55 protein-coding genes (1 of these 55 only partly in view) are annotated in these 54793 nt (G+C 71.8%); 26 read left to right on the top strand and 29 right to left on the bottom strand.

All coding sequences use genetic code 11. The features are described from left to right. A protein-coding gene (locus AB0I81_RS29560; protein WP_360663031.1) for a Tn3 family transposase crosses the window boundary here: on the top strand, window positions 1-75 show its end. The gene continues 231 nt to the left of window position 1, outside the view; only the last 75 of its 306 coding nucleotides appear in the window; its start codon lies beyond the left edge, outside the window; the stop codon is at window positions 73-75. A gap of 57 nt (window positions 76-132) precedes the next feature. Here AB0I81_RS29560 and AB0I81_RS29555 read toward each other — a convergent pair whose 3' ends face one another. Further along, window positions 133-840 (bottom strand): TetR/AcrR family transcriptional regulator, encoded by a 708-nt coding sequence (locus tag AB0I81_RS29555; RefSeq protein WP_360663029.1) that lies wholly within the window; start codon window positions 838-840, stop codon window positions 133-135. A 122-nt stretch (window positions 841-962) separates the two neighbouring features. Between AB0I81_RS29555 and AB0I81_RS29550 the strand changes: the two genes are divergently transcribed. Together AB0I81_RS29550 and AB0I81_RS29545 are read left to right on the top strand one after the other, a co-directional pair. Beyond that, on the top strand, window positions 963-1787 hold the full coding sequence (locus tag AB0I81_RS29550) for an NmrA family transcriptional regulator (protein ID WP_360663027.1): 825 nt from the start codon (window positions 963-965) through the stop codon (window positions 1785-1787). A 10-nt stretch (window positions 1788-1797) separates the two neighbouring features. Then, a complete protein-coding gene (locus tag AB0I81_RS29545) occupies window positions 1798-2781 on the top strand; it encodes an alpha/beta hydrolase (protein WP_360663025.1) in 984 nt (327 codons plus the stop codon). Window positions 2782-2919: 138 nt separating this feature from the next. On the opposite strand, the gene AB0I81_RS29540 is transcribed toward AB0I81_RS29545, so the two are convergent. From AB0I81_RS29540 to AB0I81_RS29530, 3 genes are all read right to left on the bottom strand, one after another. Continuing rightward, window positions 2920-3504: a hypothetical protein gene (locus AB0I81_RS29540; RefSeq protein WP_360663023.1), complete on the bottom strand. Its 585-nt coding sequence runs from the start codon at window positions 3502-3504 to the stop codon at window positions 2920-2922. A 169-nt stretch (window positions 3505-3673) separates the two neighbouring features. Continuing rightward, window positions 3674-4192 carry an SRPBCC domain-containing protein gene (locus AB0I81_RS29535; RefSeq protein WP_360663021.1) on the bottom strand — a complete coding sequence of 173 codons (519 nt, stop codon included), beginning with the start codon at window positions 4190-4192 and terminating at the stop codon, window positions 3674-3676. Further along, a complete protein-coding gene (locus AB0I81_RS29530; RefSeq protein WP_360663019.1) occupies window positions 4189-4491 on the bottom strand; it encodes a metalloregulator ArsR/SmtB family transcription factor in 303 nt (100 codons plus the stop codon). The genes AB0I81_RS29535 and AB0I81_RS29530 overlap by 4 nt, the downstream gene beginning before the upstream one ends. A gap of 501 nt (window positions 4492-4992) precedes the next feature. Between AB0I81_RS29530 and purB the strand changes: the two genes are divergently transcribed. The 4 genes from purB (at window position 4993) to AB0I81_RS29510 (ending at window position 9479) form a co-directional block, all read left to right on the top strand. Next, a complete protein-coding gene (purB, locus tag AB0I81_RS29525) occupies window positions 4993-6423 on the top strand; it encodes an adenylosuccinate lyase (protein ID WP_360663017.1) in 1431 nt (476 codons plus the stop codon). A 13-nt stretch (window positions 6424-6436) separates the two neighbouring features. Further along, window positions 6437-7294 carry a GNAT family N-acetyltransferase gene (locus AB0I81_RS29520; RefSeq protein ID WP_360663016.1) on the top strand — a complete coding sequence of 286 codons (858 nt, stop codon included), beginning with the start codon at window positions 6437-6439 and terminating at the stop codon, window positions 7292-7294. Window positions 7295-7332: 38 nt separating this feature from the next. After that, the gene (locus AB0I81_RS29515) at window positions 7333-8283 is read left to right on the top strand and encodes a phosphotransferase (RefSeq protein WP_360663014.1); all 951 of its coding nucleotides are present in this window, start codon (window positions 7333-7335) and stop codon (window positions 8281-8283) included. A 155-nt stretch (window positions 8284-8438) separates the two neighbouring features. Beyond that, window positions 8439-9479 carry a DUF4037 domain-containing protein gene (locus AB0I81_RS29510; protein ID WP_360663587.1) on the top strand — a complete coding sequence of 347 codons (1041 nt, stop codon included), beginning with the start codon at window positions 8439-8441 and terminating at the stop codon, window positions 9477-9479. Between the two features lie 60 nt (window positions 9480-9539). Here the strand turns inward: AB0I81_RS29510 and AB0I81_RS29505 are convergent, their stop codons facing one another. Genes AB0I81_RS29505 through AB0I81_RS29495 form a run of 3 tightly spaced genes read right to left on the bottom strand, consistent with a single transcriptional unit; the run spans window position 9540 to window position 11461 of the window. Then, the gene (locus AB0I81_RS29505) at window positions 9540-10334 is read right to left on the bottom strand and encodes an SRPBCC domain-containing protein (protein ID WP_360663012.1); all 795 of its coding nucleotides are present in this window, start codon (window positions 10332-10334) and stop codon (window positions 9540-9542) included. Beyond that, window positions 10331-10648: a metalloregulator ArsR/SmtB family transcription factor gene (locus AB0I81_RS29500; RefSeq protein ID WP_360663010.1), complete on the bottom strand. Its 318-nt coding sequence runs from the start codon at window positions 10646-10648 to the stop codon at window positions 10331-10333. Before AB0I81_RS29500 ends, AB0I81_RS29505 begins: the two co-directional genes overlap by 4 nt. Before the next feature lie 51 nt (window positions 10649-10699). After that, a complete protein-coding gene (locus tag AB0I81_RS29495; protein ID WP_360663008.1) occupies window positions 10700-11461 on the bottom strand; it encodes a MerR family transcriptional regulator in 762 nt (253 codons plus the stop codon). Between AB0I81_RS29495 and AB0I81_RS29490 the strand changes: the two genes are divergently transcribed. Beyond that, window positions 11460-12326, top strand: a complete 867-nt coding sequence (locus tag AB0I81_RS29490) for a MerR family transcriptional regulator (RefSeq protein WP_360663006.1) — start codon at window positions 11460-11462, stop codon at window positions 12324-12326. The two genes, AB0I81_RS29495 and AB0I81_RS29490, sit on opposite strands and share 2 nt — an antisense overlap. Window positions 12327-12425: 99 nt before the next feature. Beyond that, entirely contained in the window at window positions 12426-13175 is a 750-nt protein-coding gene (locus AB0I81_RS29485; RefSeq protein ID WP_360663004.1) for an SDR family oxidoreductase, read from the top strand. Between the two features lie 10 nt (window positions 13176-13185). Here AB0I81_RS29485 and AB0I81_RS29480 read toward each other — a convergent pair whose 3' ends face one another. Further along, window positions 13186-13884 (bottom strand): sulfotransferase family protein, encoded by a 699-nt coding sequence (locus tag AB0I81_RS29480; protein WP_360663003.1) that lies wholly within the window; start codon window positions 13882-13884, stop codon window positions 13186-13188. A gap of 1154 nt (window positions 13885-15038) precedes the next feature. On the opposite strand from AB0I81_RS29480, the gene AB0I81_RS29475 reads away from it, so the two are divergent. After that, on the top strand, window positions 15039-15293 hold the full coding sequence (locus tag AB0I81_RS29475; RefSeq protein ID WP_360663001.1) for a helix-turn-helix transcriptional regulator: 255 nt from the start codon (window positions 15039-15041) through the stop codon (window positions 15291-15293). A gap of 177 nt (window positions 15294-15470) precedes the next feature. Here AB0I81_RS29475 and AB0I81_RS29470 read toward each other — a convergent pair whose 3' ends face one another. The 3 genes from AB0I81_RS29470 to AB0I81_RS29460 all read right to left on the bottom strand — a co-directional run bounded on the left by AB0I81_RS29470 (window position 15471) and on the right by AB0I81_RS29460 (window position 19883). Beyond that, a complete protein-coding gene (locus AB0I81_RS29470; RefSeq protein WP_360662999.1) occupies window positions 15471-16550 on the bottom strand; it encodes a tyrosine-type recombinase/integrase in 1080 nt (359 codons plus the stop codon). A 71-nt stretch (window positions 16551-16621) separates the two neighbouring features. Beyond that, window positions 16622-18151, bottom strand: coding sequence for a UDP-N-acetylglucosamine 1-carboxyvinyltransferase (locus AB0I81_RS29465; RefSeq protein ID WP_360662997.1), 1530 nt, complete (start codon window positions 18149-18151; stop codon window positions 16622-16624). Between the two features lie 16 nt (window positions 18152-18167). Continuing rightward, entirely contained in the window at window positions 18168-19883 is a 1716-nt protein-coding gene (locus tag AB0I81_RS29460; RefSeq protein WP_360662996.1) for an enoyl-CoA hydratase-related protein, read from the bottom strand. Window positions 19884-20588: 705 nt separating this feature from the next. Here AB0I81_RS29460 and AB0I81_RS29455 point away from each other — a divergent pair. Beyond that, entirely contained in the window at window positions 20589-21839 is a 1251-nt protein-coding gene (locus tag AB0I81_RS29455; RefSeq protein WP_360662994.1) for a cytochrome P450, read from the top strand. 331 nt (window positions 21840-22170) lie between these two features. Here the strand turns inward: AB0I81_RS29455 and AB0I81_RS29450 are convergent, their stop codons facing one another. The 4 genes from AB0I81_RS29450 to AB0I81_RS29435 all read right to left on the bottom strand — a co-directional run bounded on the left by AB0I81_RS29450 (window position 22171) and on the right by AB0I81_RS29435 (window position 24996). Next, window positions 22171-22428, bottom strand: a complete 258-nt coding sequence (locus tag AB0I81_RS29450) for a hypothetical protein (protein WP_360662992.1) — start codon at window positions 22426-22428, stop codon at window positions 22171-22173. A gap of 938 nt (window positions 22429-23366) precedes the next feature. Then, window positions 23367-23741, bottom strand: coding sequence for a nuclear transport factor 2 family protein (locus AB0I81_RS29445; RefSeq protein ID WP_360662990.1), 375 nt, complete (start codon window positions 23739-23741; stop codon window positions 23367-23369). Between the two features lie 77 nt (window positions 23742-23818). Next, window positions 23819-24676 carry a DUF952 domain-containing protein gene (locus AB0I81_RS29440; protein WP_360662988.1) on the bottom strand — a complete coding sequence of 286 codons (858 nt, stop codon included), beginning with the start codon at window positions 24674-24676 and terminating at the stop codon, window positions 23819-23821. After that, entirely contained in the window at window positions 24673-24996 is a 324-nt protein-coding gene (locus AB0I81_RS29435; RefSeq protein WP_360662986.1) for a multidrug efflux SMR transporter, read from the bottom strand. The genes AB0I81_RS29440 and AB0I81_RS29435 overlap by 4 nt, the downstream gene beginning before the upstream one ends. A gap of 124 nt (window positions 24997-25120) precedes the next feature. Between AB0I81_RS29435 and AB0I81_RS29430 the strand changes: the two genes are divergently transcribed. Continuing rightward, complete coding sequence (locus AB0I81_RS29430; RefSeq protein WP_360662984.1) at window positions 25121-26098, top strand: radical SAM protein; 978 nt, start codon at window positions 25121-25123, stop codon at window positions 26096-26098. Between the two features lie 55 nt (window positions 26099-26153). Here the strand turns inward: AB0I81_RS29430 and AB0I81_RS29425 are convergent, their stop codons facing one another. Further along, window positions 26154-27110, bottom strand: coding sequence for a cyclase family protein (locus AB0I81_RS29425; protein WP_360662982.1), 957 nt, complete (start codon window positions 27108-27110; stop codon window positions 26154-26156). 79 nt (window positions 27111-27189) lie between these two features. Further along, window positions 27190-28692 (bottom strand): MFS transporter, encoded by a 1503-nt coding sequence (locus AB0I81_RS29420; RefSeq protein WP_360662980.1) that lies wholly within the window; start codon window positions 28690-28692, stop codon window positions 27190-27192. 189 nt (window positions 28693-28881) lie between these two features. On the opposite strand from AB0I81_RS29420, the gene AB0I81_RS29415 reads away from it, so the two are divergent. Together AB0I81_RS29415 and AB0I81_RS29410 are read left to right on the top strand one after the other, a co-directional pair. Continuing rightward, window positions 28882-29265 (top strand): YciI family protein, encoded by a 384-nt coding sequence (locus AB0I81_RS29415; protein ID WP_360662978.1) that lies wholly within the window; start codon window positions 28882-28884, stop codon window positions 29263-29265. A gap of 105 nt (window positions 29266-29370) precedes the next feature. Further along, complete coding sequence (locus tag AB0I81_RS29410; RefSeq protein WP_360662976.1) at window positions 29371-30582, top strand: DUF6596 domain-containing protein; 1212 nt, start codon at window positions 29371-29373, stop codon at window positions 30580-30582. A gap of 40 nt (window positions 30583-30622) precedes the next feature. Here AB0I81_RS29410 and AB0I81_RS29405 read toward each other — a convergent pair whose 3' ends face one another. The 3 genes from AB0I81_RS29405 to AB0I81_RS29395 form a co-directional block, all read right to left on the bottom strand. Next, on the bottom strand, window positions 30623-31246 hold the full coding sequence (locus AB0I81_RS29405) for a GNAT family N-acetyltransferase (protein WP_360662974.1): 624 nt from the start codon (window positions 31244-31246) through the stop codon (window positions 30623-30625). Further along, entirely contained in the window at window positions 31243-32439 is a 1197-nt protein-coding gene (locus AB0I81_RS29400; RefSeq protein WP_360662972.1) for an Ig-like domain-containing protein, read from the bottom strand. The genes AB0I81_RS29405 and AB0I81_RS29400 overlap by 4 nt, the downstream gene beginning before the upstream one ends. Before the next feature lie 121 nt (window positions 32440-32560). Further along, on the bottom strand, window positions 32561-34774 hold the full coding sequence (locus tag AB0I81_RS29395) for an ATP-dependent RecD-like DNA helicase (protein ID WP_360662970.1): 2214 nt from the start codon (window positions 34772-34774) through the stop codon (window positions 32561-32563). Window positions 34775-34961: 187 nt separating this feature from the next. Between AB0I81_RS29395 and AB0I81_RS29390 the strand changes: the two genes are divergently transcribed. From AB0I81_RS29390 to AB0I81_RS29380, 3 genes are all read left to right on the top strand, one after another. Further along, the gene (locus tag AB0I81_RS29390; RefSeq protein WP_360662968.1) at window positions 34962-35159 is read left to right on the top strand and encodes a DUF4236 domain-containing protein; all 198 of its coding nucleotides are present in this window, start codon (window positions 34962-34964) and stop codon (window positions 35157-35159) included. Window positions 35160-35426: 267 nt separating this feature from the next. Further along, window positions 35427-36488: a hypothetical protein gene (locus tag AB0I81_RS29385; RefSeq protein WP_360662966.1), complete on the top strand. Its 1062-nt coding sequence runs from the start codon at window positions 35427-35429 to the stop codon at window positions 36486-36488. Window positions 36489-36634: 146 nt separating this feature from the next. After that, complete coding sequence (locus AB0I81_RS29380) at window positions 36635-37966, top strand: serine hydrolase domain-containing protein (RefSeq protein ID WP_360662965.1); 1332 nt, start codon at window positions 36635-36637, stop codon at window positions 37964-37966. 123 nt (window positions 37967-38089) lie between these two features. Here AB0I81_RS29380 and AB0I81_RS29375 read toward each other — a convergent pair whose 3' ends face one another. From AB0I81_RS29375 to AB0I81_RS29365, 3 genes are all read right to left on the bottom strand, one after another. Beyond that, window positions 38090-38929, bottom strand: coding sequence for an NPP1 family protein (locus tag AB0I81_RS29375; protein ID WP_360662963.1), 840 nt, complete (start codon window positions 38927-38929; stop codon window positions 38090-38092). A gap of 149 nt (window positions 38930-39078) precedes the next feature. Further along, the gene (locus AB0I81_RS29370) at window positions 39079-39636 is read right to left on the bottom strand and encodes an EF-hand domain-containing protein (protein WP_360662961.1); all 558 of its coding nucleotides are present in this window, start codon (window positions 39634-39636) and stop codon (window positions 39079-39081) included. A 188-nt stretch (window positions 39637-39824) separates the two neighbouring features. Further along, entirely contained in the window at window positions 39825-40709 is an 885-nt protein-coding gene (locus AB0I81_RS29365; protein WP_360662959.1) for a LysR family transcriptional regulator, read from the bottom strand. 70 nt (window positions 40710-40779) lie between these two features. Here AB0I81_RS29365 and AB0I81_RS29360 point away from each other — a divergent pair, with 70 nt between their 5' ends. Continuing rightward, complete coding sequence (locus AB0I81_RS29360) at window positions 40780-41514, top strand: hypothetical protein (protein ID WP_360662957.1); 735 nt, start codon at window positions 40780-40782, stop codon at window positions 41512-41514. Here AB0I81_RS29360 and AB0I81_RS29355 read toward each other — a convergent pair. Further along, on the bottom strand, window positions 41496-42341 hold the full coding sequence (locus tag AB0I81_RS29355; protein ID WP_360662955.1) for a virginiamycin B lyase: 846 nt from the start codon (window positions 42339-42341) through the stop codon (window positions 41496-41498). The two genes, AB0I81_RS29360 and AB0I81_RS29355, sit on opposite strands and share 19 nt — an antisense overlap. Next, window positions 42335-43807: an ABC-F family ATP-binding cassette domain-containing protein gene (locus tag AB0I81_RS29350; protein ID WP_360662953.1), complete on the bottom strand. Its 1473-nt coding sequence runs from the start codon at window positions 43805-43807 to the stop codon at window positions 42335-42337. The genes AB0I81_RS29355 and AB0I81_RS29350 overlap by 7 nt, the downstream gene beginning before the upstream one ends. Window positions 43808-43908: 101 nt before the next feature. On the opposite strand from AB0I81_RS29350, the gene AB0I81_RS29345 reads away from it, so the two are divergent. Further along, complete coding sequence (locus AB0I81_RS29345) at window positions 43909-44514, top strand: TetR/AcrR family transcriptional regulator (protein WP_360662951.1); 606 nt, start codon at window positions 43909-43911, stop codon at window positions 44512-44514. 14 nt (window positions 44515-44528) lie between these two features. On the opposite strand, the gene AB0I81_RS29340 is transcribed toward AB0I81_RS29345, so the two are convergent. Continuing rightward, on the bottom strand, window positions 44529-44972 hold the full coding sequence (locus tag AB0I81_RS29340; RefSeq protein WP_360662949.1) for an SRPBCC family protein: 444 nt from the start codon (window positions 44970-44972) through the stop codon (window positions 44529-44531). Window positions 44973-45218: 246 nt separating this feature from the next. Between AB0I81_RS29340 and AB0I81_RS29335 the strand changes: the two genes are divergently transcribed. From AB0I81_RS29335 to AB0I81_RS29315, 5 genes are read left to right on the top strand one after another with little or no spacing between them, the layout of a single operon-like run. Beyond that, window positions 45219-45347, top strand: a complete 129-nt coding sequence (locus AB0I81_RS29335; RefSeq protein WP_360662947.1) for a lasso RiPP family leader peptide-containing protein — start codon at window positions 45219-45221, stop codon at window positions 45345-45347. Further along, window positions 45344-47362, top strand: coding sequence for an asparagine synthase-related protein (locus AB0I81_RS29330; RefSeq protein ID WP_360662945.1), 2019 nt, complete (start codon window positions 45344-45346; stop codon window positions 47360-47362). The genes AB0I81_RS29335 and AB0I81_RS29330 overlap by 4 nt, the downstream gene beginning before the upstream one ends. Then, window positions 47340-47765, top strand: coding sequence for a lasso peptide biosynthesis PqqD family chaperone (locus AB0I81_RS29325; RefSeq protein WP_360662943.1), 426 nt, complete (start codon window positions 47340-47342; stop codon window positions 47763-47765). The genes AB0I81_RS29330 and AB0I81_RS29325 overlap by 23 nt, the downstream gene beginning before the upstream one ends. Further along, complete coding sequence (locus AB0I81_RS29320) at window positions 47762-48199, top strand: lasso peptide biosynthesis B2 protein (RefSeq protein ID WP_360662940.1); 438 nt, start codon at window positions 47762-47764, stop codon at window positions 48197-48199. Before AB0I81_RS29325 ends, AB0I81_RS29320 begins: the two co-directional genes overlap by 4 nt. After that, window positions 48196-49866: a hypothetical protein gene (locus AB0I81_RS29315; RefSeq protein ID WP_360662938.1), complete on the top strand. Its 1671-nt coding sequence runs from the start codon at window positions 48196-48198 to the stop codon at window positions 49864-49866. Before AB0I81_RS29320 ends, AB0I81_RS29315 begins: the two co-directional genes overlap by 4 nt. Here AB0I81_RS29315 and AB0I81_RS29310 read toward each other — a convergent pair. Further along, window positions 49838-50782, bottom strand: coding sequence for a LysR family transcriptional regulator (locus AB0I81_RS29310; RefSeq protein WP_360662936.1), 945 nt, complete (start codon window positions 50780-50782; stop codon window positions 49838-49840). The two genes, AB0I81_RS29315 and AB0I81_RS29310, sit on opposite strands and share 29 nt — an antisense overlap. Next, on the bottom strand, window positions 50779-51474 hold the full coding sequence (locus AB0I81_RS29305) for a hypothetical protein (RefSeq protein WP_360662934.1): 696 nt from the start codon (window positions 51472-51474) through the stop codon (window positions 50779-50781). The genes AB0I81_RS29310 and AB0I81_RS29305 overlap by 4 nt, the downstream gene beginning before the upstream one ends. A gap of 200 nt (window positions 51475-51674) precedes the next feature. On the opposite strand from AB0I81_RS29305, the gene AB0I81_RS29300 reads away from it, so the two are divergent. Together AB0I81_RS29300 and AB0I81_RS29295 are read left to right on the top strand one after the other, a co-directional pair. Continuing rightward, entirely contained in the window at window positions 51675-52667 is a 993-nt protein-coding gene (locus AB0I81_RS29300; RefSeq protein WP_360662932.1) for a S66 peptidase family protein, read from the top strand. Between the two features lie 172 nt (window positions 52668-52839). Beyond that, the gene (locus tag AB0I81_RS29295) at window positions 52840-53853 is read left to right on the top strand and encodes a serine hydrolase (protein ID WP_360662930.1); all 1014 of its coding nucleotides are present in this window, start codon (window positions 52840-52842) and stop codon (window positions 53851-53853) included. On the opposite strand, the gene AB0I81_RS29290 is transcribed toward AB0I81_RS29295, so the two are convergent. Next, window positions 53850-54722: an aldo/keto reductase family oxidoreductase gene (locus AB0I81_RS29290; RefSeq protein ID WP_360662928.1), complete on the bottom strand. Its 873-nt coding sequence runs from the start codon at window positions 54720-54722 to the stop codon at window positions 53850-53852. The two genes, AB0I81_RS29295 and AB0I81_RS29290, sit on opposite strands and share 4 nt — an antisense overlap. Window positions 54723-54793 lie beyond the last annotated feature (71 nt).

Raw genomic sequence — 54793 nt, 5'->3', positions numbered from 1 at the left:
ACCCCGCCGCAGAACATCGTGGCGACCAGGCTGGACCTCACCCTTCGCGCGCTGTTCCCCGCCGCGCCGGTGTAATCCTTGCTCTCCTTCGAGAGGTATTGCAGGGGCGAAGCCCTCCGGGGCCGTGGTGGTTCAGGGGTCGATGCCGAGGGAGCGGATGAGCTGGGCGAGTTCTGCGTTGTAGATCTTGTCGAGGGTGGCCGCGGGGGCGCGGAGGTGTCCGTAGACCTCCAGGCTGACGATGCCGTGCAGGTGTCCCCAGATGCGCAGGGTGAGCGCCAGAGCGGTGGGGGTGAGGCCGGGGAAGATCTCACGGATGGGGGCCAGGAGTTCGGTTTCGAAGTCGTCCCAGGTGAAGTCGTCAGGGTGCAGGTGGCGGGCGTGAGGCCATGCCGTGACGGCGATGCGGGTCAGGCCGAGGCAGAAACGCGCTTCGGCTTCGGCGCCGGCGCCGCCTTCGGGTGACAGGTAGCCGGGGACGGCCTCGCTGTAGATGAGGCGGAAGCCTTGCGGGTGGGCCAGGGCCCAGGTGCGGAAGGCGCCGCCCCAGGCGCGGATCAGCGCGGCGGCGTCGCCGGGCGGCGCGGCGTCCAGCGCGGCGTCGGTTGCATCGGCCAGGCCGGTGTAGACATCGCTGATCAGCGTGGTGACCAGGTCGTCGCGGGTGGCGAAGTAGGCATAGATCGCGTTGGGCGTCATGCCCATCTGCCGGGCGATGGCCCGCAGGGAGATCGCGCCGGGCCCGCCTTCGGCCATGAGGTCCATCGCCACGGCCTTGATCTCGGCGGTCGTCTCGATCCGCAGCCTTTCGCGCCGCCCCAAAGTCCTGGTTCCGTCCATGACCAGCAATTCTATGCCGTCACCACACTGGACAGAGCACATAAAATTCATGCCGTATAGTTTCCGCACACCACGCAGCGACTACGCCGTGGACGGCGCGCCACCAACCCTGAAGGAGTCTCATGACCTCCCTGAACATCCCCGCCGTACTGATCATCGGAGGCCGGGGCACCACCGGCAGCCGCGTTGCCGACCGGCTGACCGCCCTCGGCGGCGAACCACGGATCGGCTCGCGGACCGGCACCCCGCCCTTCATGTGGGAAGACCCTTCCACGTGGCCCGCGGCCCTGGAGGACGTCAGCGCCGTCTACATCGTGTATCCCGACCTGCTCGCGCCCGAGGCCGAAGAGCGCGTCGCGGCCCTGGCGCGCGCCGCCGTCGAGCGCGGCGCGCGGCGGCTGGTGCTGCTGTCGGGCCGCAGCGACTCCAACGAGCTCGGCCTGGAGGGGCTTGAGGACTCGATCAAGGACCTGGGCGCGGAGTGGACGGTGCTGCGGCCCGGCTGGTTCTGCCAGAACCTGGAGACCATGCACCTGCAGGACATCCTCAACGGTGAGTTCCTCATGCCCGAGGGAACCTTCACCGAGGCGTTCATCGACGCCGAGGACATCGCCGATGTCGCGGTCGCCGCCCTGACCGAAGACGGCCACCACGGCCGGACCTACGAGCTGACCGGGCCGCGCCTGCTCACCTTCACCGATGTCGCGAAGGAGCTGTCGCAGGCCACCGGCCGCACCATCATCCACACCCGCGTCCCCCTGGAGCAGTACCTCCAGACCCTCGTCGACGCCGGCATGCCCGCCGAACAGGCCCAGGAGATGGCCGGCCTGTCCGGCGGCAACCACGGCACCCTCGCCGACGGCGTCCAGCAGGCCCTCGGCCGGCCCCCGCGCGAGTTCGCCGACTACGTCCGCGCCACCGCCGCCACCGGTGTCTGGAACGCCTAGGCCCGCCGCCATGGACCACGCCATGGACCACGCCATGGACCAGCCGGACGGCACCGCGCCGTCCACGCGGCCCCGCTCCCGCCTGGCCGTCATCGCCCGAGCCCTGCTCGGCGGGGCGGCCGTACTGGTAGCGGTCTTCGCCGTGCTCACCACATGGCAGACCCTGGCCGCCGGCCACCCCGCCTATCCGCTCCTGCTCGCGGCGATCGCCCTGACCGGGATCGTGCTGCTCGTGCGCAGGGCCGCGCCTCGAAAGCCGGGACGGCTGCGCACCACCGGCCGGATCGGCGGCGCCGTCGTCCTCGTCCTGGCCCTGGCCATCGCGGCGGCCCTGCGGCCCTTCCCCTCCCGTGACGACGGCGTCGCCGCGGCCGCCTCCACCGGCACCGTCGAGGTCGTGCACCGGTGGGACGCCTGGGAACTGCGCCCCCGCGGCCGGGCCAGCGGCGTCGGCGTCGTCTTCCTGCCCGGCATGCTCGTCGACCCGCGCGCTCACTTCCCCCTGCTCAAGCCGCTGGCCGAACGCGGTGCCCTGGTCATCGTGCCCACCGCCCCTCTGGGCGTGGCTCTGACCGGCGAGCGGGAGGCCAAGCAGGCGATCGAGTCCGAACCCCAGATCACCACCTGGCTGGTGGGCGGACACTCCATGGGCGGCGCCGCCGCCTCATCCGTGGCCGCCAACGTCCCCGCCATCGACGGACTGCTTATCTGGGCCTCCTACCCCAGCGCCGACCTGTCGGCCTCCGATGTGAAGGTCCTATCGGTCCACGGCAGCAACGACCCCTACGCCGACGACGAGATCATCAACGACAACCGCGCCAAACTGCCCCCCGACACCCGCTACGTCCGACTCGACGGCGGAATCCACGCCCACTTCGGCGACTACTCCCAATTCGGAGATGGTGAACCCCTCATCGACACCGCCACCGCCCGCAACCAGATCACCACCGCCACCCAGACCTTCATCGACGAACTCCACCGGACCCGACCGTAAAGCCCCGCCGCCTCGCCACGGCCGCGCGGCCCGGCCGGACGTAGAATTCGACGTCGTGCCCCCTTGTGCTGGACGGGCTGCGCCGGTCAGCTTCGGGTGGCGGTCAGCGCGGGCACGAGCACCCGTGAGGGGCATGCGTCATGCCGGCATCGTGTTGCCGGAACTTGACACATCAGGCCTCTGCCGTGGCGACTCGGAGACGGTGGATTCCGGGTCGGGGCGTAGATCGGCTCGCCACCAGGATGTACGGGTGGTCACCATGTAGTCTTCGCCCCCGTAGAGAGATTCGTATCGGATCTCCAGCTCGACGCGTTGCTCGATAAGCGTTCGAAACGCGGTGTGCTCTGACGGGTCGTAGGCGTCCAGGCTCAACAGATACTCGATGTATCCCGGGGTGATACCCATGCCGTCGGCAAGCGCGGACGCACGTGGACGAGGCGTTATACCCGCCCGCGCCTGCCGAGACGTCGCCCTGTTCCACGGACCCAGATCCTCTCCGTCCAGCCAGACCCGGGTACCCGTGACGATGGCAGGACCCAGTCCGGTGTTCACGAGCCAGATGCCCGATTTAGCCCCTGGGACAGTCTTGAGCGTTAACTGGAGAAGAGGGCGAACCGTGTGACGGTTGTGCAGCCGCATCGCTCTTACCTGGTAGATGGATACCGCAAGCGAGGCGATGGCAATGACGATGGCGCTGATCGCGATGGCGGTTTGCGCGTCCATGTCGGCTCCCCGTCGCTGCCGGTGTTCTAGCTACGAACGTAGGGAGACCTCAGCGCACGGGCAACTGCGCTCGCAAGCTGCTTGAAACCGTGATGAGGCAACGGCGGCCGGCAGGGCCCGCGTCAAGCCGAGCCGGGCCGCCGTATCCGCGCCCTCTGTCAGGCAAGGGTCAGGCGTCGCCGGTCTCGCCGCGCAGGACTGCCGCGAAGCGCCGGCCCGGTGCCGGGTCCACGCCGAAGCGTTCGGCGTACCCCTCGTGGATCTCCTCCCACGAGGCGTGCGCCTCCTCCTCCGACAGGGCCTGGCCGGCGAGGTGCGGCTCCAGGCGGGAGAGGTAGGCGTCCCAGCCGGTGGCGGTCTGCGCCGAAAGCCCGAGGTCGTCAATGACGTGGATGAAGACCAGGCGGCAGCCGTCCCCTTCGGCGGCCAGGTCGAAGCTGTAGGTCTGCCCGGCGAAGGTCCAGGCCAGGCGATGGGGCGGGTCGGCCTCGATCACCTCGCCGGTCGCGCCCCCGGCCTCGAAGGTCTCGCCCGTGGCGGGCGTCCACTCGGCGGCCGCGGGGAACCAGGCCCCGAGTTCCGCCGGTACGCTGACGGCCCGCCACACGCGCTCGATCGGGTAGGCGAGGGTACGCTCGAAGCGCAGCGCGGGACGGCCGTCGATGGTTTCCAGGGTTCCGTGCCTCATGGGTTGTCCTCCAGGTGTTGTTCGAGGGCGTCGAGGCGCTGGGACCAGAGCACGCGATAGGGCTCCAGCCACCGGTCGACCTCGGCGAGGGGTTCGGGCCGCAGCGAGTACAGGCGCTGCTTGCCCTCGGTGCGCACCGCGACGAGTCCGGCCTCGCGTAAGACTTTGAGGTGCTTGGACACGCCGGGCTGGCTGAGATCCAGGCGTTCCACCAGCTCCCCGGCGGGCCGCTCGCCGTCGCGGAGCAGATCGAGGATCTGCCGGCGATGCGGTTCGGCCAGGGCTGCGTAGGCGCTCATGCACGTTCATATTGCCATATGGAAATATGAACGTGCAAGCCGCGGTGAGGCGATGATGAGGTTGGGTGAAGGCGCGGATGTGGGATGTTCACCGGTGTCTTGGCGCTCTGCCATCTGAGCTACCGGGACCTTTGGCCCCGGGCAGGACTCGAACCTGCGACCACCCCGTTATCAGCGGATAACCGATGAGCTTCGACCCGCGCCCCCACCGAACCGCACCGGCGGCCATCGGGCCGGAAGCGGGCACGGATGTGAGGGACGGCACCGGAGACGATCTTTGAAAAGATAACCGGCGCCATTCGACCCGTGCCCGCACCCGACCCGATGGAGGAGGAGGACGAGCGACGTACGAGGCAGACGTTAGCGGATGCGCCGGCCGGGCTCGATCGGTTTTCCCCCTCCCGCGCATGACCGGCGGCGGAGGGCGGGCTGCGGGGACGGGTGGCTGGGGCGGGTGGCTGGGGCGGTGTGAATACAGGGGCGTGAATACACTTGTCCAACGTGACTTCCAAGCCGCGTATCCCCAATGTCCTGGCCGGCCGCTACGCCTCGGCCGAGCTGGCCCGCCTGTGGTCGCCCGAATACAAGATCATCGCTGAGCGGCGGTTGTGGCTGGCGGTGCTGCGGGCGCAGGCCGAGCTGGGGGTCGCGGTGCCCGAGGGGGCGCTCGCCGACTACGACAAGGTCATCGGGCAGGTCGACCTGGAGTCCATCGCGGCGCGCGAACGCGTCTCGCGGCACGACGTCAAGGCCCGCATCGAGGAGTTCAACGCGCTGGCCGGGCACGAGCAGGTGCACAAGGGCATGACCTCGCGCGACCTGACCGAGAACGTCGAGCAGCTGCAGGTACGCGACAGCCTGCTGCTGGTACGCGACCGGGTGGTGGCCCTGCTGGCCCGCCTGGCCACCCTGGCCCAGGAGCACGAGGCGACCGTGATGGCCGGCCGCTCGCACAACGTCGCGGCGCAGGCCACCACCCTGGGCAAACGGTTCGCGACCGCGGCCGACGAACTGCTGGTGGGCTACCGGAGGCTGGAGGAGCTGATCGCCCGCTATCCGCTGCGCGGCATCAAGGGCCCCGTGGGCACCGCCCAGGACATGCTGGACCTGCTCGGCGGCGACACCGCCAAGCTGGCCGACCTGGAGGGGCGGGTGGCCGCCCACCTCGGATTCGAGCAGCGCTTCAGCAGCGTGGGGCAGGTCTACCCGCGCTCGCTGGACTACGAGGTGGTGACCGCGCTGGTGCAGCTCGCCGCGGCGCCCTCCTCGCTGGCCAAGACGATCCGGCTGATGGCCGGGCACGAGCTGGTGACCGAGGGGTTCAAGGAGGGGCAGGTCGGCTCCTCGGCGATGCCGCACAAGATGAACACCCGCTCCTGCGAACGCGTCAACGGCCTGGCCGTGGTGCTGCGCGGGCACGCCTCCATGGTGGGCGAACTGGCTGGCGACCAGTGGAACGAGGGCGACGTGTCCTGCTCGGTGGTACGGCGGGTGGCGCTGCCGGACGCGTTCTTCGCCTTCGACGGGCTGGTGGAGACGATGCTGACGGTGCTGGACGAGTTCGGCGCCTTCCCGGCGGTGATCGCCGCCGAACTCGGCCGCTACCTGCCGTTCCTGGGCACGACGAAGATGCTCATGGCGGCGGTGCGGGCCGGGCTGGGCCGCGAGCAGGCACACGAGCTGATCAAGGAGCACGCGGTGGGAGCGGCGCTGGCGATGCGTTCGCGCGGCGCGGCCAACGAACTGCTGGACCTGCTGGCGGCCGACGAGCGATTCCCGCTGGACCGGGAGAACCTGGAGGCGCTGCTGGCCGACCGGGTGTCGTTCACGGGGGCGGCGGCCGGCCAGGTGGAGGCGGTCGCGCAGGCCGTGGGCGAGGTGGTGACGGCGCATCCGGAGGCCGCCGCGTACCGTCCCGGCGAGATCCTGTGAGCGGGGCGGGCCGTTGATCCGGGAGTTGCGCTCACCGGATGAGCTGCGTGCGGCGTGCGGCGACGACGATCTGGTGATGTGGGCGGGCCAGGGGTTGCGCGGTGGCGCGCGGGCCTGGGCGCTGCACGACGCGGTGGTGGCCGGCAGTCCGCTGGTGTCGCGGCGGGATCGGCTCGCCGTGTGGGGTGGTACGTCGGGCGCGGTGCGGCTGGTGCGGCATGCGCTGGGTGAGCTGGGGGCCACGTACCGGCCGCTGGGGGAGACGGAGCTGATGCGGCGGGTGGTGGCCGGGCTGGACGGGGTGCGGGAGAGCGGCCGCTTCTCCTGGATGACCCTGCCCGGCGAGGTCGCGGACCCGGCAGGCCGCGACGGTGCCCCGCGTGACGATGACCAGCGCGACGGCGGCAGAGGTGCCGGTGCCGAGGTGGGTGCACGTGGCGGTGCTGATGACGCGATCAGCGGTGCCGGGATCGGTGGTGTCGGGATCGGTGGCGTCGGGTGGTTGGACGGTGGTGCCGAGGCGGAGGTCGCGGCGTTACTGGCGGCCGACGCGCCGCACTCCTACGCGGTCCCCGGGGCGTCGGGCGTGACCCGGTGGGCCGGCGTCCGCGTGGACGGGGTGCTGGCCGCGGTGGCGGCCGAGGCGTGGTCGGCGCCCACGGTGGGCCTGCTGGCCGGGGTCGCCACCCGGGCCGGCCTGCGCGGGCGCGGGCTGGCCGAGCGAGTCTGCCGGTGGGTGTCGGCGGAACTGGTGGCCGCCTACGGGCGGGCGGCGCTGATGGTGGACGACGACAACCCGGCGGCGATCGGCGTGTACGAGCGGATCGGCTACCGCCGGCGCCGGCTGCTGGCCTGCCACGTGACCGGGTGACCGGGTGACCACCCGCCCGGCGTGGGACGATCAAGGCCATGACCGGTTTCGTGACACCCCAGCAGATGGCCGAACGCACCCGCGCCGCGGTGGACGCCGCCGTCGGGGCGGGGCGGCGGCTCGGGCTGGAGGTGAGCGACGCCACGGTGCTGCACGACCTGTTCTCCGTCGTCGTCCACCTCGCGCCCTCGCCGGTGGTGGCCCGGATCCCCACCGTCCTGCCGCATTGGGCCGGCTGCGGCTCCCCGGCCGGCCGGCAGCAGGCGGAACTGGACGTGGCCCGCTGGCTGGCGGACCAGGCGGTGCCCGTGATCCCGCCCAGCCCTCTCGTGCCGCGCGAACCCGTACAGCGTGACGGGTTTTCGATCACGTTCTGGCAGTACGCCGAACAGGTCCGGGGCGAAGAGCCCGACTATATGGCGAACTGCGAGCTGACCGCCGGCCTGCACGCCGCGCTGCGCGCCTACCCGGGACCGCTGGCGTTCATGTCGGCGGCGGAACCGCAGGTCGTGACCGAAAGCCTGGCCTGGCTGCGCGGCCGCCCGGACCTCATCGGGGCGGCGGATCTGGACCGCGCCCGCCGCGAGTGGCAGGTCCTGGAGCCTCTTGTACGCTCACGCGCGGCGTTCGAGGCGCGTTTCCCGGGGATCGGCCTGCAGCCCGTGCACGGCGACTCCCCGCCCGCGAACATCTTCCCCGGCGTGGACGGGCCCCTGTACGCGGACTTCGAGCTGGTCATGCTGGGTCCCGTCGAGTGGGACCTGGCCGCCATCGGGCCCGACGGCGAGGCCGCCTACGACCGGGGCGCGCGGCGCCACGGGCTGCGGCCGCTGGACGCCGGCGTCATGGGTTTCGTCAACGCGGTGGGGATGTTGCGGGCCGTCACCTGTCTCGCGCTCGCGCCGCAGTTGCCCGTGTTGCTGGAGTACCTGGGGCCGGCCGTCGATGAGTGGCGGGCGATGGAGTTCGCCGGCGGCCTGGCGGGCTGACCGCGTTGCGGCGGGCTGGTGTGATCGGCGGGACCGATCCGCCGGCCACAGGCGGGCCCGGGGACGGCACAGGGTGGGCGCGGGATGGGTACAGGGTGGGCGCGGGGAAAAACCTGGTGAGGTTCGGCAGGCGCTCGTGCACAGTTGACGGCGTGATGTCCAACTATGTGCCTGGTATCGAGTTGTCACGCGCCTTCTATGACGAGGTGGTGGCGCCGCTGGTGTCCGGTGTTGCGCACAGCGCCGCGTTGATCGGGCCGGGGTCGGAGGTGCTCGCGTTCGACACGGCGCGATCGGTCGATCATGACTGGGGCCCCCGGGTGCTGCTGTTCGTGGCGGCGGATCGGGTGGCCGAGGTGGAGGAGAAGGTGGCGGCGGGGCTGCCGGAGCGGTTCGGCGGCTTTCCGACCGTGTTCTCCTATCACGGGCGGGTACGGCCCGGCGTTGCGGTGACGGAGCTGGGGTCGTGGCTGGTGGAGCGGCTCGGGTTCGATCCGCGGTCGGGGGTGTCGTTGCTGGACTGGTTGTCGGCGCCGTGGCAGAGACTGGCCGAGGTGACGGGCGGTGAGGTGTTCCGCGACGGCTTGGAGGAGCCGGGCCTGGAGGTGGCCAGGGCGGCGCTGCGCTGGTATCCGCAGGATGTGTGGCGGTACGTGCTGGCGTGTCAATGGCGGCGGATCGCGCAGGAGGAACCGTTCGTCGGCCGGTGCGGTGAGGTGGGTGACGAACTGGGGTCGGCCGTGGTGGGGACGCGGCTGGTGCGGGAGGTGATGCGCCTGGCGCTGCTGCTGAGACGCCGTTATCCGCCGTACGCGAAATGGCTGGGCAGCGCGCTGGCGCGGATGCCCGGGTCGACGGAGCTGGGGGAGTCGCTGGGGGCGGCGGTCGCGGCGCGGTCGTGGCGGGATCGGGAGGAGGGGCTGTCGGCGGCGTACGGGCGGGTGGCGGCGCTGCAGAACCGGATGGCGCTGGCCGAGCGGCTGGATGAGGGGGTGCGGGGGTTCTTCGACCGGCCGTTCAAGGTGATCGACGGGGACCGGTTCGCCGAGGCGCTGATGGCGTCGGTGTCGGATCCGGTGGTGAAGGGGCTGCCGGTGACGGGGTGTCTGGATCAGCTGGTGGATTCGACGGATCTGCTGGTGGCGCCGGGGCGGGCGCGTGTGGTGACGGCGGCCGCGCTGGGCCTCACAGCTTAATGATCTACGCTGTAAAGGGCGGGGGTATAGAGAAAACCCGCATCCTCAAACTCCGGACAATCATGCGACGAGGGAAGCGGCCAGATCTTCGACGCGGCTGCGCCAGGCGTCCATCGTGGTGGTGTCGCCGGTGTGGGTGACGATGAGACGGGCGCCATGGCCGGTCCCCTCGGTGAACTCCCAGCGGACGGCGCCGGCGGGCGTGCCGTATTCGAGGACCTTGCCGGATTCCGCGCGGGTGACGGGCCCCGCCTGCACGCCGGGGACGGTGAAGGGCGCGGGAGGCGGTGTGCCGGGGGCGGCGGCGGGGCCGTCGAGGAGTTGCCAGACGTCGTGCGCGGGGCGGGTGAGCTGGCGTTCGACGCGTACGGTGTCGCCGTCGGCGGTGGCGGAGGACAGGCCGAGGATGGCGATGAAGTCCTCGTGCAGGCGGGCGGTCCTGACGCGGTCGGGCTGGTCGGGCAGGTGGTGGGGGCGGTCGTCGAGGTGGGCGCGCAGGGCGGAGATGCATTCGTGCCAGCCGGCGGCGAAGCTGCCGGCGCCGTGGCGGTCGGAGAAGGTGTGGCTGAAGGTGAGCAGGGTTCCGGCGCCGTCGGGCTGGAGGTGCCAGCGCAGTTCTTCGTCGCCCCAGGTGTGGGTGAAGGTGTGGGGCGGGTCGTTCTCGGTGATGCGGCCGTCGGGGCCGAAGCCGTAGCTGATGTGGTCGCCGTCGATGGTGACCTCGGCGGGGAACCAGGCGGCGAGGTGCCGGGGCTGGGTGATGGCGCGCCAGACCTTGGCCGGGGGGTGGGGCAGGCGGCGTTGCATGCGCAGGGTGGTGCGGCCGTCTTGGTGGAGGGTGAGGGTTTCGTTCATGGTGCGGGGTCTTCTTCCATGGTGTCGAGGTGGTGTTCGAGGCGGTCGAGGGTGGTGTTCCAGAGTTTGCGGTAGGGGGTGAGCCAGGCGTCGATTTCGGCGAGGGGCTGGGGGCGGAGTTCGTACCAGCGGCGCTGGGCGTCTTTGCGGACGGTGACGAGGCCGGCTTGGCGCAGGGCGCGCAGGTGTTTGCTGGTGCCGGGCTGGGTGAGGCCGAGGTGGTGGCTGAGTTCTCCGACGAGGTGGGGGCGTTGGAGGAGGAGGTCGAGGATGTGGCGGCGGTGGGGTTCCGCCAGGACGTCGAAGGCGGCCATGCCCGGGAACATACCTGATTGGTTATATGTCCGCAAGGGCATGTAGGGGGGTCAGGGGGTGGCGCGGCGGGCGTTGGCGTGGATGGCCCGGCGCAGGTAGGCGGCCAGGCCGGGGGCGAGGGCGTCGTAGACGGCGGTGAAGCGCGGGTCGTCGACGTAGATGTCGCCCAGGCAGGTGTGCAGTTCGTGGTCGCAGGTGTAGAACCAGTGGTTGATGTGGCCGCGGTGGCGTTCGGCGATGTCCATGGCGGGGGTGCCGTCGGCGGGCAGGCCGTCCTTGTAGGCGGCGAGGAGGTCGTCGGAGATGGCGGCGGCTTCGGCGTTGAGGCGCAGCCAGTCGGCTTTGGTGTAGGTGGCGATGCGGCGGCGGCTTTCCTCGTAGCCGGGGGTGTGGCCCCAGCGGCGTTCGACTTCGGCGTCGTGGTCTTCGGGCCGGAAGTCGCCGAACACTTCGAGGCGTTCGGCGGGGGTGAGGTTGATGCCGTTGGTGCGGGCCTGGATGGCGCGTTCGACGGCGGCGATGACCTCGTGCAGGCGGTCGGCCTTGCGGGTGAGGAGTTCGTGCTGGCGGCGCAGGTGGGTGAGTTCGTCGGTGCTGGGGGTGTCGAGGATGACGGCGATCTCGTCGAGGGGGAAGCCGAGTTCGCGGTAGAGGAGGATCTGCTGCAGGCGGGTGAGGTCGTCGTCGGTGTAGCGGCGGTAGCCGGAGCCGGTGCGCTCGGTGGGGGTGAGCAGGCTGATCTCGTCGTAGTGGTGGAGGGTGCGTACGGTGATGCCGGCGAGCCTGGCGACCTGTCCCACGGAGAAGCTCATGGGTTCCAGCTTGCCGGGTGCCGACGGGACTTTCGCCCGCCGGGGAGGGGTCATGCTGGTGGGCGTGGATGAGGAGTTGCTGCCGATCGGGCAGTTCGCGCGGCTGGGCCGGTTGAGCGTCAAGCAGTTGCGGCATTACGACGAGCTGGGGTTGTTGCGGCCGGCGTATGTGGATGGGCGGACGGGTTACCGCTTCTATCGGGCTTCGCAGGCGCGTACGGCGTTGTCGATCGGGTTGTTGCGGTCGCTGGATGTGCCGCTGGCGGTGGTGGGTGAGGTGCTGGCGGGGTCGGCCGGCGCGCTGGAGGGGGTGCGGGCGGAGCTGGAGGAGGAGCTGGCGCGGCGGCGCCGGACGCTGGGGTTGCTGGAGCGGGTGATGGCCGGCGGGTTGCCGGCGGCCAAGGTGCGGGTGGTGGAGGAGCCGGCGCGGCGGGTGGCGCTGGTGCGGGAGGCGGCGTCGGGGCCGGAGGATCTGGGGCGGGCCACGTCGGCGGCGGTGGCGCGGCTGATGGGGCTGCGGGCCGGGGCCGGGGGTGCGGGGCCGGTGCGGCTGGTCGGGGTGTTCCCGGTGGATCTGGGTGAGGTGGTGGAGGTGGTGGCGTGCGTGGTGCTGGGGGAGGACGACGGGTGGGCGGCCGAGGTGACTGAGGTGGCTGAGGTGGGGGTGTTGCCGGGTGGGTTGTTCGCCTGCGCGACGCATGTGGGGCCGTACGACCAGATGTCGTTGACGGCGCACGCGGTGCTGGCGTGGTGTGCGGAGCGGCGGCGTGCGGTGCGGGGGCCGATCCTGGAGGTGTACGTGTCGGATCCGGCGGTGACGCCGCCGCAGGAGCTGGTGACGGAGCTGATGGTCGGCTTGATTTGAGGGGTTGGTAGGGGGTTTCCCGGTGAACGGGCACGCCCTTTACTGATCTTCATCGTGAGCTCTCCTCCCGCCCCCTAACACGCACGGACGGAGCCCTTCATGTCCGGATCTCTGACCGGCAAGGTCGCGCTGGTCACCGGCGGATCGCGCGGCATCGGCGCGGCCACCGCCCTGGCCCTGGCCGACGCCGGCGCCGACGTCGCGATCAGTTACGTCAACGCGGCCGACAGCGCCCGCAAGGTTGTCGACAAGCTGAAGGCCGCCGGTGTCCGCGCCGGCGCCTACCGCGCCGACCAGGGACACCAGGAGCAGGTGGCCGCCCTGGTCAATGATGTGGTCGCCGACTTCGGGCAGCTTGATGTCCTGGTGAACAACGCCGCCACTCCCGGGTTCGGCCTGATCAACGATCCGGCCACCGATTACGAGGCGCTCGACCGGCAGTTCGTCATCAACGCCGCCGGAGTGCTGGCCACGATCCGGGCCGCCGCCGCGGTGCTGGGCGACGGCGGGCGGATCGTCACGGTCGGCTCGGTGGTGGCCGCCCGGCCCGGCTATCAGGGTGTCGCCGACTACGCCGCGGCGAAGGCCGCGATCACCGCCTTCAGCAGGGCGGCCGCCCGTGATCTGGCGCCGCGCCGGATCACGGTCAACGTCGTGCAGCTGGGTTCGATCGAGACCGAGACGAATCCGGCTGACGGGCCGTTCGCCGATCGGCTGCGGGCGCTGAACGCGATGGGCCGGTTCGGGCAGCCGGAGGAGGTCGCGGCGGGCATCGTGTTCCTCGCCAGTCCCGGCGCGTCCTTCATCACCGGCGCGGTCCTGGACATCGATGGCGGTTATATGGCCTGATCGTGGCGGCTCAGCGCCAGACGGCTTCTTGGGTCTGCTCTCTGGCCGATCGCATCGCCGTGCGGATGTTGTGCACGAGGTCGGGGCCGGCGTTCACGCGGGGGAACGCCTCTGTGGGGACGCCGGTGCCGAGGAAGCGGCACAGCGGTTCCCAGCCCTGCTGTACGCGGTAGACCAGCAGCCGTTCGGCGGGTATGGCGCGGCGGACCTGCTCGTTGTGCCGGTGGAAGGCGCGCAGGCAGTGTTCCTTGTCGAACACGCGCCCGTCGAAGGCCGCGGAGGCGACCATGCCCAGGACGTTCTGCATCCGGGTGAACCCGGATGTGTCGGCCCAGTGGCGTTGCTCGTCGGTGAGCTGCTGGATGAAGGCGGAGCCGTGCCGGAACATCCGGGTGTGGCTGTCCCACCACTGTTCCGGGTCGCGGTCGGTGAGCAGGATCTTGGCGTCGGGGTAGGCCGCGGCCAGTTGTCTCCAGAAGTGGGCGGTGGGCCAGTCCAGTGCCGACCGGTACCCCTTGAAGATCACTTGCCAGTCGAAGGCGCCGCCGGCTTCGTGGGCGGCGAGCCAGTGTTCGCCGTCCGCGCATCGGCGCAGCGCCTCCAGGCCGTGGTAGCAGGGGCCGAAGCCCAGCCGTTCGAGTGCGGCCTTGACCGACATGGATCCGGTCCGGTGCAGGCCGACGCCGATGACCCTCAGTCCTTCCCGCATGGTCGCCTCCCGCCGATTCCCGTTCCCTCCGTCCTATCCGTGCGGCGCCGCAGCCGCAAGGCCGCTCCTTTGAGGCCCGTGGGGATGTGCGCCGTCATGCCAAGGTCAAAACTTCCTGTGGCTTCTTGACCTGGGCGCCCTCGTGCCGCGCACGGGACATACCCTGGGGGCGACGACGGGGCAGGGCGCCGCTGGGGAGCGTTGCCCCGGTCGTTGAGAGCTCATGACAGCGGTGATGACCAGCGCCTCCCGGGGCCGCCACACCGGCGCCCTCCCGGCCGAGGCAAGACGTTGCGCAAGGCACCGGCACGAGATCGACGGGAGGGACGCCTGATGCACGCAGGAGGAACGGCCGTCGTGGCCGTGGCGTGTGCCGGTGCCCGCCGGTCGGGTCCCGCCTGGCGGCGCGGGCCGGGTGATCGGTCTGGCGGGCTGGTACGCGCAGGGGTGCGGCGGTCTTCCCGGCCGTGTACGGCACGTGGACCGGCTGCGGGACCTGGAGCGGCGGGACCCGGAGTGGCTTCGGCGCCGGGCCCGGTTGACGGCGGCCGGTTGCCGGGCCGGGTGGCCGGGTGCCCGCGGCGCGCGGAGGGGTCCGGGCGGCGCGCTTCGGGGTTATTACCGCAGCCTGATCGTGTGCGGGCATACGGGCGGGCCGGGCCGGGTTCGGCGGGCAGGGGCCGGGCGTGCCGGGCCAGGTGCGGGCATCGCACCGTGCCCGTGGTGATGCCGACACCCGCGTCCATGCCTGTGCGCGTCGTGGTGCCGGTGACGGCCGGAACCGGAGCCAGGACTGCCGTTGCGGCCGCGTCCACAACGGGCAGTGCCGGCGTTAGCGGCCACGGAACCTTTCCAGGGGCCGGCACCACGGCAGGAGCGGGGACCGGGGCTGCCGCACAGGCGGAGCCCGGAACCGGGCACGACGGCCGGGAGAGGCAGCGGTCCGAGCACGACCACCGGCACGGCCTCTCCCCGCATCACCCGTTATTACCCTGGGCCCCGTAACACGCGTGGCGAACCGGCCGGATGAGCCGCGAACCCGCTGCGGGGCCTTCACAAGACAGTCCTTTCAGGGCCTGGGGAGGCGGCCCGCCTCTTTCCGGGGAAGCGGGCGCGCCGGTATTTCTATCGATCGTCGGTATAGAGTGGGCGTCATGGTGCGACCTCCGCTCACTCCCGAGGAACGGCTGCGTGGCGAGCAGCTCGGTTCGGTGCTGCGCCTGGCCCGCGGCGAACGCAGTATCGTCGAGGTCGCCGCCGCGGCCGGCATGTCCGCCGAGACTCTGCGCAAGATTGAGACCGGGCGTATCGCCACGCCGGCGTTCTTCACGATCGTGGCCCTGGCCGATGTGCTCGGTGTCTCCCTCGACCGTCTCGCCGTCCACTCCACGCCCGCCCCGGCTCCCTGACACACGCGCACACGCTTTGCCGCCGCGCGCACGTGCCGGGGGTGTCGCGTCGTGCCGCAGAGCGGTGACCATGTGACACCGCGTCACTGGTCGCTCCCGGCTGCGCGGGCGAATACTGGGCAGTGCCCGCCGCCCGGTCCCCGCGGCACGGTCACGGCCGGTCGTCACGGCTGGTCGTCACGGCTGGTGGGGGCGGCCACGCAGCAGCGGATGGGAGCGCATCGCCACCTCCAGCTCGCCCGGCAGCTCATCGCGGTAGCGGCCCAGGGTCGACAGGTCGCTGTGGCCCAGGACCCGGCGTACCGCGTCCATGTCCACCGCGTCGGCCAGCAGGTGCGTCGCCGTCGTGTGCCGCAGCCCGTGGGGTGTCACCGAGCGGCGCTGGTCCGGGTCCACCCGCTGCTGCACCCGGTCGATCACCGCCTGCACGTCGCCCCGTGCCAGCCGCCGTCCCCGCCACGACAGAAGGAGGGCCTTGCCGTCGTCCGGCCTGCCCGTGGCCCCCGGAGTTCCCGGAGCCCCCGCGTGGGCGCGTTCCTGCTCCAGGTACGCCTGCAGCACCCGGGCCACGTCATCGGGCAGCGGCACGTCCCGCGTCCGCCCGCCCTTGCCGAAGATCCGCCAGTACCGCACCCCGTCGTTGGTGAAGAAGTCCTCCACGTTGGCGCGTACCAGCTCCGACACCCGCGGCCCCATCGTGGCCAGCAGCAGCACGATCACCGCGTCACGCAGCTCGATGCGCTGATCGCGGCGTTTGCCCTGCTCCGGCGGTGTCCCTGGCGCTTCCTGGGCGGCCCCGATGAGGCCCCGGGCCTGCTCGCGGGTCAGTGCCCGCCGCTCGGCGCGCAGCCCGCCCCGCTGTTTGGCCGTCACCGTCGAGCGTGTCATCGGGTTGAGCTGCACCCAGCCCGCCAGGGTGGCGTGCTTGAACAGCGCCGAGATCGAGCGGCGGAAGCGCGCCTGCGACGACGGCGACTGTCCCGCCTGCCCGGCAGGGCCCTCGCCGCCGGAGGGGCGGGTGGTGCGGCCGTCCGGCCGGCGGGCGAACGCCAGCAGGACGGCGTCGATGTCGGCGCCGGTCAGGTCGTCCAGGATCGCCCGCTCACCGGCCAGCTCCACCAGCGTGGCCACGTCACGCGCGTACACCTCCGCGCTGGCGGGCGACAACGCCCCGGTGACGGTCTTGGCCCGCACCAGCTCCACATAGCGGTCCGCCGCCTCCGCCACCGTCACCCGGTCCAGTTCCGCAGGCCGCACCGGCGCCCCCTTTCCCTTGCGCGCAAGAAGATCCAGGGCACGACGGTAGCGGCCGCCACCGACAACAATCGTCAGATGTCGCGGAAGGTCTCGATGCGGGCCCCGAGCGCGTTCAGCCGTTCGGCCAGATCCTCATAGCCGCGGTTGATGACGTACACGTTGCGCAGCACCGAGGTGCCCTCGGCCGCCATCATGGCCAGCAGCACCACCACCGCGGGCCGCAGCGCGGGCGGGCACATCATCTCGGCGCTGCGCCACCGCGTCGGGCCTTCCACGAGTACGCGGTGCGGGTCCAGGAGCTTGACCGAGGCTCCCAGGCGGGTCAGTTCCGTCAGGTAGATGGCCCGGTTGTCATACACCCAGTCGTGGATGAGCGTCGAGCCCTGCGCCGCGGCCGCGATCGCGGCGAAGAACGGCACGTTGTCGATGTTCAGGCCGGGGAACGGCATCGGGTGGATCTTGTCGATGGGGGAGATGAGCTTGGAGGGCCGCACCGTCAGGTCCACCAGCCGGGTACGGCCGTTGGCCGCCGCGTACTCCCGGCCGCGGTCGTGGTCCAGCCCCATCTCCTCCAGGACCGCCAGCTCGATCTCCAGGAACTCCACCGGCACCCGGCAGATCGTCAGCTCCGAGGAGGTGACCACCGCGGCCGCCAGCAGGCTCATCGCCTCCACCGGGTCCTCGGAGGGGGAGTAGTCGACGTCCCGCTCAATCTCGGGCAGCCCGTGCACCGTCAGCGTCGTCGTGCCGATGCCCTCCACCCGCACGCCCAGCTGCTCCAGGAAGAAGCACAGGTCCTGGACCATGTAGTTGGAGGAGGCGTTGCGGATCATCGTCACGCCGTCGTGCCGCGCCGCCGCCAGCAGCGCGTTCTCCGTCACGGTGTCGCCGCGCTCGGTCAGCACGATCGGCCGCGTGGGGGAGACCGACCGGTCCACCTGCGCGTGGTAGAAGCCGCCGGTCGCGGTGATGTCCAGCCCGAAGGGCCGCAGCGCCGACATGTGCGGCTGCACCGTACGGGTGCCCAGGTCGCAGCCTCCCGCGTACGGGATCTGGAACTGCTCGGTGCGGTGCATCAGCGGCCCCAGGAACATGATGACGCTCCTGGTACGGCGGGCCGCCTCGGTGTCCATCGCCTCCAGCTCCAGCCGGGCCGGCGGCACGATCTCCAGGTCGTTGCCCTCGTTGATCCACCGCGCCCGCACCCCGATGGAGGCCAGCACCTCCAGGATCCGGTACACCTCCTCGATCCGCGCCACCTTCCGCAAGATGGTGCGGCCGGAGTTCAGCAGCGACGCGCACAGCAGCGCCACGCACGCGTTCTTCGACGTCTTGACGTCGATACTGCCCGAAAGGCGCCGGCCGCCCACCACCCGCAGATGCATCGGCCCCGCATAACCGAGCGAGACGATCTCACTGTCGAGAGCCTCACCGATCCGGGCGATCATCTCAAGACTGATGTTCTGGTTGCCGCGCTCGATGCGGTTGACCGCGCTCTGGCTCGTCGCCAGCGCGTCGGCCAGCTGCAGCTGCGTCCATCCACGATGCTGGCGCGCATCCCGGATGAGCCGGCCGATCCGCACTAGATAATCATCTGCCACAACAGGCAACCTTATCTCACATATGAGATGCGTCCGCGCCCGCGGTGGCCGACGCGCCGGACAACTCGCGATGACGCGCCAGATGCTCCGGCGTCGCCGTCGCCTTCACCTTCTGCACGAAGTCGCGCCGCGCCTGCCGGAAACCGCCCCGGTCGTCGAACATGTCGCGGCTCATCTCCGCCAGCTCCTCGGCCCGGTAGGCGTCCAGCGGCTTGCGCCGCTCATCGACCTCCCGCACCTGCCGGCGGCCCGTCAGCAGCCGATCGTAGCCCGGATCGGCGGCCAGCCGCTCGGCATACTCCAGGACCCGCCGCTCGAAGTCCAGCCGGGTGCCCGCCAGCGCCTTGTCGGCCAGCCCGCACTCCACCGCGTCCGCGGCGCCGATCGGCAGCGCCTGGGAGGTCAGCCGGCGGGCGTGCTCGCCGCCCACCCGGCGCGGCAGCACGTACGTCCAGTACTCCGACCCGAACAGCCCCATCGTCCGGTAGTGCGGGTTCAGCACCACCGAATCGCGGATGATCACCCGGTCGGCGCCCAGGCCCATCATCACCCCGCCCGCGCCCGCGTTCCCGCCGATCGAGGTGACCACGAGCTGGGAGGAGCAGCCGACGATCTCCCGGCAGACCGCGTTGATGGCGTTGATGTTCATCCACGCCTCCAGCTCCGGATGCCGCGACGCCTCGATCACGTTCAGGTGGATGCCGTTGGAGAAGACCTCCCCGCCGCGCACCACCAGCACCCGCGTGTCCTGCGAGGCCGCGTACCGCAGCGCCGAGGACAGCCGCCGGCACTGCTCGGTCGACATCGCGCCGTTGTAGAAGTCGAAGCTCACCACCCCGACGCCCTCGCTGCGGTCGTAGGTGATCTCGCTGTAGCCCGAGCGCTGCGGCACCTCCGCCACCAGCTCGCCCAGCGCCATCGTGGCGGGCAGCTTGATCGCGCCCTCCTGCTCCAGCCGCACGTGCCCGACCCAGATGCTGCCGTCGCCGGTGTGCACCAGCACCGCGCCCTCACGCCGCGCCGCCACCCGGCCCGGTGTGCCCGTCAGGTCCGGCCCCCGATAGACGTCGAACACCCGTACCGGCTGCTCACACAGCGACACGCGGCCGCCCGGCGCCCCGTCGGCGGCCCGCACCCGCCGCAGGATGTCCTCGGTCGGCTCCTCCCAGGAGAACTCCCGGTCCGAATGCCGCATCGCCCGCCGCAGCCGGCCGCGCACCTCGGGGGAGCGGTAGTCCAGCGGCTCCGGCACGAACGACGCGTCGCCCGCCTTGGCCGCCACCTCCATCACCAGCTCGGCCGCCGCGTCGGCGACCGGCCCGTTGTACAGGGCGGACTTGCGCGGCGCCTCACCGTGCGCCGAGAGCGGCATCGGGAAGGTCCGGTATCCCCAGATGGGGCCGGCGTCCATCTCCTCCACCGCCTGCAGCGCGGTCACGCCCCACTCGCTCTCACCGTCGGTGATCGCCCAGTCCAGCGAGGACGGCCCCCGGTCCCCGGGCGGCCCCGGGTGGATGATCACCGTACGGTGGTTGCGCCACAACTCCGACGGCACCCGCTCCTTCAGGAACGGGCAGATGATCACATCCGGTTTGGCCAGCTCGGCCGCCTCCGTCATCGCCTCGGGGGAGACGGCCAGCTCCACCAGGACGTCGTGGCCGGCCCGCCGCAACTCCAGCCAGGCACGCTGGGTCAGGCCGTTGAAGGAGGAGCACAGCAGCAAGATACGCAACGCGGGACTTCTTTCCGGGGCGGTGGAGCGGACGGGGTCGGAGCGGGGCAACTACCAGCCGGAAAACGGGCAAAACCACGCATCCCAGACATTAATGGCAGTCCCATTTGACCCATACATGCCCTTGATGCTGACACGAAACATCTACTCCTCGTGACGGTTCCCCGCAAAAAGCCGCCCCGACCAGCCCTAATTGACCCGAATTGCCCGAAAAGTTCCGGCTGTGCGGGGCGACAGAAACCCACCCCGCACACCACCACCCCCGCCCGAAAACCCCCCACACCCCAAGAGGGGGCACCCAGGCGGGAGAGGAAGCCCGGACACCCCCCGGGGAACGACCCGGCCCCCTCACAAGGACCACGCCACCCCCACACACCGGCCGGCAACAGCGGCCGACACCCCCAGCATCACCCCCCGCCCCGCCACCCCGAGTCACGCCCAGGCCACAACTCCCCGACAGCCCCTTGAACCAACCCACCCCAACGACGATCCAAACCCGCCACCCCACCCCGGCTTCCCACCACCCCAACAACCCTTGAACCCGCCATCACCCACCCATGCCCTCCACCACCACCCCCCGCACCACGCCAAAACCCCCGACCGGCCACCCGCACCCCGCATGCCCGAACCCCGCCCAGGGAATACACCCCCAGCCCACCACCAGCGGCCCCAGCCCACCCAACACCCCGGGAGACGCGACCCACCATGGACACCACCCCCACCCAGGCCGGCCGCTCACTCGCCAACCCCACCACCTACACCAACGAAACCCACCTCCACCACGCACTCACCCACCTACGCCACCACGCACCCATCCACCACGTCCAAGCCCCCGGCTACACCCCCTTCTGGGCCATCACCCGCCACGCCGACATCCTCGACATCGAACGCGACCACACCCTCTGGCGCAACGCACCCCGCCCCGTCCTGCGCACCACCGACCTCGACACCGCACTCCACACCCGCACCACCCGCGGAACCGGACTCAAAAGCCTCGTCCACATGGACGACCCCGAACACCGCCCCCTGCGCGCCATCGCCGCCGACTACTTCCGCCCCAAAGCCATGCGCGCCCTCCAACCCCGCATCCACCACCTCGCCGCACGCCACATCACCACCATGGCCGAACACGGCACCACCTGCGACTTCGCCCGCGACATCGCCGCCCCCTACCCCCTCTACGCCATCCTCACCCTCCTCGGCCTCCCCGAATCCGACTTCCCCCGCATGCTCCGCCTCACCCAGCAACTCTTCGGCCAGAACGACAAAGACACCGGACGCGGCACCGGCACCCCCCACGACCACACCTCAGTCCTGGAAGACCTCTTCACCTACTTCCGCGACCTCACCGCACAACGCCGCGCCCACCCCACCGACGACCTCGCCTCCCACATCGCCACCGCCCACATCGACGGCCACCCCCTGCCCGACAACCTCGCCATCTCCTACTACATCCTCATCGCCACCGCAGGCCACGACACCACCAGCTCCACCATCGCCGGCGGCCTCGAAGCACTCATCCGCCACCCCGAACAACTCCACCGCCTCCGCCAAAACCCCGCACTCCTGCCCACCGCCGTCGAAGAGATGATCCGCTGGGTCAGCCCCGTCAAATCCTTCATGCGCACCGCCGCCACCGACACCCACATCAACGGCACCCCCATCAGCCGCGGCGAATCGGTCCTGCTCGCCTACCCCTCGGCCAACCGCGACGAGAGTGTCTTCCCCGACCCCTTCCGCTTCGACGTCGCCCGCCACCCCAACCCGCACCTCGCCTTCGGCCACGGCGTGCACTTCTGCCTGGGCGCCGCGCTGGCCCGCATGCAGGCCAGCGCCCTGTTCGCCGAACTCGTCCCCAGGCTGGCCGGCATCGAACTCGACGGCGAACCCGCCTGGATCGCCACCACCTTCGTCGGCGGCCTCAAACGCCTGCCCATCCGCTACACCCTCACCTGACCTGCGGGGGAGGGACCCCACCACCTGTCGCCGTACGGACGCGCAGAGTGATCGAGGTGAAAACCTGTGAGGCCGGACGCGCCGCACGCGCGAGCTTGCGGGGGTGAGGCGTGCACGGCTCGGCCGCAGCGCGGAAGCGTTCAAGGTGCACTCAGAGTGACGCTGAACCCATTTCTCTTACTGTCCGATACCAGACAGAATCCAGCTTCTGTCTGGTATCGGATATGAAGCGAAGTTTGTGGTGATTTCGGGGTGGGGGTGGTCCGGGATCTTTGCCGGGCGTCCGGGCATAGGCCGGTGGAGGCTGAGGGCCCTGCGTGGGCAGGGGAGGTCATAAACGGTTGACGAAGCGGGCCGCGGCGCGCTGGCTCATGCCGGTTTCGCCGCGTACGAGGAAGACGGCTTCCTGGATCCGGCCGAGCGCTTTGAGTTCGCGCGCCTGGTCGACGAGGTCGATGCTGACGCCGGGCCGGTTGCGTGGGCGGTGCGTGAGCCGGGTGGCCAGGATGATCAGCCAGATGGCGGCGGCGGTGACGACGGCGGTGAGGGCGACGATGCTGGGTGTGGCGATCTGGAGGGCGGTGAGCATGGTGGGCGTCTGCCCGGGTGTTGGTCGTTTATGCGGGACCTGTCTGGTTGCTCGATAATGGACATTATGTCAAGTAAGGCGGTTCTGGAGAGGGGCCGACGTTTGCGCCGGACCCCTGCTGCCGGCCGCCCCGGCACGGATCCCGCCCCCGCCGCCTGGGTGGCAGGGTGCGTGCGTGCGGCCGTCTCCGGTCAGGCCGCCCACACGTTGCCGAGTGGTGACATCGGCCCCCGCACGCATCTCAGGCCGCCCACACGTTCATGACGTCGAATGCGATCCAGTCCGTGGCGAAGTTCGGCACAAATTCATGGCGGATGACCGGCAGGGCGCCGTGGCGGGTGAAGGTCGCTTTGCGGGTGGGGTCGGCGGGTCTGGTGGGAAGATTTTTTGGGTGGGTGGTGACGGTCCGTGGGCAAGGTGGGCGTGGCGCTGGGCTGGGGTGTTGCGTATTGGCGGGGTGGGGTGGCGCGGCTGTGGGGGTTTTGACGGGGCGGTTGACTTTTTGTTGATTCGCTGTCCTTGGCGGGATCTCTGGTTTTAGGGTGGAGCTCCTGCTATTCGCGCCGCGAGAGGAGCAGCACGTGGGGAACGAGTCGGTGTTATGTCAGGTGTGTCAGGGGGTTCTGCCCGCTTCGGGTAAGGAGTCGTACACGACGGGCCGGGGGCGGCTGATCGTGACGAACGGTTACTGTGCGGGTGGGTGCGCCGAGCGGCGTGCCGAGATGGTGGATCAGACGCGTGAGATGGCGCGTCCGCAGCCCTCCTCCCCTGCTCCGGTTCCCGGGCCTGCGCCGGTGCAGGCGCCGCCGGTGGGTGCGGGGCGTGCGGCGTTGCGGGTGGTGCGCTGATCTGAGGGGTGCCGCCCCTGCTGGGTGAGGGGGCGGCGGTGGGGTACGGGCGCCCGGATGGGTTGTCTCCGGGCTGCCGGCCGGTGCGGGTTACTGGTGGCCGTCGATGGTGTGCCAGTAGTCGCGGGTCTGTACGGCGAGGCCGTCGTGGTCGAAGCGGGCGAAGACGCAGCCGGCGAGGGTGACGGGGCGGCCGTTGTCGTGGGCGTGGACGCGGAATTCGATGGCTGCCTGGTCGCCGTCCACGAGTGGGGTGGCGAAGGTGACGTGGGGGTCGGTCTCGCCGGTGAAGGACCAGGTGATGTAGTCGGCGATGGCCTGTTTGCCCTGGTGCGGTGGGCGGAAGGGCATGCTGGTGTGGACGGCGTCGTCGCGGTAGAGGGCGATGATGGCCGTGGTGTCGTGGTGGGTCCAGGCGTGTTGCCAGGTGTCGGCGAAGCGCTGGGCGGCCGTGCGCGTGTCCATGGGGTCCATTGTGGGGTGGCCGGTTGTGGTCATGTGGCGGGTTCGTGGGGGGTGCCGCTTCTCCCCCGGTGTGCTGCTCAGTAGGGGCGGGTTGCGGTGACCGCGGTGGTGGGCAGCGGCCCGTACAGGTGGGGGAAGCCGTTTTCGAGGCGGATGTCGAGGCCGGTGGGGTCGATGTCGAGGATGAGCAGCGGTTCGGTCACGTGGCCGTAGAAGGCGGTGTGGACGCCGTGCAGCTGGGTGAGGTCGAGGCTGCAGTGGATGAAGCCTTCCTCCTCGTAGGTGCGGCCGAGGGTGGAGATGCGGTACTCCCCCGCTTTCTGGGCGGCTTCCCAGTCGGTGCGCAGGGCGAGGTGGTGGAGGTGGGTGGTCATGGCGTCCGTTCCGGTGTGGTGGAGGGCGTGGGTGAGGAGGGTACGGGCTTCGTCGGCGGGGCGTTGTTCGACGATGAGTTCGAGCCAGAGGGTGGAGATGGTGGTGTAGAGGAGGCGGGTACGGGGGTCGGTGGCGGGCAGGTGGAGGGTTTCGGCGATGGCGTGGACGCAGCCGTCGGTCCAGCGGCGGGCGATGTGCCGCAGGGCGGGGTGGCGTCCGGCGTGGACGTAGAGCTCCCACAGGCCGAGCTGGCGGGTGCGGTCGGCGGTGGTGATCTGGTCGATGAGGCCGGTGAGGCCGTGGCTGGTGATCCAGGTGCGGGTGGTGGCGAGTTCGGTGTCGACGAGCTGGGCGAAGGCTTCGGCCAGGAGCTGGTCGCGTGAGGTGAAGTAGTAGGTGGTGGCGGCCAGGGGGAGGCCGGCGCGGTGGGCGACGGCCCGGTGGGTGACGGCGGCGAATCCCCCCTCGGTGAGCAGGGCGACGGCGGCGGTCAGGAGGGTGGCGCGGCGGCGCCGGCCGCGTTCCTGACCGCGTTCCCGACCGGGGTCCGGTGGGTTCAATGGGCACCTGCGAGGTTGAGGACGATGACGCCGCCGATGATGAGCAGGATACCGCCGATCTTGAGGGGGGTGAGGGTCTCCCCCATGAAGGCGGCGCCGATGAGGGCGATGGCGGCGGTGCCGGCGCCGGACCAGACGGCGTAGGCGGTGCCCATGTCGAGGTGGAGTTTGAGTACGCGGGCCAGGAGGGTGAAGGAGGTGATGTATCCGGCGGCCACGACGAGGGTCCAGCCGAGGTGGCTGAAGCCGTTGCTGAGTTTGAGCGCGGAGGTGGCGATGACTTCCGAGGCGATGGCGAGGGCGAGCAGGAGCCAGGCCATGGGTGGTTCTCTCCCGGAGGGGTGGAAGTGGTACAGGTGTGCCAATTTTAGCGGGGTGCACTCCCCCGCTCCCGTGCGGGAATGGCGTACCGGCTTGGTGGGAACAGCTTGAAAACGGAGTCGAATGCGTGTTCCACTGGAGGGTGTGGGTTGGGACGCGCTTGCGCTTGTCGAGGATGCCGCCGATGACAGGCCGCTGATCGAGCGGCGCGCGGTGGCGCGCGGCGCTTTCCTGGAGCTGCAGGCCCGCACGGTGATCGAGCGGGTGCCGCAGGCCGCGGGCATCGCCCAGCCGTGGGCCGTCTCCCCCTACCGTGGCTGCGCCCATGCCTGCCGCGGCTGTGGCGCCCGCGCCGGGCATCGCAGGCTGGGGCTGGACGAGGGGCGTGATTTCGACACGCGGATCGTGGTCCGGCCCAATGTGGCCGAGCGGTTGCGGGCGGAGCTGGCGCGCTGGGACGGCCGGGAGCTGGCGGTGGGCCTGGGTGGCGACTGCTATCAGGTGGCCGAGGAGACCTACCGGCTGATGCCGGGGGTGATCGGGGCGCTGGCGGGGGCCGGGGCGCCGTTCACGGTGTACACCAAGGGCGGCCTGGTGTTGCGGGATGCGGAGCTGCTGGCGCGGGCGGGGGCGCGGGTGGCGGTGTCGATCGCGTTCGTCGATGAGCGGATCCGGCGGGTGGTGGAGCCGGGGGCACCGTCGGCGCAGGCGCGGCTGGAGCTGGTGTCGGCGCTGGTGGAGGCGGGGGTGGAGTGCCGGGTGCTGATGGCGCCGGTGCTGCCGTTGCTCAGTGACGCCGCCGATCAGCTGGGGGCCACGGTGCGGCGGATCGCCGCGGCCGGTGCGCGGCGGGTGGAGCCGGTGGTTTTGCGGCTGCCGCAGGGGACGCGGGCGTGGTATCTGGAGTGGCTGGCGCAGGCGCATCCGCAGCTGGTCGAGCGGTATGAGGAGCTGTATGACCGGGCGGGGCTGCCGTCGCCCGGATATGAGGGGCGGATCACGGGGCAGATCGAGCAGTTGTGCCGGATGTACGGGATGGAGTTCGGGGCGCCGGTGGTGGAGCGGCGTGAGCCGCGGGCGGCGCAGCTGGCTCTGGTGTGATCACCGGGCGGTGCCGGGCTGCAACACCGCCTGGTGAGGCGTGGTCAGAAGGTGGTCAGAAGGTGGCGATCGGGTTGACGGGGCTGCCGGAGGTGCCGGCGAAGCGGACCGGCGCGATCGCGAGGTGGAAGTCCCATTGGCCGAGTTCGGCCGCCGTACCCGCGCATGCTTCCAGGTCGCAGTTGTCGAGCATCCATAGGCCCATGGCGACGAGGCTGACGGCGTGCACGGGCATGAGCACGTCTTCGTAGCCTGAGGGCTGGACGTCCTGGGGGGTGTCGGCGCCGATGAGGGCGACCTGGCGTTCGTGCAGCCATGGCAGGCAGGAGGCGTGCCAGCCGGCCTGTGTGAAACCGGTGGCCGGGCCGTTCTCGTGGCGGGCGCGGCCGTGGCCGGTGCGCAGGAGTACCGCGTCGCCGGGTCCTACCCGCACGCCCTGGCGGCGTTCTGCCTCTTCGAGGTCGTCGGGGTGGACGCCCTGTCCCGGTTCGAGCCAGGGCACGTCGCGGACGGCCGCGACGTCGAGCAGGACGCCGCGGGTGATGATCCCGTGGGCCGCCGCGGTGACGGCCGCCCACGACGATCCTGTGGAGGTGTCGACCAGTGTGTGCGGCCGTCCGTTGTACATGGTGCCGTCCCAGTAGATGTGGCACGGCGAGTCGATGTGGGTGAGGGTGTTGCCGTGGAAGGTGAAGCCGAGTCGTTCGGTGGAGAAGCCCCAGCGGCGGTCGGCGTGGAAGGCGGGCACCGGCATGTTCTCGGCGCCGGGCATGTCGGCGGTGCACGGGCAGGTCGTGGTCGCGCGCTCCATGTCCTGCGGTACGGCGACCTCCCAGGCGCATGAGACGCTTCTGCCGTGGCGTACGGCCCGCGCGGCCGCCAGGCGGACGTCGTCGGTGATGTGGTTGAGGGTGCCGAGCTGGTCGTCGTCGCCCCATCGTCCCCAGTTCGACAGCGTGTCGAAGTAGCCGAGCACGTCGTCCTGGGTGGGCGTCGGTCGCTCTGTCGTCATCTGAGCGTCAGCTCCTCTGGTCGCGCGGTCCGGGGCTTCGAGGGGGTGTCCGGGCCCGTTGAGGCGGCATGCTACGGGATCAGCTGGTTTGACGCAGGTGTTGGCGCCGGGCCGCGGGGTTCGTCCCGTCTCGGTCGCGTTCCGGGCGGGTGGAGAGGAACAGGGCGGCCAGGCCGGCGAACAGGAGGGCGGAGATGACGCCGGTGACGTGCAGGCCGGCGGTGAACGCGGCGCGTGCGGCGTGCACGAGGTGCGCGGCCTGGTCGGCCGGGAGGTGGCGGGCGGTTTCGAGCGCGGCGGGCAGGGAGTCGGAGGTGCCGTTCATCCGGCTGCGGTAGATGGCGGCGGCCAGCACGCCGAGCAGGGCGAAGCCGAGTGAGCCGCCGAAGTAGTTGCCGGTCTCCGACATCGAGGCGGCCGAGCCGGCGCGGTGCGGTGGTACGGATCCGACGATCAGGCCGGTGCCGAGGGCGAACAGGGGGCCGGTGCCGAGCGCGAGGACGGTGATGCCGGTGATCACGAGGGGCAGGGTGGCGGGGCCGCCGGCGGTGAGCAGCAGGAGGCTGCCCAGGGCGGAGGCGGTCAGGCCGCCGGCGATCGCGGTGGTCCGGCCGGTGCGGCGGGCCAGGGCCGGTGCGGTCAGGGTGCCGGCCGCGACGCCCAGGCCCATGGGGGCGAACAGGATGGCCGAGGCGAGCGGTGAGTGGCCCAGGACGCTCTGCAGGTACTGGGTGACCAGCAGGCCGGTGCCGGCCATGGCGATGCCGGCGAGCAGCAGGGCGATCAGGACGGCCGTGAACGGGCGGTTGCGCAGCAGCCGCAGGTCCAGCAGGGGTTCGGGCAGGCGTAGCTGGCGGCGTACGAAGAGGGTGGCCAGGGCGGTGCCGGTCAGGAGGGCGGCGGCCGGCAGGAGTGGCGCGCCGGCGACGCTGAGTTGCTTGATGCCGTAGACGGTGAGCAGGACGGCCGTGAGGGAGAGGGTGACGCCGGCGGGGTCGAGCCGGCCGGCCCGGTCGCTGCGGTATTCGGGCAGCAGTGCCGGTCCGGCCAGGAGCAGCAGGGCCATGGGCGGTACGGCGGCCAGGAACACCGAGCTCCAGGAGAAGTGCTGCAGCAGGAATCCGGCCAGGACGGGTCCCAGGGCGCCGCCGGTGAACTGGCAGGTCGCCCAGATCGCGATGGCGTGGCCGCGGCGGCGTTCGTCGGGGAACATGGTGGTGATCAGGGCGAGGGTGGAGGGCATCAGGGTGGCGCCGGCGACGCCGAGCAGCGCGCGGGCGATGATGAGCATCAGCGGGCTGGTGGCGTGGGCGGCGACGACGGACAGGATCGCGAACGCGGCCGCGCCGATCAGCAGCAGCCTGCGGCGGCCGATCCGGTCCCCGAGGGTGCCCATGGTGATGACGAGGCCGGCGACCATGAAGCCGTAGGCGTCGCTGATCCACAACTGCTGGACGGCGGTGGCGCCGAGGTCGGCGCTGAGCCGCGGGAGGGCGAGGAACAGCGCGGTCATGTCCATGGCGACGAGCAGGGTCGGCGCGGCCAGGACGGTCAGTCCGAGCCAGGCGCGGGAGGGGCGCATAGGGGTGACTCCTGTGATGGTGATGTGCGGGTGTTTCGCGGGTGGTCGGAGCGGCCGGGGCCGTCTTGACATCGGGCGGGAAAGTTGTGCGAAAGTTCTGGCCGGGGGATGTCAAGACGGCGGCGGCCGCTCCGACCAGCAGGTGGAAGGGCCCGGCCGGGTCCTCCGTCGATTCACGAGGAGTAGGCGATGAAGTTCCTGATCAGCATGCACATCAACCCGGCGGTGCTCGAGGCGCTGACCGATGAGGAGAAGGCGGCGATCGGCGAGGGGCACGGCCGGTTCATCGAGGCGCTGCGGGAGTCCGGTGAGCTGATCAACACCCAGGCGCTGGTCGACCCGTCGCAGGCGGCGGTGGTGTCGGTGCGTAACGGGCAGCCGGTGGTGAGCGACGGCCCGTTCCTGGAGTCGAAGGAGTACCTGGGCGGCTTCTACCTGGTCGACTGTGAGGACAAGGCGCGGGCGGTGGAGCTGGCGGCGCAGATCCCGGACGCGGCGATCGAGGGGCTGGCGGTGGAGGTGCGTCAGGTGATGTTCTCGCACGGCGCCGATGACGGGCCGCTGCCGGCGTGACGGCTACATGACCGACGACGTAACCGGCGACGTGACTGACGGCGGTGACTGACGGCGTGACGAGGGCGACGTGACGAAGGCAGTGTACGAAGGCGTGACGGCGACGTGACGGCGACGGCGATCGAGGACCTGCTGCGTGAGCTCACGCCGCAGGTCCTCGGCGTGCTGGTGCGGCGGCACGGCCAGTTCGAGGGCTGTGAGGACGCCGTGCAGGAGGCGGTGCTGGCCGCCGCGGTGCAGTGGCCGGCCGAGGGGGTGCCGGGCAATCCGCGTGGCTGGCTGGTGACGGTGGCCTCGCGCCGGTTCATCGACCAGGTGCGCAGCGATCACGCGCGGCGGGAGCGGGAGTCGGCGACGGCGGGGCAGGTGGCGCCGGAGGAGGTTCCGGACGCCGATGACACGCTGGTGCTGCTGTTTCTGTGTTGTCATCCGACGCTGAGCGCGGCTTCGGCGACGGCGTTGACGCTGCGGGCGGTGGGCGGTCTGACGACCGCTGAGATCGCTCGCGCGTTCCTGGTGCCGGAGGCGACGATGGCGGCCAGGATCAGCCGGGCCAAGCAGCGGATCAGGGCGGCGGGCAGTTCGTTCACGCTGCCCGCCGGGGCCGAGCGCGAGGAGCGGCTGCGGGTGGTGCTGCACGTGCTGTATCTGATCTTCAACGAGGGGTACACGGCGTCGTCGGGCAGTGAGCTGCACCGTGCCGATCTGGCGCGGGAGGCGATCCGGCTGACCAGGATGGTGCACGCGCAGCTGCCCGATGATGGAGAGGTGACGGGGCTGCTGGCGCTGATGTTGCTGACCGATGCCCGCCGGGCGGCCCGTACGACGGCGGCGGGTGATCTGGTGCCGCTGGATGAGCAGGACCGGAGCAGGTGGGACCGGGATCTGATCGAGGAGGGCACGGGGCTGGTGAAGGCGTCGCTGGCGGGTACGCAGCTGGGGCCGTACCAGTTGCAGGCCGCCATCGCGGCGACGCACGCGGACGCGGCGACCGCCGGGGAGACGCATTGGCGGCAGGTGCACGCGCTGTATCTGATCCTGGAGCGGATCGCGCCCAATCCGATGGTGACGCTCAACCGGGCGATCGCGCTGGCCGAGATCGAGGGGCCGGCGGCGGGGCTGGCGCTGCTGGCGGGGCTGGACGGCGACGATCGGGTGGCGGGGCATCACCGGTTGTTGTCGGTGCGGGCGCATCTGCTGGAGAAGAGCGGGGACCGGGCGGGGGCGTACGAGCATTACCGGCGTGCGGCGAAGGCGACGGCCAGCATCGCCGAGCAGCGTTACCTGGAGTCGAGGGCGAGCCGGGTACGGGCGTAGGTCCCCGCCGGGGTTTCGAGCGCGGCGGTGGGGTGGGGGGTCAGAGGCGGCGTTGCAGGAGCATGCCGGGCCACTCCCCCACGGTGAAGGGGGCCAGGCGGGTGAAGCCGCAGCTTTCGTAGTAGGCGACCAGGCGGCCGTCGTCGCCGGCGTAGCAGTCGACGCGCAGCAGGCCGGCGCCGCGGGCGCGGGCTTCGCCGGCGGCCCAGTCGAGCAGGGTGCGCCCGACGCCGTGGCCGGCGTGGCGGCGGTCGATCACCAGGGCCTGGACGTACAGTTCCGGTTCGGTGGCGGGGGTGACGTAGGCGTGGGCGGGGCCGACGGAGATGCAGCTGGCGGGCCGGCCGTCGTGTTCGGCGATGCGCATGCCGCCGCCCGCCAGCCAGGAGGCGACCTGCTCGGTGCGTTTGGCGTCGCCGGTGAAGGGGCGGGTGCCCCATTGGCCGGTGCGTCCCTGGGCGGTGAGCCAGGCGACGGCGGAGTCGAACATGGCCAGGACGACGGGGACGTCGCCGTCGCGGCCGGCGCGGATACGGGTGCCGTTCCCGTTCCCGCTGCCATTCCCGTTGCCCGGGCCGGGCGTGCCGTTGCCGGAGCCCTGTGTGCCGGGCTGGGCAGGGATGCCGGGCGCGTCGGGTGTGCTGTCTGGGGTGGTGTGCGTCATGGCGTGCTGTCGCCCTTCAGGGCGCTGCCTTTCTTCCACTGCGAGAACGACATCTGCCAGTAGCCCCAGCCGTTGTTCCATTCCAGCGCGCGGTCGGTGCCCACGATGTCGACGACGTCGCCGCGCTGGACGCGTTCGTAGAACCATTTGGCCTGGTCGGGGCGGGCGTTGATGCAGCCGTGGCTGACGTTGCGGACGCCCTGGGCCCAGACGTTGTTCTTGGCGTGCACGTATTCGCCGGAGTTGGAGATGCGCACGGCGTGGTCGATCATGATGTCGTAGTAGCCGGGGTCGCCCTTCTTGCGGCCGGGCGAGATCATGCGGACGGGGCTGCCACGTTCCATGGTGAGGTGCACGCCGGAGGTGGTGGTGTACTCGCGGGTGGTGGCCATGCCGGCGCTGATGCGCATGGTCTGCACGCGCTTGCCGTCCTTGTAGACGTACATCATCTTCTTGCGGGTGTCGATCTTGCTGATCTGCTTGGCGCCGATTTCGAGGTCGGCGGTGTAGTCCTTGACCCCGTACAGGCCCTTGCCGGCCTTGATGCCGGTGATGTCGGCGTTGAAGGTGACCTTCTGGTGGGCGGGCCAGTATTTGGCGGTGCGGTAGATGACGACGGTGTCGTTGATCCAGCGCCAGGCGCCCTTGACGGGCTTTTCCGCTTCGACCTTCAGGGCGCGTTCGATGGTCGCCTTGCTGGTGACGGGCTGGTTGAAGGTGACGATGATGGGCGCGCCGACGCCGATCTTCTCGCCCTTGGCGTTGGGGGTGACGTCGGCCACCCGCAGTTCGCGTTCGGGTTTGGCGGTGGTGAAGGTGCTGGTGGCGGTGGTGACGCCGGCGGTGGCCGAGACGTTGTAGCTGGTGGAGGGCTTCAGTGCGGTCCTGGAGATCCAGCGGGTCTTGTCGGTGTTGAACTTGCCCTGGAGTTGTTCGCCGTCGGCTTCGACGGTGACGGTTTCGAGGGGGGCGCCGGCGGCGCTGACGACGACCTTCTTCTCCGGGCTGACCTTGGCGGCGCCCTCTTCAGGGGTGATCTTGACGGTGGGAGCCTGGGGGGTGGCGGTGGTGGTGGCCTGCGGGTCTTCCGGCGGCGCGGCGGCGGGGCCGCCGGAGCAGGATGCCGTCAGGGTCGCCGCGGTGAGCAGCGAGAGCGCGGCGGCGGGCTTCCTCCAAGCAGGCGCAACGTTCAACTCTGTCCTCTCCCCAGGGCACCTCAAGGCACCACAAAAACTTTAATGCTCCCGCATGTAAGACGCGGAATCGTTTGGGAGAGTTCGATCTCATTTCCATTACTTCTTGAATACGTGCCTGTCAGCGGCGGGTCAGCCGGTGGGTCAGGCCGGTGTGGCGGCGGCCGGCGCCCTTGGTGCGGACGGCCTGGGCCAGTGCGCGGCGTGAGCCGACGATCACGACGAGTTTCTTGGCGCGGGTGATGGCGGTGTAGAGCAGGTTGCGTTGCAGCATCATCCAGGCGCTGGTGGCCAGGGGGATGACGACGGCGGGGTACTCGCTGCCCTGGGAGCGGTGGATGGAGACGGCGTAGGCGTGGGCGAGTTCGTCGAGTTCGTCGAAGGCGTAGTCGACCGACTCGTCCTCATCGGTCAGGACGGTGAGTTTGTGCTCGTCGGGCCGGATGTCGGTGACGATGCCGACGGTGCCGTTGAACACCCCGGCGGCGCCTTTGTCGTAGTTGTTGCGCAGCTGGGTGACTTTGTCGCCGATGCGGTAGACGCGGCCGCCGTACCGTCGTTCGGGCTGGCCTTCGCGGGCGGGGGTGAGGGCTTCCTGCAGGGCGGAGTTGAGGGCGCCGGCGCCGGCGGCGCCGCGGTGCATGGGGGCCAGGACCTGTACGTCGCGGCGGGGGTCGAGGCGGAAGCGGCGCGGGATGCGGCGGGCGACGACGTCGACGGTGAGCGCGGCGATCTCCTCGGGTTCCTCGCAGGGGAACAGGAAGAAGTCGTTCATGCCTTCCAGGACGGGGTGGCGGCCGGTGTTGACGCGGTGGGCGTTGACGACGACGCCGGACTCCTGGGCCTGGCGGAAGATCTGGGTCAGGCGCACGCGCGGGATGTCGTCGGCGGCCAGCAGGTCTTTGAGCACCTCGCCGGCGCCGACGGAGGGCAGCTGGTCGACGTCGCCGACGAAGAGCAGGTGGGCGCCGGGGGCGACGGCCTTGACGAGTTTGTTGGCCAGCAGCAGGTCGAGCATGGAGGCTTCGTCGACGACGACGAGGTCGGCGTCCAGGGGGTTGTCGCGGTCGAAGGTGGCCTCGCCGCCGGGCCGCAGCTGCAGCAGGCGGTGCACGGTGGTGGCCTCGTGGCCGGTCAGTTCGGCCAGGCGTTTGGCGGCGCGGCCGGTGGGGGCGGCCAGGATAACCTTGGCGCGTTTGGCGCGGGCCAGCAGCACGATGGAGCGTACGGTGAAGCTTTTGCCGCAGCCGGGGCCGCCGGTCAGGACGGCGACCTTCTCGGTCAGCGCCAGGCGGACGGCCTGGCGCTGCTCGGCGGCCAGTTCGGCGCCGGTCTGGCCGTGCAGCCAGGTCTCGGCGCGTTCCCAGTCGACGTCGGTGAAGGTTTTGAGGCGGTCGTGGCCGCCGTGCAGGAGGGTGAGCAGGCCGGAGGCGAGCGCGGTCTCGGCGCGGTGGAAGGGCGGCAGGTAGACGGCGGGCAGGAGGGCCTCGCCTGCGGGTACGTTCTCGCGGATGACGCCTTCGTCGGCGACGAGGTCTTCCAGGCAGGTGGCGACCAGGTCGGCGGGCACGTCGAGGATCTTGACGGCGTCGCCGACGAGGTTGGGGGCGGGCAGGTAGCAGTGGCCGTCGTCGGCGGCCTGGGACAGGGTGTAGCGCAGGCCGGCCTTGACGCGTTCCGGGCTGTCGTGGGGGATGCCGACGGCCTGGGCGATGGTGTCGGCGGTCTTGAAGCCGATTCCCCACACGTCGTCGGCGAGTTTGTACGGCTGGGTGCGGACGACGGAGATGGAGGTGTCGCCGTACTGCTTGAAGATGCGCACGGCGATGGAGGTGGAGACGCCGACGCCCTGCAGGAAGATCATCACCTCTTTGATGATCTTCTGTTCCTCCCAGGCGGCGGCGATCATCTTGGTGCGTTTGGGGCCGAGGCCGGGCACTTCGGTCAGGCGGGCGGGCTCCTGCTCGATCACCTCGAGGGTGTCGGTGCCGAAGTGGTCGACGATGCGTTCGGCCATCTTGGGGCCGATGCCCTTGATGAGGCCGGAGCCGAGGTAGCGGCGGATGCCCTGGACGGTGGCCGGCAGCACGGTGGTGTAGGACCACACCTCGAACTGGCGGCCGTAGCGCGGGTGGGAGGTCCAGCGGCCGCGCAGCCGCAGCGACTCGCCGACCTGGGCGCCGAGCAGCGGGCCGACGACGGTCAGCAGGTCGGCGCCGGTGCGTTCGGTGGCGACGCGGGCGATGGTGTAGCCGGTCTCCTCCGAAGCGAACGTGACGCGTTCCAGGACGCACGACAGTTCGGTGCCGCCGGTCTGGGCCGCGTCCTGGGTCACCGTCCCGCCCCTCCCCCTCGCCGCCGCTGTGGGGTCAGAGTAGCGGGGAAGCGATAAATGATCGGAATCGTACGGGCGGGTGCGCTGCCGGGGACTCTGTTGCCGCAATCTTGACCAAACCCGATATATCGCGCCTTCGCGGGGTAGCGGAAGGTCTTTCTCGCGAACTCGATGGAGGAAAGGCGATATGGGCTGGAGCTACAGAAAGTCGATCAAGTTCGGCCCGTTCCGGCTGAACCTGTCCCGCCGCGGTGTGGGGCACAGCTGGGGCAACCGGCTGTTCCGGGTGACCCGCGGGGCCGACGGGCGCCGTACGGTGTCGGTCAACCTGCCCGGCGGCTTCCACTGGCGCAAGACCCGCAGCGACGCCGGCCGCCGCAGATAGCGACGCAGAGCAGGGGACGGGCCGCAGGCATCCCGCCTGCGGCCCGTCCCCTGCGGCCGTGTCCCCGCAGCTCGTTTCCTGCGGCCCGTCCCCGGCGGCCCGTCCCCGGCGGCCCGGTTCCTGCGGCCCGGTTCCTGCGGCCCGGTTCCTGCGGCTCGGTTCCTGTGGCTCGGTTCCGGCTCCGGTGGTGGCGACACGGGCGAAAGGCTCGCGTGCCGTCCCGCCGTCGCGCACACTGCCAGAGGGAGGACCGGCGGGAGGCGCACGATGCCCACACGCGTGAGGCTGCTGCTGGCGGTCGTGCTGCTGGCGGCCCCCCGCTGCGCCGCGCCTCCTGTCCCGCCGGGCCCGGCCGTACGGGCGGCCCCCACCAGCGGCTGCGCGGCCGCCGAGCAGTTGCGGGCGGGTACACACCGGCTCGGCTTCGGCGGGATCGAGCGCCGTTTCCTGCTGTCGCTGCCCCGCGGCGACGGCCCCCACCCGGTCATCCTGGACCTGCACGGCCTGAACTCCTCCGCCGCCCGCCAGGCCGCCTACGGCCGGCTGCCCGAGGCCGGCGCCCGCCGAGGGTACATCGTGGCGACCCCGCAGGCCGCGAAAGGCCGGATGGGCTGGACGCTGCCGGGCACCACCGGGCCCGACGACGCCGGTTTCCTGGCCGCGCTGCTGGACCACCTGGAACGCGGCCTGTGCGTCGAGACGCGGCGGGAGTTCGCCGCCGGCATGTCCTACGGGGCCGCGATGGCGACCTCCCTGATCTGCGCCCTGGACGGCCGGCTGGCCGCGGTGGCGGCGGTGGCCGGGCTCAACATCGCCCGCCCTTGCCCGCAGGACTCCCCCACGACCCCCAGCACCCCCAGCACCACGACTCCTCGCACCACGACCACCGCCACGGTCGCAACCACCGCGCCGGGCAGCACTGCAACCGCCGCTGCCACCACGACCACCGCTGCCACCAGCATCGTGGCCTTTCACGGCACCGACGACCGCGTCGTTCCGTACCGGGGTGGCCACCCCCTGCGTGACGCCACCGGCGACCTGCGCACGCTCGCCGACCTGATCGTGCTCGACCCCGTGGAGCGGGCCGCGGCCGGCTGGGCCGACCGGCTCGGCTGCACCGGCCGCACCATCGCCGCCCTGCCCGGCCAGGTACGCCTGCGCGACTGGAAGACCTGCCCCGGCGGCACCACGCTGCGCCTGTACACGATCGACGGCGGCGGCCACACCTGGCCGGGCGCCGCCGAGATGCCCTGGCTCGGGCGCACCACCCGCGACCTGGACGCCACCGCGCTCATCCTCGACACCTTCGACCACGCCCCCTCCCGATGACCGGAGACGATCAGATGACCGGAGACGATCAGGGATGATGACCTGAGACCGCCCGCCGGAAGTCCCCCGCGGGCGGTGTCCCGGCGGGAAGCGGGCCCGTACCAGGGATCGGGCCGGTGCCGGTCCAGCGGCTACCCTTGTCGGTCATGACGCAGGTGGGACACAGAACGGCGCGCGCGCTGCTGCGCCGGCTGGCCGTCGAACAGGCCAGGTGCAGGGTGCCGTCGCTGACGGCCGCGATCGTCCGCGACGGAAGGCTGGCATGGTTCGGCGGGCGGGGCCGCGTGGGCGACGGGGAGCCGACCGCCGCCACCCAGTACCGCATCGGGTCGATCACCAAGAGCATGGTCGCCGTGCTGGTGATGCGGCTGCGTGATGAGGGTGTGCTGGCGCTGACCGATCCGCTGGAGCGGCACCTGCCGGGCACGCCGCTGGGTCACCTGACGATCGCCCAGTTGTTGTCGCACACCGCCGGGCTGACGGCCGAGCCGCCCACCGCCTGGTGGGAGCGTACCGCCGGAATTCCCGCCGGGGACCTGCTGGCCCGGCTCGGCGAAGAGGAGCTCAAGCACCGGCCGGGGCGGCGCTTCCACTACTCCAACGTGGGTTTCGCCGTGCTCGGTGAGATGGTGGCCCGGCTGCGCGGCACCACGTGGCTGGACGCGCTGCGCGCCGAGGTGCTCGGTCCGCTCGGCATGCGCGGCACCACCGCGCGGCCGCGTGCCCCGCACGCCATCGGGTACGCCGTGCACCCCTACGCCGACGTGGTGCTGGCCGAGCCCGAGCACGACGCCGACGGCATGGGCCCGGCCGGGCAGTTGTGGTCCACGCCGCATGACCTGTCCCGCTGGGCGGCGTTCCTGGCCGGCGACACCGGCGGCGTGCTCTGCCCCGACACGCTGGCCGAGATGCGCGAGCCCGCGGGGGTGGACGACGGCGACACCTGGAGCAGCGGGTTCGGGCTGGGGTTGCAGTTGTCCAGGAGCGGCGGGCGGCGCCTGGCCGGGCACACCGGGTCGATGCCCGGCTTCCTGGCCACCGTGTGGGCGGACGCCGCCGACGGGGTGGGGGTGCTGTTCATGGCCAACACCACCACCGGGACGAGCCCCGCGCTGCTGACCGACCTGCTGGACATCCTGGAGGAGTACGAGCCGGGCCTGCCGGATGAGTGGCGGCCGATGGCGGCGGACCCGGATCTGCTGGCGCTGACCGGGTTGTGGCATTGGGGGCCCAAGCCGTACGCGCTGCGGTTGCTGCCCGAGCGGGGCCTGTCGCTGGAGCCGATCGGCGCGGGCGGGCGGGCCTCGCGGTTCGTGCCGCGGCAGGACGGGACGTGGCTGGGGCTGGACGGGTACTACGCCGGGGAGACGTTGCGGGTGGCGGCCGATCATCTCGACCTCAACACCTTCATCTTCACCCGTGAGCCCTACGATCCGGCGGCGCCGGTGCCGGGCGGGGTCGGCGACTGGCACGCCTGAGGGACGCACATCTGAGGGACCCCGCGCCTGAGGGACCCCGCGCCTGAGGGACCCCGCGCCTGAGGGACGCACGGCGATGACCTGGCGGGCAGCGGCTGCCGGCCAGGTCATCGGCTGGGGGTTTCAGAACCAGGAGCCGTACGGGTCGAAGGGGATGCCGCCCGGCTTGGCGCGGTTGAGCTGGTACTGCATGGATTCGGTGCCGATCTCGAGGTGGGCGCTGCCGAAGTCGGTGTGGTAGACGAAGGTGTTGCGGAAGCTCACGTCACCGCCGGAGACGCCGGGGTAGCCGTTCCAGCCGATCAGGCGCGGGTAGAACCAGCCGCCGGTGTGGTTCTCGATGGCGTCGTCGCTGGGGTTGGCGAAGCGGAAGGCGTGCGTGCTGCCGCCGTCCTTGTGGTAGACGATCTTCGGGTGGGTGCCGCTGGGGTCGAAGCGCACGTTCGAGGCGGGCTGGGTGTTCCAGTTGCCGTGGGCCGAGGCCGAGACGTACCGGGCCTGGTTGTTGCTGACCCACACGATGACGTGCTCCCAGTCGTGTACGTGCCCGGTCGGCCAGTAGGTGGACTGGTCTTTTTCGAAGTAGCTGGCGTACATGATCGCGCACCAGCCGTTGTTGCACTTGGAGCGGGCGTACTGGTTGGACTCCTGCAGCCGGTCGGCGTTGCGGCAGGGGCCGGTCAGGCTCGCGCTGCTCAGGGGGGTGCCGGGGTTGGTGCGGTAGGGCGAGGTGACGGCGGCGGTGGAGTAGCAGCCGTCGGTGTCGTAGTCCAGGGCCGGGGAGAAGGTCTGCTCCAGGCCGCTGGCGTTCTGCGGCAGCTTGGTCAGCAGGTCGGCGCGGGCGGGGCCGGACGTGGCCAGGACGGTGACGAAGGCGCCGAGCAGGGTCACGAGTGTGGCGGCCCATGGCCTCTTCCGGCGGCCGGTGGAGGGTAAGCGGCCGATGGCGGGGGTGCCGGTCATGTCGGGTCCTTTCGCGCTGTGGTGGCGGATGCGTCCACGTTCGCGGGAAGGCACGCCCGGGCGCGTCCGTCGATGACCGGCCGCACACCCTGGTGGGCACCCTGGGGTGGCACCGTCTCGTACCGGTGCCACCGCGCAGGGAGGGCCGGTCAGCCGCCGGGCAGGGGTGAGCCGAGCAGCCAGTTGCCGGGCGCGTCGGGGTCGGCGCTGAGGTAGAACTCCTCGATGGCCGTGCGGAACTCCTCGTGGGTGATGGTGCCGCTGCCGTTGCGGTCCAGGCGCTGGAAGGCGGGCCGGGAGGTGGCCGGGTCGATGCCGAGCGCCTCGTACATGCGGACGTACTCATCCGCGGTGAGCATGCCGCTCTTGTCGGTGTCCAGGGCGTTCATGAGGGCGTCGATGATGGGCATCACGATGCGTTCGACGGTTTTGGCGTCGGGGGCGATGTGGGTGCGCATGGCGGTGATGAACGGCCGCAGTCCGACGCGCTGGCGGGCGTCGGGGGCGCCGGCCTCGTTCAGGACTTCCCACCAGAGCATGAACGCCTCGCGCAGCGCGTTCCTGTTGCGGGTGTCGCCCTCGGGCGCGACGGCGGCGAATGTCTCGCCCAGGCGCTCGAAGTCCTCGCGGGTGAGCCGGCCGTCGCCGGTGTGGTCGAACCAGTTGAACAGGTTGGTGAACTTCTGTTCGATGCTGTCGCGGGCCATGGCGGCCTCCTTGCAGGCCTTTTGGTGTACGGCCTCGTGGGGGATAAAGGGGCGCGCGGTGGTGCGTGAGCTGGCCATATGTGGCGCTCGCACCCTTGATGAAACTCTCCGGGCATACCGCAGTCAACGGTCCGTTTCCGGCCAGGACGGGGGCGTTGACTCGGGGCGTACCCGGGGGTAGTGGCTGCTTATCCGGTCAGTGCGGCGGCGACGTCGGCGGCCGGGCCCGGGGGGAGGGTGGCGTGCAGCAGTTCCACCCGGTGCACCAGCCGGGGCGCGGTCACCGGCACCGGTACGACAGATATCGGCATGACGGGGGGCGTGAGGGCGCGGGCGGGCAGGACGATGAGGCCGTGGCCGGCCGCGACCAGGTTGAGCACGGTGTGTACGTCGTCCCCGTCGTAGGCGAGCCCCGCCGGGAATCCCTCCCCGGCCAGGTCGCGCAGCCGCGCCAGCGGGCACAGCGGCGTGTCCAGCCAGCGCGCGTCCACCAGGTCCGCCAGCCGCACGCCCGTGCGGCCGGTCAGCGGGTGATCGGCGGGCAGCGCCACCACCAGGTCCTGCTCGGCGACGCCGGTGGCCGTCATCGGGCCGGTGTCGGGCGGCAGCCGCAGCGGGTCGCTCGGCGCGACGATGCCGTCGGTCAGCCCCAGGTCGGCGTGCCCCTCGGCGACCAGGGCCGCCGCCTGCCCGGGCCGGCACGTACGCAGGCGCACCTCCAGCCGAGGTTCTGCGGCCCGCGCCCGCGCCAGCCGCCCGGCCACCTCCGCGGACAGGGCCAGCGGCGTGGCGGCCAGCCGCAGCAGGTGGCGGGCTGGGGCGGCGGCGCGCAGCACGTCGGCGCGGGCGGCCCGCAGGCGCAGCAGCAGCGGCCCGGCGTGCTCCAGCAGCCGCCGGCCGGCCGGGGTGGGCTCGACGGGGCGGCGGCGCAGCAGCGGCAGGCCCAGGTCGCTCTCCAGGGCGGCGATCTGCTGGGAGATCGCCGACTGGGTGTAGCCGAGTTCGGCGGCCGCGGCGGAGAAGGAGCCGTGCCGGGCGACGGTCACGAAGGTGGTCAGCAGGTGCGGGTCCATCAGCGATGCTTATCGTGGGTGCAGGATCCATCGTTGGCGCTTAACCGGGGGCGCCGGTCACGATGGTGGCATGAGAATCGCCCTTGTGGGAGACCGCTCCCCCGCCGTCCGCTCCCATACGCGGATCCCGGCGCTGATGGAAGCCCTGCGGGTGCGGGACGGCGTGGCGCTCGACCCGTACTGGATGCCCACCGGTGACGTCGCCGGCGACGTCGCCGGTCTCGAACGGTTCGACGGGATCTGGTTGCTGCCCGGCAGCCCGTACCGGGATGCGGCGGGCGCCGTGGAGGCGGTGCGGGTGGCGCGGGAGCGGCGCATCCCGTTCCTGGGGACGTGCGCGGGCTTCCAGCACATGCTGCTGGAGTTCGCGCGGCACGTGTGCGGGCTGGACGTGGCGCACGCCGAGAACGAGCCGGGCGCGCGAAACCTGCTGATGACGCCGCTGTCGTGCTCGCTGGCCGGGCACGAAGGCCGCGTACGGCTGTCGCCCGGCAGCCGGATCGAGCAGATCGTCGGGGCGCCCGTCACCGTGGAGTCCTACGTCTGCTCCTACGGCCTCAACGAGGACTACAGGCAGCTCCTGGCCGGGCACGGGATGGTGTTCTCCGGCCACGGCGACGATGACCGCGACGGCGGGGGTGTGCGGGTGGCCGAGCTGCCCGGGCATCCGTTCTTCCTGGCCACGTTGTTCCAGCCGGAGCTGGCCGGGGACGGGCGGCGGCCGCATGCGGTGATCTCGGCGTTCGCGGCGGCGGTCGCCCGTCACCGTCCCTCGGCGCTTCCTGTTCATGATCGGCCCGCATAGGCCCTCTCCAGGGCGCCGGACTCCATCGCGGTCCAGATCGCGCCGTCGGGCCCGACCGTGAGCCCGTGCGGCTCGGAGCCCCGCAGCGGGTACTCGGTGATCTCGCCGCCGGTGGTGATGCGGCCCAGCTTGCCGGCGCCCCATTCGGTGAACCACAGGGCGCCGTCCCGGCCGCCGACGATGGCGTGCGGCTTGGCGGCGCGGTCGGGCAGCGGGAACTCGGTGATCTCGCCGTGGGTGTCGATGCGGCCGATCTGGCCCGCGGCGATCTCCACGAACCACAGCGCCTCGTCAGGGCCCGCGCACAGGCCGACCGGTCCTGCTGCGGGTGTGGGCAGCTCGTACGTGCTCACCCGGCCGTCGGTGGTGATGCGGCCGATCGCGTTGCCCTGGTTGAGGGTGAACCACAGCGCCCCGTCGGGCCCCGCCGCGATCATCGACGGCATCGCGCCCTCGGTGGGCAGCGGGTACAGGGTGATCTCGCCGTCCGGGCCGATCCGGCCGATCCGGTCACCCTGCAACTGGGTGAACCACATGGCGCCGTCCGGGCCGGTGGTCAGCCCGTACGGCGAGGCGACCTCGAAGGCGGTGACGGCGCCGCCGGTGGTGATGCGGCCGATCCGGCCGCCGATGAACTCGGTGAACCACAGCGCCCCGTCGCCGCCCGTGACGATCACGGTGGGCTGGCCGTCGGCGGGGTCGAGCTGGAAGGTCGTGATGTCCCCGCCTGGCACGGCCCGGACGATTTGTCCCTGGTGGACCAGCGTGCTCCACAGCGCGCCGTCGGGACCGGTGACGACGCCGTACGGCGAACCATTGATCAACATGCGTGAACCCCCGTGAGTGAGATGTGTGTGCCGGTGAAGCGGCGCCGCAGCGCCCGGTCGTGCGTGACGACGACGAGCGCCCCGCCGTAGCCGTCGAGGGCCTGTTCGAGCTCCTCGACCAGGGTGAGCGACAGGTGGTTGGTCGGCTCGTCGAGCAGCAGCAGGTCGTACTCCCCGGCCAGCAGCATGGCCAGCGCCAGGCGCCGCTGCTGCCCGACCGACAGGACGCCGACCTTGAGCTCCAGCGCCGACGGGCGCAGCAGGCCGGTGGCCATCAGCGCCATGGGCGGCCCGCCATACGTCTCCATGACCGTTTTGTCCGGGTCGAAGGTGACCTCCTGCGGGAGGTATCCGGCCCGGTCGCCCGCCTCGGCGGCGAGCGCGGCCAGCAGCGTCGACTTCCCGGCCCCGTTGGGGCCGTGGATCAGCAGCCGCCGGCCCGCCTCGACGCGCAGGCCGCCGGATTCCACGAGCGTGCCCGTACGCCGGCCGGCGGGCGCGAACGTGCCGCGGAAGCGCAGCGGCCTGGGCGGCTTCGGGACCGGGTCCTCCTCCAGGCGGCGCAGGCGTTCGGCGGCCTGGCGCACCCGCGAGGCGACCGAACTCTGCACCCGGCCCGCGTTGCGGTCGTAGGCCATCTTGTTGTTGTCCTTCATGTCCCGGCCCGCGGCGACCCGGTGCGCGGTGGTCGCGGCGAACTCCTTGACCTGCCGGATCTCCTCCTGCCAGTCGGCGTATGCCTGTTCCCAGCGCTGCCGGGCGGCCGCCTTGCCGGCCAGGAACCCGGTGTAGCCGCCGCCGAACCTGGTCATCGTGCCGCCCTCGACCTCCAGGATCGTGGTGGCCACCCGGTCCAGGAAGATGCGGTCGTGCGAGACGGCCACCACCGTGCCCCGGTGTTCGGCCAGGCGGCCCTCCAGCCAGGTCAGCGCCGCCTCGTCCAGGTGGTTGGTCGGCTCGTCGAGCAGCAGGATCTCCGGCGAGGCGGCCAGCACGCAGGCCAGGCCCAGGCGGGCCTGCTCGCCGCCGGACAGGGTCGAGAGCACGCGCGAGCGTTCGATCCCGGCCAGGCCCAGGCCGTGCATCGCCTTGTCCACGCGGGCGTCGGCCTCGTAACCGCCCCTGGCCTCGAACGCGGTCAGCAGGTCGCCGTAGGCGTCCATGTCCTGGGCCTCGGCGGCCTCCTGCATGCCGCGCTCCAGCGCGCGCAGCCCGGCCAGAGCGGCGTCGATGGCCTGCCGGACGGTGTGGCCGCCGGGCAGGTCGAGGGTCTGGCCCAGGTAGCCGACGCCGCCGGCGGCCGACACCGTCACCTCGCCGTCGTCCGGCCGCTCCATCCCGGCGATCAGCCGCAGCAGGGTGGACTTGCCGCTGCCGTTCTCGCCCACGATGCCCGCCCGCTCGCCGGGGCGGATGCTGAAGGTGATGTGGTCGAGGACCCGGCGCTGTCCGTAGGACTTCGACACTCCCCGGAGGGAAAGCTGTGTGGTCAGGACGCGACTCCAATCGCAACTCGTGTAGCTTTAAGCTAACACGGCCGCGGAGACTAACGCAACTGGAGTAGACTTTGGACAAGCGTCCCGGCGGTCGCAGTGCCCGCGTACGCGACGCCGTACGGCAGGCCACGCTCGCCGAACTGGCCGAACACGGCTACCACGGGCTGACGGTGGACAACGTCGCCGCCCGCTCGGGCGTGCACAAGACCACCGTGTACCGCCGCTGGAAGAACGCCGAAGGGCTGATCGCCGACGCGCTGGAGATCGCGCGGGAGGAGCCGTGGCCGATGCCCGACACCGGCTCCCTGGCCGAGGACCTGCGCGGGATCGCCCGCCTGGTGCAGAGCGGCTTCGCCGACCCCGTCGCCGGCCCCATCTCCTCCGCGTTCGTGACCGCCGCCGTACAGGGCGGCGCCGCCGCGCACTCCCTGCACGGCTTCTTCGTGGCCCGCCACGAGCAGGCGGCCCAGGCGGTACGGCGGGCGATCGAGCGGGGCGAGGTGCCGGCCGGCACGGACGTCGCCGACGTGATCAGGATGGCCGTCGCCCCCATCTACTACCGGCTGTTCATCACCCACGAGCCCGTGACCGAACGCGACGCCGAACGCGCGGCCGACGCCGCCGTCGCCGCCGCCCGCGCGGGCGCCATCAAGGCCGACGCCTCCCCTGCGGGCTAGCGGAGCGTGCCCGTCTACGCGGGTGCCGTGGCCGATCGGCCGTCGGACAGCAGGGCGGCGAGCCTGTGCAGGGAGCGGCGGGCCAGGGCCAGCGTGAGCGGACGGGCCAGCGGCCAGGCGGCCTGACCCAGGACACCGAACGGCAGCAGCAGCTCCTCGGCCCACACCACGCGGCTGCCGCCCGGCCGCGGGGTCACCCGGATCGCGCCCCGGCCGCGCACGACGCGGCCGGTGTGCTCGACCCGCATCAGCGCGGGCGGCTCCCAGTGCGTGATCGTCATCGTGTCCAGGAAACCGAACGGCCACATCCCGGTGTAGGCCTCCAGGGTGTGCTCGCCCGTCCGGCGGGCGGTGGTCATGAACATCCAGTCCTGGTGCCGGGGCCAGTCGGTGATCAGCTCGAACACCCGCTCCGGCGGTGCGGGGACGTGGACGGCGACGGCCGCGTACACGGGCATTACCAAAATTCCTCCATCGGTCGGCCGAAAGATCCGCTCACCGACATCCTCACCCGGCACCCTGCGACGATGCCAGCACGACATGGAGAGACGGCGCCGGACGGCCGGCCCGAAACGGATACCAAGAGTGTCCATTCGGCTACTGTCAGCGTCGGCCCGGCGGGCGGTACGACAGACAGATGCGGCAGGCCCGGGAACGCGCCCGCCGTCCACACCCCCGAAGGAGTCACGGAGAAGGGACCCACCATGAACAGCCTCACCCAGCCCGCGGACGTGTACGAGCCGCCCCTCGTCCAGGAGATCGGCGACTTCGCCGACCACACGCTCGGCGGCCAGCGCGTCTCCGGCGAAGGCACCTGGACCTACCGCGATTGAGTACCGGCCCCTGCACCGGACGCTGGCTGGTGGTCCTGCCCGACTGCCAGCCGGCGTCCGCCGTCGCCCGGCGGCTGCTGCCGCGCGCCTGCCACCACCTCACGCACGCCTCGGGACGCCCGTGGCTGATCGGCTGCTGGCCGGCCGGGGACGACATGCGCGTGACCACCCGCGGCAATGACCGGTTCGCCGTGTCCGGCCCTTGCGCGAGTGACCCTTACGCGGCCGACTCTTGCGCGAGTGACCCTTACACGGCCGACCTGCCGGGCCTTGATCCGCGGTGCGGGCCGGAACGGCTGCTGAGCGGGGTGGCCGGGAGCTTCCACGTGCTGGCCAGCCTGGACGGGCGGGTGTACGCGCGCGGCGACCGGGCGGGCGCCCGGCGGCTGTACCTGGCCCGCGCCGGCGGCGTGACGGTCCTGGCCGATCGCGCCCACGTCCTGGCCTGGCTGACCGGCGCGGCCGTGGAACGCGCGCACCTGGCCGCCCGCCTGCTCGGCGCCGCCCTGCCCCACCCGCTCGGCGACGCCCCGATGTGGCAGGGCATACACCTCGTGCCTCCGGGTCAGGCCGTCCTGCTGGACCGCCACGGCGGCCACCGGCTCCAGACGGCGGCCGGGCCGACAGGCGCCGGGACGCTGCCGCTGGAGGAGGGCGCCGCCGGGCTGCGGGAGGCGCTGCTGCGGGCGGTGGCGGCCCGGATCCGGCCCGGGCAGGTGTGGGGCGCCGACCTGTCCGGCGGCATGGACTCCACCTCCCTGTGCTTCCTGGCCGTACGCGCGGGAGCACGGGTGGTGGCGGCCACCCTGCACTGGAGCGGAGCCGACAATCAGGACATCCGGTACGCGGCCCTGGCGGCCGGCCACCTGCCCGGGCTGACCCATCTCACCTTCCCCGCCGGACGGCTGCCCGCCATGTGGTCGGGGCTGGCCGAGCGCCGCGACCCCGGCGACGAGCCGGGCCCGGCCCTGCGCGACCTGGCCCACCAGGACCACATCTCCGGCGAGCTGGCCCGTCACGGCGCCACCCGCCGGCTGAGCGGACACGGCGGCGACCACCTGGTCGTGGCGCCGGCCGGTTACCTGACCGCGCTGGCGCGCCGCCGCCCGCTGCTCGCGCTGAGGCACGCCGCCGCCCACCGGGCCGGGCGTCGCTGGAGCCTGCCCGGCACCGCCCGGATGTTGCTGCCCGCGCCCGGCTATCCCGCCTGGCTGCGCAGCCTGGCCGACCAGCTGCGCGCCACCCCCCACGCCGGCACCCCCCACGCCGCTGCCTCCGACGCCGGCACCTCCGACACGGCCGCCTCCCACACGGCCGTCCTCCACGCGGCCGCCCTCCAGGACGGCGCGGTGAGGCCGGTGCCCAGCCCCTGGGGGCCGTCGCCGTACCTGCCCTCCTGGTGCCATCCGGCCACCGATCTCGTCGCCGACCTGCTGCTCACCACCGCCTCCCGGGCCGAGCCGCTGGCGGACGAGCCGGGCGCCCACGCCTGGCGGCACCAGGCCCGCCAGGCGGCCCGCTCCGCCGCCTGCATCCGGCACACCTACGCCCTCGACTCGCCGTTCTGCGACGACGAAGTGCTGGACGCCTGCCTGGCCGTACGGGCCCATGAGGCGGGGGCCGCGTGGTCGTACAAGCCGCTGCTGGCGGCGGCGATGCGCGGCCTGGTGCCCGAGGAGATCCTGCGGCGCACCACCAAGGACAGCTGCGAGCTGGACTGGTACGCGGGCATGCGCGCCCAGCAGCGCGAACTGGCCGCGTGGGCCGGCGACTCGCACCTGGTCGCCGCCGGCCTGGCCGACCCCGGCGCGCTGCGCCGCACGCTGCTCAGCCCGGGACTGGCCCGCGCCGGATGCGACGTCGTGGAGGCCACCCTCGGCGCCGAGGCGTGGCTGCGCGACCTGGCCGCTCACCCCGTACCCGCCTGCCTTCACCAGCACCCCAAGGGCAAGGAGCGCCGCGATGCCCCCGACGCCGCAACCCATCCCACCGATGCCGCCGCTCCTGCACCCTGACGTCGCCGCCTGCGACACCGACGACGGCCTGGTCCTGCTGGACACCGGCACCGGCCGCTACTTCCAGCTCAACGCCACCGCCGGCGCCATCCTGCGCGCGCTGCTCGACGGCGTATCCGTGGCGCGGGTGGCGGACATGCTCGCAGCCAGCCGCCCCGTCACCGCCGAACAGGCCGCGACCGACATCACCGCCCTGCTCGACGACCTCACCCGCGCCCGCCTCATCACCGACACCCGCACGAACACTGACACCAGCACCGACCCCAGCGCTGAGACCAACCTCGACGCCCAAACCCGCGCCCACACCCACCCCCACGCCGCCACTGTCGGCGCCGACGCCGGAATGGACGCCGGAATCGATATCGGCATCCACGTCGACATCGACGATCGTGAGGTGTCGTGAGCCAGGTCCCGATCCGCTCGTCCTACCGGCCGGGCCTGCCCGAACGAGCCGCCGCCCACCTGGCCGTCACCGCCGCCCGCCTGCTGGCCCGCCAGCCCCCGCGCCGCATCGTCGCCGTCCTCACCCTGCTGCGCCGCGGCGCCCGACCGGCCGCCTACGAACAGGCGCTGCGGGCCCGCCAGACCGTGACGGCCACCAGCACCCGCTGCGCCGGCACCTACTGCCTGCCCCGATCCCTGGCCGCCGCCCTGCTCTGCCGGTTGCGCGGCACCTGGCCCACCTGGCGCACCGGAGTCCGCACCCCGCCCTTCAGTGCCCACGCCTGGATCGAGGCCGAGGGCCGCCCCGTGGGCGAGGACGCCGACATCGCCACCTACCGCCCCCTCCTGACCGTCCCGCCGGCCGACCGCCCGGACAGGACGGCGAGCACGTGAGCTACCTCGAAACCCCGCGCATCACCTTCGCGGGCCGCTTCCTCAGCGACACCCCGACCATGAACAACGACCCCGCCTCCTTCGGCACCGCCGACCCGCCGGGACCGGGCTGGAACCCGTACGGCAGCGGCGCGTTCGACCTGCTCGAATGCGTGGTCACCGGCGGCCGGCGCGAGCGGGCGGCCCCGCCGCTGCCCACCGGGTCCCTCACCGGCCTGGCCGTGCTCACCAGCCCCGACCAGGTCGCGGCCAAGCTCGTCGACCTCGACCCGGACTGGCAGGTGTCCAGCGAGATCTGGGGGCTGACCGTCCGGCTCGCCGGGCCGGACGGCCGGACGCTGCTGTCCGGCCGCTACCGGCCCGCCGCCTTCCGCGACCTGTGGCCGCGCGGCGGGGCCGGGGGCGACGCGATGCTGGGCGCGACCTTCACCTCCGTCCTGGAAGATCTCCGGTACGGCCCCGCCGCCCGCACCGTCCCCCTGCTCGCCGAGTTGCGGGAGACCTCGCCGGAGCGGCTGTCGATCGGCCTCAACCTGTACGGCTTCTCCGCCCGGAGCGGCAGCGCCGCCTTCGCGACCGGCCGGCTGAGCGGATGCATCGGTCCGTGGCGGCCGGGCGAGCCCCTGTCCTTCGTGGCCGGACGCCGTCTGGACCTGGGCAACCTGGCCCCCGACCTCTCCTTCGGCCGGGCCGTGGCCGTCGTGACGGGCAACCGCCTGGTGCTCGACCTCGGCAACGCCTTCCCGTTCGCCGCGCCCCCGGCCGTCGCCGGCACCGTGCATCCCCTGGCGGCCCGGATCGGCGTGGCCGTCCTGCCCGGCGAGCACGTCCGTACCGGAGACGTCCTGGACGATGCGAACGTCCTGCACATCGGCACGGCCGACCTGCTGCCGGCCCTCCCGCCCGCGGGCATCGTCTCCTTCCCGCTCACCCCGCAGACGGCCGCCGCGCTCGAACACCGTCCCCTGGCGCTGCTCACCCCCCTGCCGCGCGGGCGGCGACGCGTCATCTCCAGGGAGAGCAGGGACGGCCTGTACGTCAGGGCGGACGACTTCGTGCACCGCGTCGAGGCCGGCACGTCGGCCGCCGTCACCCTGCACGCCCGCCGCCGTGGCCGGCCCGCCGGCGGCCTGACCATCCACCTCGAACCCGTGCGCGGCTCACGCTCCGTCCTCACTGTGCCCGAATCGGTGCAGACCGGGCCCGACGGCACGGCCATCGTGACGCCGGCGGCCGGCGACCCGGGCAACCCGCGCCGCGGCCTCGACGGCATCGTCGAGACGATCGCCTACAGCCCCCGCCGGACCCCGGGAGGCGACCTCGACCTGTACGGCTCCGGCCTCGACCCGGACCTGGACGTCGTCATCGCCCACGTACGCGACGCCTACACCCCGCCGGCACAAGAGCATCTGGAACGCGAGGTCCAGCGGATCCTCGCCCCCTACGCCCGCCACTACCCGATCATGGGCGAACACCTGGTGGACCTCGCCGACCTCGACGCCGTACGGCGGTGGCGGGCCGCGATGCTCCTGGCCCTGTCACGCGAGATCACCGACCCGAACCACATGCCGGTCACCCGCGACCTGTCCGACCCGAAACGCGCGACGGTCCTGCGCTGGCTACGCAACCTCCCACCCCCTATGGCCGCGCCACACCCTGGGACATGAGGGTGATGGCCGATTCGGCGAAGGCGGTGGCCGTGGGGAGGGGGTCGGCGGGCAAGGCGAGCAGGATGGTCCGCTCAGCCGCCGGGTCCAGCGGGATCGCGTGCACGCCCGGAAGATGGGCGGGCAGCGACAACTCGGGGATGATGCTCACCCCGAGCCCTTCGGCGACCATGGCGAGGATGCTGTTGGTGTCACGCACCCGGTAGTGGCACTTCAGGCTCGCCCCCGCCGACCGCGCGAGTGCCGTGATCAGCGGTTCACAACCACCCGTGGACATGATGAACGGGCTCCTGGACAGTTCGGCCACCGGCACCGAGTCGCGGACGCCCAGTTCGTGACCACTGGGCAGGACGGCCAGCATGCGGTCGCTGGCGAGCGGTCGCGCAGTCAGCCCTCCGGGGAGGGCGGCCGTGCCGGCCAGTGTGCCCGCCGGGGTGCCAGCCAGTGTGCTGGCCGGTGTGCCCGCCACCCCGGCTGACACGGTCGCGATGTCCGCCGCTCCCGTTTCGAGCCACTCCAGCACCTCGTCGTCCGAGCCCTCCATCACCGTGAGCCGTACCTGCGGGCGCGCCTCCTTGAACCGCCGCAGGATCGGCGGCAGCAGCCCGGCATTGGCGCTGGGGATGGCACCGACGCGCAGGCTGCCGCGCTCATCCTCCCGGGCCGCGGCCACCTCCTGCTCCAGCGCTTCCACCTGGGTGAGGATGAGGGTGGCGCGGCGGCACACGGCACGCCCGGCCGCCGTCAGGCTCACCCCGTGGTTGCCGCGTACCAGCAGCACGACCCCGAACTCGTTCTCCAGGGCGCGCAGCGCGTGGCTGACGGCGGACTGCGTGGTGGCCAGTTCCCCGGCGGCCCGGGTCATGTTGCCGGTGCGTGCGACCGCCTGCAGGATCCTCAGCTGGGTGAAGGTCACAGCGCCGCCCGCAGCAGGCCGACGACCAGCGGGTGCGGAGCCTCGGGGCGTGAGCGGGCCTGCGGCACGAACAGGGTGGCCACGTAGTAGGGGTGGCCGGGGATCTCCAGCACCCGGGCCTCGCCGTCACCGTCAACCCCGGTGACGCGGAAGCCGCCGTCGTGCAGCGTGTGCTGCCTGCCGGGATCGAGGCCGAAGTTGCAGTAGTACTCCTCTTCGACCTCGCTCCGCCCATACAGTGCGGCGACCCGGGTGCCGGGGGCCAGGGTGACGGGCATGGTCCGGCCGGCCAGCGAGCAGGCCAGTTCCGACACGAAGAGGGTGGAGGCGTAGGGGTCGTACTCCGCGTGTTGCGCGTCGTCGTGGCCGAGCACGTGGCGGGCGTACTCGATGATCATGTGCTGGCAGCCGCCGCACGTCCCCAGGGTCGGCACGCTGTGCTCGCGGCCGTGCCGGAGCGCGGCCAGGGCGCCGCGCAGGCTGCGGTAAGGGCTGCCGGGCGCGCACCACAGGACGTCGGCGGCCTTGACCTCGGCCAGGTCGGATTCGAGCGGTTCGGTGGCCAGCCAGCGGATGTCCACTCCGATCCCGAGGTACGCGGCGGCGTGACGCAGGGCGTCGTCGGTGGCCGCGTGCGGGGGAAAAGCCGGGTCCCGGTCGCCGATGACCGCGACGCGCAAAGATCGGTCCATGCCCTCACTATGCAACGGTCCGGCCATGAGCGCCCATGCCACACCACGCGGGCATCATGAGCAACCACTCATGTCCGCACCCCTCGTCGCCGGCTGCGCACCTACGAGCAACGGCGACCTGGCTTCGGGTGGGTGATCTTCGCCTCGCGCCGGCGAAAAATGCGGAGGACCCGGGCGGCTCGGGCCGATACCCTCCGACGATGGAGCTCATCTTCCCGCCGAAGCTGAAGCGCGGCGACGTCGTACGCGTGGTGGCGCCCGCCATGTCCCGCGCGATGGTGACCGAGCACGACCACACCGCCGTCATCGACGCCCGCTTCGCCGAGCTGGGCCTGACCCTGTCCTACGGCCGTCACGTCGACGAACGCGACGCCTTCGACTCCTCCGCCATCGCCTCCCGGGTCGCGGACCTGCACGAGGCGTTCGCGGACCCGTCGGTGGCGGCGATCCTGACGGTCATCGGCGGCTTCAACGGCAACGAGCTGCTGCCGTACCTGGACTGGGAGCTGATCCGGGCCAACCCGAAGATCTTCTGCGGGTACTCCGACATCACCGCCCTGCAGAACGCCATCCTGGCCAGGAGCGGGCTGGTGACGTACTCGGGGCCGCACTGGTCCTCGTTCGGGATGCGCGACCACTTCGAGCGGACGCTGCGCTGGTTCACCGACGTCACCTTCGGCGCCGAGCCGGTCGAACTGGCCGCGGCGGAGGTGTGGACCGACGACCTGTGGTTCCTCGACCAGGACAAACGCGAGCCGAACGACAACGACGGATGGTGGCCGCTGCGGCCGGGCAGCGCGCGGGGCAGGATCGTCGGCGGCAACCTCGCCACGCTCGGCCTGCTGCGGGGCACGGCCTTCATGCCGTCCCTGGACGGCGCGATCCTCCTGCTGGAGGACGACTACGAATCGCATCCGGCGACCTTCTCCAGGAACCTGACCTCGCTGCTGCAACTGCCCGACGCCGCGGGCGTGCGGGGGCTGGCGATCGGGCGTTTCCAGAAGGCCACGGGGATGACCCGCGACCTCCTGGACCACATCGTGGGCGTCCAGCCGTCCCTGGCCGGGGTTCCGGTGCTGGGCAACATCGACATCGGCCACACCAACCCCTTCGCCACCATCCCGATCGGCGGCCAGGCCGAGCTGACGGTCGCCGGGGACGGCCGGGCCCGCCTGACGCTGCATCGTCATTGACCGGTGCAGACCGGCCGGCCGATGGTGGCGGCCATCAGGTGCACGTTCAAACGCGGGTCGCCCTCGTCCACGCCGCGTTCACGGTCGCACCGACGCCCGTCGCCCGACGTCGTCGACAAACGGTGACATGTGGCGGACAACGCGCGCACATCCGGCGCCAATCGTTGTCGTCATGGACCAACCACGCATCATTTCTCCCACCACGAGGGTGCTCGGCATCGCCGTACTCGCCGCCGCCGGAGGCTGGATGACCGGCGCAGGCGAGCAGGCCCAGCCACCGTTGCCGCCGGACTCCGGGCCGGCGCCGGCCGCCGTGGCCCGGCCGCCGGAACCGTCCCGGCCGGCGGATCTGCCCTGGCCGGCGAAGGGGCAGGCGGCGGTCGAGTTCACCGGGCGGGCGGACGGCCTCAGCGTGCACGGCGAGCAGCGGCCCGTGCCGATCGCGAGCCTCACCAAGGTGATGACCGCCCTGGTGATCCTCGGCGACCACCCGCTCGGCGGGAACGCCGCGGGACCGTCCATCCGGGTCGACCGGCAGGCGGCGCTCGAGTCGGGCAACCGGGACGAGTCCACGGTGCCGATCACCGCGGGCCAGAGCTTCACCGAACGGCAGCTTCTCGAACTGATGCTCATCCCCTCGGGCAACAACGCCGCACGGCTGCTGGCCCGCTGGGACGCCGGCTCGGAGCGGGACTTCGTCCGCAAGATGAACGCCACCGCCGCCAAACTGGGCATGCGCCACACCACCTACACCGGGGCGAGCGGGTACGAACCCACCACGGTCAGCACGGCGGCGGATCAGCTCAAACTGGCCGCGCAGGCCATGAAGAACCCGGTGCTGCGTGACATCGTCGCCACCCGCAAGACCACCGTCCCCGGCGTCCCGGGCACGATCGTCAACGGCAACAAGCTGCTCGGGCTGCGCGGCGTGGTCGGCCTCAAGACCGGCACCAGCACGCCGGCGGGCGGAGCGCTGCTGTGGGCCGCCCGCCCCGCCGCCGGGGACCGCGACCGGCTGATCCTCGGCGTGGTCCTGCGCCAGGGCGGCCCCGGCGACACGCTCGAGGAGAAGAGGCAGGCCGCGTTCGCCGCGAGCAGGAGGCTGATCATGGCGGCCCAGGGACTGCCCGCGCATCGTTGCCGGAGCGGATCCGGGGCGAGGCCGCAGTGCCCGCCGGGCGCCTAGCTGCCGATCTTGTCCAGTTCCGCGAGGTCCTCATCGGAGAGGGAGAGTCCCGCGCCGGCCACGTTCTCGCGCAGGTGCGCCACCGAGGAGGTGCCGGGGATGAGCAGGATGTTCGGCGAGCGGCGCAGCAACCAGGCCAGGGCGACGGACATCGGCGTCGCCTCCAGCCGGGCGGCCACCGCCGAGAGCGCCGAGGACTGCAGCGGGCTGAAGCCGCCGAGCGGGAAGAACGGCACGTAGGCGATGCCCTTCCCGGCGAGTTCGTCGATCAGCCCGTCGTCGTGGCGGTGGGCGAGGTTGTAGAGGTTCTGCACGCACACGATCGGCGCGATCGCCTGCGCCTCGGCGACCTGTTCCGGCGTCGCGTTGCTCACTCCGAGGTGCCGGATCAGCCCCTGCCGCCGGAGTTCGGCGAGCGTCTCGAACGGCTCGGCGAGCGAGCCGGCCCGGGGCCCCCGGGCGTCGCCGAGCCGGAGATTGACCAGGTCGAGCACGTCGAGGCCGAGGGCCCGGAGGTTCTCGCGCACGGCGTCGCGCACGTCCTGCGGCCGCCGGGCCGGGGGCCAGCCGCCGTCCCGGTCGCGGATCGCGCCGACCTTGGTCACGATGTGCAGCGAGCCGGGGTACGGGTGCAGCGCCTCGCGGATCAGCTGGTTGGTGACGCGCGGCCCGTAGGCGTCGCTGGTGTCGATATGGGTGATGCCGAGCTCGACGGCCTCGCGCAGGACGGCGAGCGCGCCGTCGCGGTCGGCCGGCGGGCCCATCACTCCGGGACCGGCGAGCTGCATGGCACCGTAGCCGAACCGGGTGACGGTCAGGTCGCCCAGGGTCCAGGTGCCGCCGGGAAGCGAAGTGGGGAACGTGCTCATGCCTCTGCCTTTGCGTGTCGGGACAGGTGGTGCCTGATGGCTCCTTACTTCAGTATGGGTGGGTAACTTCC

It is taken from the genome of Nonomuraea sp. NPDC050404, from assembly GCF_040655495.1.
GTDB lineage: Bacteria > Actinomycetota > Actinomycetes > Streptosporangiales > Streptosporangiaceae > Nonomuraea.
The sequence above is the reverse complement of the archived record's forward strand: the minus strand, read 5'-3'. Positions and strand labels throughout refer to the sequence as shown.

Coding starts and splice junctions, on each gene's coding strand:
- AB0I81_RS29555 (WP_360663029.1), bottom strand. CDS start 840: ATGGACGGAACCAGGACTTTGGGGCGGCGCGAAAGGCTGCGGATCGAG.
- AB0I81_RS29550 (WP_360663027.1), top strand. CDS start 963: ATGACCTCCCTGAACATCCCCGCCGTACTGATCATCGGAGGCCGGGGC.
- AB0I81_RS29545 (WP_360663025.1), top strand. CDS start 1,798: ATGGACCACGCCATGGACCACGCCATGGACCAGCCGGACGGCACCGCG.
- AB0I81_RS29540 (WP_360663023.1), bottom strand. CDS start 3,504: ATGGACGCGCAAACCGCCATCGCGATCAGCGCCATCGTCATTGCCATC.
- AB0I81_RS29535 (WP_360663021.1), bottom strand. CDS start 4,192: ATGAGGCACGGAACCCTGGAAACCATCGACGGCCGTCCCGCGCTGCGC.
- AB0I81_RS29530 (WP_360663019.1), bottom strand. CDS start 4,491: ATGAGCGCCTACGCAGCCCTGGCCGAACCGCATCGCCGGCAGATCCTC.
- AB0I81_RS29515 (WP_360663014.1), top strand. CDS start 7,333: ATGACCGGTTTCGTGACACCCCAGCAGATGGCCGAACGCACCCGCGCC.
- AB0I81_RS29510 (WP_360663587.1), top strand. CDS start 8,439: ATGTCCAACTATGTGCCTGGTATCGAGTTGTCACGCGCCTTCTATGAC.
- AB0I81_RS29505 (WP_360663012.1), bottom strand. CDS start 10,334: ATGAACGAAACCCTCACCCTCCACCAAGACGGCCGCACCACCCTGCGC.
- AB0I81_RS29500 (WP_360663010.1), bottom strand. CDS start 10,648: ATGGCCGCCTTCGACGTCCTGGCGGAACCCCACCGCCGCCACATCCTC.
- AB0I81_RS29490 (WP_360663006.1), top strand. CDS start 11,460: ATGGGTTCCAGCTTGCCGGGTGCCGACGGGACTTTCGCCCGCCGGGGA.
- AB0I81_RS29495 (WP_360663008.1), bottom strand. CDS start 11,461: ATGAGCTTCTCCGTGGGACAGGTCGCCAGGCTCGCCGGCATCACCGTA.
- AB0I81_RS29485 (WP_360663004.1), top strand. CDS start 12,426: ATGTCCGGATCTCTGACCGGCAAGGTCGCGCTGGTCACCGGCGGATCG.
- AB0I81_RS29480 (WP_360663003.1), bottom strand. CDS start 13,884: ATGCGGGAAGGACTGAGGGTCATCGGCGTCGGCCTGCACCGGACCGGA.
- AB0I81_RS29475 (WP_360663001.1), top strand. CDS start 15,039: ATGGTGCGACCTCCGCTCACTCCCGAGGAACGGCTGCGTGGCGAGCAG.
- AB0I81_RS29455 (WP_360662994.1), top strand. CDS start 20,589: ATGGACACCACCCCCACCCAGGCCGGCCGCTCACTCGCCAACCCCACC.
- AB0I81_RS29450 (WP_360662992.1), bottom strand. CDS start 22,428: ATGCTCACCGCCCTCCAGATCGCCACACCCAGCATCGTCGCCCTCACC.
- AB0I81_RS29445 (WP_360662990.1), bottom strand. CDS start 23,741: ATGGACACGCGCACGGCCGCCCAGCGCTTCGCCGACACCTGGCAACAC.
- AB0I81_RS29435 (WP_360662986.1), bottom strand. CDS start 24,996: ATGGCCTGGCTCCTGCTCGCCCTCGCCATCGCCTCGGAAGTCATCGCC.
- AB0I81_RS29430 (WP_360662984.1), top strand. CDS start 25,121: ATGCGTGTTCCACTGGAGGGTGTGGGTTGGGACGCGCTTGCGCTTGTC.
- AB0I81_RS29425 (WP_360662982.1), bottom strand. CDS start 27,110: ATGACGACAGAGCGACCGACGCCCACCCAGGACGACGTGCTCGGCTAC.
- AB0I81_RS29420 (WP_360662980.1), bottom strand. CDS start 28,692: ATGCGCCCCTCCCGCGCCTGGCTCGGACTGACCGTCCTGGCCGCGCCG.
- AB0I81_RS29415 (WP_360662978.1), top strand. CDS start 28,882: ATGAAGTTCCTGATCAGCATGCACATCAACCCGGCGGTGCTCGAGGCG.
- AB0I81_RS29405 (WP_360662974.1), bottom strand. CDS start 31,246: ATGACGCACACCACCCCAGACAGCACACCCGACGCGCCCGGCATCCCT.
- AB0I81_RS29390 (WP_360662968.1), top strand. CDS start 34,962: ATGGGCTGGAGCTACAGAAAGTCGATCAAGTTCGGCCCGTTCCGGCTG.
- AB0I81_RS29385 (WP_360662966.1), top strand. CDS start 35,427: ATGCCCACACGCGTGAGGCTGCTGCTGGCGGTCGTGCTGCTGGCGGCC.
- AB0I81_RS29380 (WP_360662965.1), top strand. CDS start 36,635: ATGACGCAGGTGGGACACAGAACGGCGCGCGCGCTGCTGCGCCGGCTG.
- AB0I81_RS29375 (WP_360662963.1), bottom strand. CDS start 38,929: ATGACCGGCACCCCCGCCATCGGCCGCTTACCCTCCACCGGCCGCCGG.
- AB0I81_RS29370 (WP_360662961.1), bottom strand. CDS start 39,636: ATGGCCCGCGACAGCATCGAACAGAAGTTCACCAACCTGTTCAACTGG.
- AB0I81_RS29365 (WP_360662959.1), bottom strand. CDS start 40,709: ATGGACCCGCACCTGCTGACCACCTTCGTGACCGTCGCCCGGCACGGC.
- AB0I81_RS29360 (WP_360662957.1), top strand. CDS start 40,780: ATGAGAATCGCCCTTGTGGGAGACCGCTCCCCCGCCGTCCGCTCCCAT.
- AB0I81_RS29355 (WP_360662955.1), bottom strand. CDS start 42,341: ATGTTGATCAATGGTTCGCCGTACGGCGTCGTCACCGGTCCCGACGGC.
- AB0I81_RS29340 (WP_360662949.1), bottom strand. CDS start 44,972: ATGCCCGTGTACGCGGCCGTCGCCGTCCACGTCCCCGCACCGCCGGAG.
- AB0I81_RS29335 (WP_360662947.1), top strand. CDS start 45,219: ATGAACAGCCTCACCCAGCCCGCGGACGTGTACGAGCCGCCCCTCGTC.
- AB0I81_RS29325 (WP_360662943.1), top strand. CDS start 47,340: ATGCCGCCGCTCCTGCACCCTGACGTCGCCGCCTGCGACACCGACGAC.
- AB0I81_RS29305 (WP_360662934.1), bottom strand. CDS start 51,474: ATGGACCGATCTTTGCGCGTCGCGGTCATCGGCGACCGGGACCCGGCT.
- AB0I81_RS29300 (WP_360662932.1), top strand. CDS start 51,675: ATGGAGCTCATCTTCCCGCCGAAGCTGAAGCGCGGCGACGTCGTACGC.
- AB0I81_RS29295 (WP_360662930.1), top strand. CDS start 52,840: ATGGACCAACCACGCATCATTTCTCCCACCACGAGGGTGCTCGGCATC.
- AB0I81_RS29290 (WP_360662928.1), bottom strand. CDS start 54,722: ATGAGCACGTTCCCCACTTCGCTTCCCGGCGGCACCTGGACCCTGGGC.